Origin of the sequence: Micromonospora sp. DT48 (genome assembly GCF_049844495.1) — a bacterium.
Classification (GTDB): Bacteria; Actinomycetota; Actinomycetes; order Mycobacteriales; family Micromonosporaceae; genus Micromonospora.
In genome coordinates this window covers 303,607-360,543 of sequence record NZ_JBNCLE010000008.1, presented here as the reverse complement: position 1 = coordinate 360,543, position 56,937 = coordinate 303,607, and the positions used below count along the sequence as shown (strand labels likewise).

Sequence of the window (56,937 nt, the reverse complement as noted above, 5' to 3'; positions counted from 1 at the left end):
CGACGTCCTTGTTCCCGTCGGCGTCGACCACCAGGAAGCCGACGGTCTTCGCCCCGGGCTTGAGCTTCACCCAGGCGAACCGCCCGTACGCGTCGGTGCCCGCGAACGGTTGTCCCTGCGGCCACTCGGTGGCGTACGCCGGGTCGATGTCACCCCACGCGTACAGCCCCCAGTCGTCGTAGTCGCCGTCGGCACGCTGGTGGTGGACCACCAGCCAGTCCCGCGACGAGCCGGACAGTTCGGGGGTGCCCACGCTGGCGGTGGCGCGGGCGGACGCGGTGCGGCCCCGACCGTCCTGGACCACCGCCTTGTATTCGATCTTCGTGCCGGCGGCCAGGCCGGTCAGGTCGTGGTGCACCGTGTACGGCGCACGCTGGGCGGAGCCGAGCAGCGTCCACTTCCCACCGGAGACCCGGGCCGCCATCGTCACGCGGGCCAGCGGGTCGCCGGTGACCTGGGCGGTGACCGCCGCGCGGGTGGCCGGCACGCCGACCGGGGCGATGGTGACACCCGGTTTGGCGTCGGGCAGCGCGACCGTCCGGCCCGCCCGGTGCACCACCGCCGACAGTGGCGGCACGGTCAGGGTCAGCTTCCCGTCACCGGTGGCGACCGGTCGGGCGGTGCTGCCGTAGACGCCGGTGAAGGTGGCACCGGCCGTCCAGGTGTCCACGGTGACGGACTGCGCGGTCGTGGCGTTGTTGACCGCCACCAGGTACTCGGTGCGGTCGCCCGGATCGATCCGGGAGAAGGCGAAGACGCCGGGCCCGTCAGCCGCGTGCCGGGTGACCTGCACCCCGTCCCGCAGCGCCGGGTGGGCCTGACGCAACCGGCCCAGGTCGGCGATGGTGCGGTAGAGCGGGTGGGTGCGGTCGAACTGGTCGACCGCGTGGGTGCGGTCGGTGCCGAGCAGATCGTCGTCGAGGTAGTCGGCGGTACGCGAGGCGAACATCGGTTGTCGGGCGTCCTTGTCGCCGCCGGCACCGGTGAAGCCCTGCTCGTCGCCGGAGTAGATCACCGGCTGGCCCCGGGTGAGGAACATCAGCTCGTGGGCGAGCTGGTCCCGACGCAGGTGGGTGGCCGGGTCGGTGGGGCCGTTGGCGATGAACGAGCCGATCCGGCCCATGTCGTGGTTACCGAGGAAGGTGGTCAGCCGACCGGCGTGGGTGTCCCGGGCCGCGTAGAGGTCGTCCCGGGCGTACAGGTCGGCCAACGTCGCCGCTGACCCGCCGTTGGCGGTGTAGTCCCGCGCCGCCTCCTGGAAGCCGAAGTCGAGCGTGGCGGGCAGCCCGCCCTGCCGTACATAGCTCGACGCGATCTCCGGATCCGCGCTGTACACCTCACCGAACATGAAGAAGTCCTTCGTGCCGGCCCGGGCCGCCGCCTGCTGCACCCCCTGGCTGAACCTCGGCCAGAAGTCCATGTTGACGTGCTTGACCGTGTCCAGCCGGAAACCGTCGACCCCGGTGTCCCGTACCCAGTCGGCGTAGATCTTCGTCATCCCCCGGACCACCTCGGGCCGCTCGGTCCACAGGTCGTCGAGGCCGAAGAAGTCGCCGTACTCGCTGTTCTCCCCGACGAAGGTCGAGTCACCACGGTTGTGGTACATCGTGGGATCGTTCAGCCACGCCGGGACCTTGACCTTGGCGTCGGCCGGGGTCTTGAAGGTCGGGGTGTACGGGAAGGAGTCGGCGTTGACCGTCGGGAAGTCCCGACTGCCGTCGGCGTAGTTGCGGTCCTCGAACGCCCGGCCCCGCGCGTCGCGGTAGGGCGCGCTCGCCTTGTCGACGTAGCCGTACCTGTCCTCGGCGTAACTGATCACGTCGGCGGTGTGGTTGACGATGACGTCGAGGTAGACCTTGATGCCGCGCCGGTGGGCGAGCTGCACCAGCCGCTTCAGGTCGGCGGCGCTACCAAAGTGGGGGTCGACCTGGGTGAAGTCGGTGATCCAGTAACCGTGGTAGCCGGCCGACACGTCGTCGCCCTCGCCCTGCACCGGCCGGTTCTTGAAGACCGGGGCGAGCCAGATGGCGGTGGTGCCCAGCCCTTCGATGTAGTCGAGTCGCTCGATCAGTCCCTTGAGGTCGCCACCCTGGTAGAACCCCTTGTCCGTGGGGTCGTACCCGGTGCGCAGGCGGTCCCCGGTGAGGCCACCCCGGTCGTTACGGGGGTCCGCGTTGGCGAACCGGTCCGGCAGCACGAAGTAGAACTGCTCGGCCCCGCGCTGGCTGCGGCCGGCGTCGAGCAGGGCGGCGGCGGAGGGTTCGGCGTGCCAGGTGACGGCCCCGGTGGGGCTCGGTTCCCCGGTGGCGGCGGGTCGACCGGCCGCCCCGGCGGCAGTCACCGCGACCGGCGTGCCGACGAGGGTGACGGTGAGCAGGAAGACGAGGGCGAGCAGGGTCGTGCGCGATGTCGGCGGGGGTTTCATCGACGGCCTTCCTCTGGCAGCTGATTGGCCCGCACGCTAGCCCTTGCCGAAAGGTTCTGCAATACCTTGCAAACGTTCCCGTAACAAAGCAGACGTTTGCGCAAGTCGGTCCGTCCGCCAGCCGCGAACCGGGTACCCGAAAGTCACCGAGCGCACGCCGACGACCGCCGCCGGTCGGGCGGTCTTGGCACGCGTGCCCCTACACGCCCCGGCAGGCACGTCCGGAGACGTCGCACCGCGCCGGCCGGGAGCCGGCCGACTCGATATGGAACCGCAGGTGGACCGAGGATCCCCCGGCCAGTTCAGGACCGCTGCGATAGGTCAGCGTCCCACCGGCACCGCTGAACGTCCCCTGTGGCACACCTTCCAACCAGGCGGTCACCACCCGCCCGCCCGGATACTCCACGCGCGCCACCCAACCCAGGTCACCTCGGGAGGTGTTGTGGATCAGCACCTCGGCGATGAAGCCACCCTGGAAGACCTGCAAGACCTGGTAACGGGCGTCGAGCGGAGCGGGCGGCGGGGCGGGCGGCGGCGGCGGCGCTGTCGTACGCGACGGCTTGGCGGGCGGCGCGGCCTGCGACGGTGACGACGTGGTGGGCATCGCCTCGGCAGTGGCGCTCGGCGGGTCGGTCCGGCGCGGGGACAACCCCGGCACCACCGGCGGCGGTGACGCCGACGCGTGATACCCCGCCGACGAGGCGCGCTCGGGCATCGGCGCGGCGGCCACCGGCGGCTGCCCCGGCGGCACCGGTTGGAAGTCCGGCCCGGGGCCCCGGTACGCGCCGACCGCGATGACCAGCAGCACCACCATGATGACGACCCCGACCGACACCAGGATCCACGGTGAGGAAGCCACAGCGGTCGAGCCGGGCGGCGGGAACTGGCGGGGAGCGCGACGCATACCGGACATGTCTCTCCTCAGCGGGCAGCCCGGCAAGCGTAACGATCTTCAGCCACGGCGGAAAGTGCCCGACGAATGACCATCTGTCCGACCCGACCGGTCAGTCGATCCCACAGGGTGTTCCGTTGACCGTGCACTGTGCCGGGTACTCCCCTCCCCCGATACGCGTGAAGCGCAGGTAGACCGACTGCTGGGCCCCGGCGGCGAGCTGTCCGGTCCCGCTGAGCCGATACCACCCGACACCTCGGATGGTCACCGCCACGCCCGGACCACTGGAAGCACGGATACCGGTGACGCCGCTGGCGAAGCGCAACTCGACCTGCCAGTCCTCCGCCTGCCCGGTGCCGTTGTGGACCACCATCTCCGCCTCGAAGTGGCCCGCGCCGCTGCCCTGCACCTGGTAGCTGACCGTGAGCGCCCCGGCCACCTCGAACGCGGCCGTCGGCGCGGACGCGCTCGGGGACGCGCCGGCTCCGGTCGGTGCGGGCGTCCCGCTCGGCGAGGCACCGGTCGACGGCGTCGACGTCGCACCCGACGTGGGCGAGCCGGTCGACGCGCTCGGGGTGAGCGAGGTCTTCGGGGTCTGCGAGGTGGACGGGCCGGTCGAGGTGGTCGAACGAGCCGCCGACTCCCCGCCCTCCCCAGCCGGTGTCGGCAGGGCGATCGGCGGACCCGGCGACCAGGCCGTCGGCTGCTCGGGACCACGGAACGACAGGAGCGCGACCACCAACAACACCGCCAGGACCGCGACGCCCGCCAGCACCATCACCCAGGGCGCGGAAGCGACCATCCTGGACAGCGCGCGGCCGGACGTCGCCCGGTCACCGACGGCGTCACCGAGCCGGTCACCGGCGGCCTCGTCGTCATGGTCGCCGACGACGGCACGGTTGCCGTCGCCGTACTGGTCACCGGTGGCATCGTCGTTGGCATCACCGGACGGCCGCACTGACATTGATGTCCCCACTCGTCGTCGCCGACGGGCAGCCTAGTCACGCCGACCCGGGGTGCGAAACGGGCAGGTGTCGAAGCCGTCCGACCCGGCGGACGGACCGGACACCTCGCCGCCCACCGCTGACCGGTTGCCGTCGCGTCCTGACCGGCGGCTCATCCCGTACGCACGACAGTGCAGATCAACGGCCCGTCGTCGGTGCTGCGCAGCAGGTAGCGGTAGCGCTCGCCGGGCACCTGCCGACCCTGGTTGTCCAGGAACTCCCAACGCACCGCCACCTCCACGAGCAGCGCGGACACCTGCTGCACCTGCTCGATGTCCGCGTGCGCCGCGACGAGTTCACGCTCGGTGTAGTCCGGCGCGGCACCCACGAAGGACAGCGCCACGGCGGCGGTGGAATTGAACGAGAAGCTGTAGGTGTCGGCCACCACCAACCCGGGCAGGGCGTAGCAGCCGGCGATCGCCGGCAGGTCCCCGACGGTCAGCGCCACGCCGTACCGGTCGAAGAAGTCGGTCAACGTGTCGAGATCGGTGGAAGCAGTCACACCGCAAGCAATTGCCGGCGCGCGGTCCGGTGAAACCTCACCGGGATGGGATCCGCACCTCGATCTCGCTGCCCAGCCGGGCGTCCCCGTGCAGTCCCAGGTCGTCGCCGCTCCAGAACCGGCCCGGGTCGTACCAGTTCGGTCGCCGTCCCGTCGGCAGCAGCCCCATCGCCTCGTAGGTGACCGCGACGACCTCCGCGCAGTACGCGGTCTCCAGCGCAAGGTCCCGCGACGCGGGCTCGCGCCGCCGGGTCGTCGGCAACGGCAGTCGTGGCGAGGGCACCCGACCCCGCAACCACCGCCAGGCCAGCTGGGCGGTGGAGGGAAACGGTGTGCCGTCCAGGCGGGCGATGGTGCGCAGCACCGCCCGCTCCATCTCCTCGTCGGCCGGCGGCTCCAACTGGCGCAGCCAGCCACGCTGGCCGTACCGGTTGGCCCAGACGCAGACCGCGTCCCGCAGGTCGTGCAGCTGCACGCCACGCTGGTGGGTACCGGTCCACAGATCCGGCAGCGACCGGCCCAGCTCGGCGTGCCACAGCAACGGCGGCATGTCGTCCAGCACCACCGCCATGCCCACGTGGTTGACCGGGCTGTTGGTGGTCAACTGGATGGCTCGGTCGGGCACGCTGCGGCCCCGGAAGACCCACAGATCGCCGGTACGGGTCAGCTCCACCGCCTCGTCCAGGCTGATGCTCATGGAGGACTACCCTAAGCGGATGCGGCAAAGGGTGCGGTGGTGGAAGGTCCTCGGCTTGGCCGGTCTGGCCGGTGTCGCGGCCACGGGCGTGGTGGTCGCCCGGGCGGAGCGCCGACGGCGCGCGTACACCCCGGAGGAGATCCGGGCCCGGTTGCGTGACCGGCACGCGGAGGCCAGCTCGATCTCCCCGGCCGACGAGGTCGGTTAGTCGACCTCGGCGTGGTTGCGGTCCCAGCGACCACCGACGGGTCGGCTGTCCAGGCGCAGCGGCCCCTCGACGTTGCCGGCGAGGTCGTTGTCCTCGACCCGGCACGAGACGCAGGAGCCCCGATCGCTGACCCACAGGCCGTAGCTCTGCGTCGGTTCGTCGCGGTTGTCCCAGATCCGGTTGCCGCGCACCATCGCCGACTCGAAGCGGGAGTTCACCGCGATGCCCGCCCGGACCGGTGTCGCCGGTGGCAACTCGTAGCGTGCCCCGGGCGGCGGCACGTTCTCGTTCCAGGCGATCGACGCGTCCGGCCGCAGGTCGGCCAACTCCAGCTCCATCTCGCTGTTGCCGATCACCAGCGCCACCCGGGATCCCACCCGGAGCACCTTTCCCCGGTGCCCGTCGGGCTGCCAGGTCGCCGTCCGGTCCGACACGGCGCGCCGCGAGTAGCGCACCGACTCACCTGAGCCGGTGGCCGCCGGCGCGCACTGTCGTCCGTTGCTCCGGATCCGGTTGTTCGTCACCGTGGCGTCGATCATCGGCCGGTCGACCCGGATCCCGTCGAGTCCGTTGTCCCAGAAGTCGTTGCTGTCGATCACCACGTCCGACGTCGGGCCCTGATAGCCGTTGCCCAGGTCATGCTGGCGATATCCGTACCAACCGTTGCCGCTGATCCGGTTGCCCCGGATCGTGTACGGCCCGGGGGTGTTGCCGACGCTGATCCCGTCGCGGACGTTGCGGTCGATCACGCAGTCACTGACGATGCCACCTCGACCGGCGATGCCCGCCGTGCCCTTGGCGGAGACGTCGAAGCCGGCCTCCAGGTTTCCGGTGAGCGTGCAGGCGGAGACGATCAGACCGTCCGCGCCCCAGTCCGAGATGCCGAACCGGTTCGCCTGGCTGTGGCAGCCGATGATGCGGTACCCGCGCGGCGGCGTCCAGTACGGCTTCTGCAACTCAAGGAAGATCCCGTTGGTGCCGTTGCCGAGCGTGGTGCAGTTGCTGATGGTGCACCGCTCCACCTCCCCCCAGCCGCCGATGCCGATGCCGATGCCCGCGCCACCCATCTCCTCGCCGTTGTCCAGTCGGCCACAGCCGACGACCACCACGCCGTCGATCAGGCTGTCCTGGAGGAAGTCACAGCCGAGGCCGGTGGCACCGGTGTGGTGGATGTACAGATTGCGGAAGACGCCGCGCACGACGTACTGCAGGCCGAGCCCCTTGGCCAGATAGCTGTACGCCACCATCGCCACGCCGGAGCCGTCGATCTCGAAGTCGGCGAAGGTGCAGTCGGCGATGTGCCGATCCCGGTCGGCACCGTGCTGCACGGTGGTCCAGAAGGCCAGCGGTGTCGGATCTGCCCGGTTTCCCTCGTTGCTCAGCATGAAGCGGGTGGCTCCCGGCCCGGCACCGATCAGTGACACCCCGCTGCGCCACACCGTGCCGGCGTCCCGGATCGAGTAGATCCCGGGCGGACAGTAGATGACCCGTGCCCGACCGTCGGCGGCGTACCCCTCACCGAGTTGGTCGACCAGCGCGGCCAGTGCCGGTTGGTCGTTGGTCACCCCATCGCCCTGAAGTCCGAAATCCCGGGCGTCGCACCACAGCGGCGCCCCGGCGACCGGTGGTGACGGGCGTTCGCGGGTGGCGATGGATCGATCCTGCTGCCCCACGGACCTCTCCCCTCGGTCGTGACCTGCTGCCCGCCCGGCTTTCCCCGTCGCCACGGCCGGAAACGCCGGGCGGCGGCACTGGGACAGCCCCGGTGGAGATGCCCGTCCGGCATGGTTTGTCGGGTTATGTGCTGATATGCGGTGACCGGGGTCACCCCACGGGCGGAATCGGGGACCCGGCGCGGTCGTTGTACATGGGGTAACCGCGAGCGCCGCCGAGCGCGGCCCTCGACCCGGCGGGAATGACCCCCCACCGCCGGTCGTTACATCTCCCGTACGCCGGAGCCGCCCCCCTCACCACGAGGCCCCGGCCCCCGGGGAATGACACCGGCACGCCCGGCGTTGACCACCCCGGACGCCACGCAAGTCTTCTCCCTTTCACGCGAGGCCCACCCGCATCCCCCATCGCGGGCAGCGGCCGCGTACCCCCGACGAAAGGTGTAGATCATCATGGCTACCACCATCCTGCGTAAGACCGCTCTGACCATCGCCGCTGCCGCCGCCACCGCCGGTGGTATCGCCGGACCCGCGATCGCCGCCCAGGCCGCCCCCGCGACCAAGCCGGTCGTGCAGGTGCAGGCCGAGCGCAAGCCCGGCGGCGAGCGCCAGCTCGACGTGCGCTACCAGGCTCAGGACACCTTCTACTACTGCGGCCCCGCCGCCACCCGTAACGCCCTGTCCGTGCAGGGTAAGGACATCGACCAGCACGACATGGCCAAGCGGATGGGCACCACCGAGGCCGGCACCGACTCCATCAACGACATCACCCCGGTGCTGAACAAGGAGACCGGCAAGGACGTCTACAAGTCGGTCGAGATCCCCGGCGCCAAGGCCGACGCCAAGCAGATTGAGAAGCTGCGCGAGGACGTCGTGCGCACGGTGGACGCCGGTCGGGCGGTCGTCGCCAACATCGCCGGCACCGCCACGGACACCGACGGCGTCGTGCACAGCTTCGAGGGCGGCCACTACATCAGCGTCGTGGGCTACCGCGACAACGGCGACCTGGTGAAGATCGCCGACTCGGCCGACCCGAACCAGGCCTCCTACTGGATGACCACCAAGGACCTGGCCAACTGGATCGCCACCCGTGGCTACGCCACCTCCTGACCGACCGAACACCACGAAGGGCCGACCCCACCGGGGTCGGCCCTTCGTCGTCTGCACCGCCGGATGCGACAACATCACCGATGTTGCCGTGTCACGCCACGGGCGAGGCAGCAACATCACCGATGTTGCTGCCTGGCCGTGCCCCCGGCGTTCAGGTCGGGGTGAGGAACTCCAGGCGGTCGCCGGGGGCACCTCCCGTCCATACCGTGACACCGGGTTGCGTGGATAGCAAGACGGACGTACGGTTTTATTGACGGCGCGGAACGGCGGTAAGTGTGGCCTAACCACGGCGGCACTCCGCCCGGTGCGAAAGACTGCTCAGGACTACTCACGGTCGCTGGTGTGAAGGAGTACGACGTGGCGAGCCTCGACACCTTCGGTGCGAAGACCCAGCTACGCGTCGGAGACGCGAGCTACGAGATTTTCAAAATCAGCCAAGTGGAGGGGCACGAACGGCTCCCCTACAGCCTGAAGATCCTCCTGGAGAACCTGCTCCGGACCGAGGACGGCGCGAACATCACCGCCGACCACATCCGCCAGCTCGGCGCGTGGGACCCGAGCGCGGACCCGAACGTCGAGATCCAGTTCACCCCGGCTCGGGTGCTGATGCAGGACTTCACCGGCGTACCGTGCGTGGTCGACCTGGCCACCATGCGCGAGGCCGTCCGCGACCTCGGTGGCGACCCGACCAAGGTGAACCCCCTCGCCCCCGCCGAGCTGGTCATCGACCACTCCGTCATCGCCGACCTGTTCGGCCGCGAAGACGCCTTCGAGCGCAACGTCGAGCTGGAGTACGCGCGCAACAAGGAGCGCTACCAGTTCCTGCGGTGGGGCCAGAGCGCGTTCAACGAGTTCAAGGTGGTCCCGCCGGGCACCGGCATCGTGCACCAGGTCAACATCGAGTACCTGGCCCGCACCGTGATGGAGCGCAACGGCCAGGCGTACCCGGACACGGTCGTCGGCACCGACTCGCACACCACGATGGTCAACGGCCTGGGCGTGCTCGGCTGGGGCGTCGGCGGCATCGAGGCCGAGGCCGCCATGCTGGGTCAGCCGGTCAGCATGCTGATCCCCCGGGTCGTCGGCTTCAAGCTCTCCGGCGAGATGCCGGCCGGCACCACCGCCACCGACCTGGTCCTCACCATCACCGAGATGCTGCGCAAGCACGGTGTGGTCGGCAAGTTCGTCGAGTTCTACGGCCCCGGCGTCGGTTCCGTGCCGCTGGCCAACCGGGCCACCATCGGCAACATGTCCCCGGAGTACGGCTCCACCGTCGCGATCTTCCCGATCGACGCCGAGACCACCCGCTACCTGGAGCTGACCGGCCGCGACCCGCAGCAGGTCGCCCTGGTCGAGGCGTACGCCAAGGAGCAGGGTCTCTGGCACGACCCGAACGCCGAGCCGGTCTACTCCGAGCGGCTGGAGCTCGACCTGAGCACCATCGAGCCGTCCCTCGCCGGGCCGAAGCGCCCGCAGGACCGGGTGCCGCTGGGCAGCGCCAAGACGCTGTTCCGCGCGGCGCTGACCGACTACGTGACGGCCGACGAGACCGGTGGCGACCCGGGGCGCAAGCCCGGTGTGCCGCCGCAGGAGAAGCCGTTCGGCGCCGCCGGCCCGGCCGACGAGGCCAGCGCCGAGTCCTTCCCGGCCAGCGACTCGCCCGCCAACGGGGTCAACGACCCGGCCGACGCCCCGCGTGACCTGGTGACCGCCGCGGTCGGCTCGGGCGGCCGGGCCAGCAACCCGATCCGGGTCACCGGTGAGGACGGCAACAGCTACGAGCTGGACCACGGCGCGGTGGTGATCGCCGCCATCACCTCCTGCACCAACACCTCCAACCCGCAGGTGATGATCGGGGCGGCGCTGCTCGCCCGCAACGCCGTGGACAAGGGCCTGAACCGCAAGCCGTGGGTGAAGACCACCCTCGCGCCCGGCTCCAAGGTCGTCATGGACTACTACGAGCGGGCCGGTCTCACGCCGTACCTGGAGAAGCTCGGCTTCCACCTGGTCGGTTACGGCTGCACCACCTGCATCGGCAACTCCGGCCCGCTGCCGGAGGAGGTCTCCGCCGCGGTGAACGAGGCCGACCTGGCGGTCGTCTCGGTGCTCTCCGGCAACCGCAACTTCGAGGGCCGGATCAACCCGGACGTGAAGATGAACTACCTGGCGTCCCCGCCGCTGGTGGTGGCGTACGCGCTGGCCGGCACGATGGACATCGACCTGGCCAACGAGCCGCTCGGCGAGGACAGCGAGGGCAACCCGGTCTTCCTGCGTGACATCTGGCCGAGCACCGCCGAGATCCAGGACGTCATCGCCTCCGCGATCGGTGCGACCGGCTTCAGCTCCGCGTACGCCGACGTCTTCGCCGGTGACGAGCGGTGGCAGTCCCTGCCGACCCCGACCGGCGACACCTTCGCCTGGGACGGTGACTCCACCTACGTCCGCAAGCCCCCGTACTTCGAGGGCATGGCGCAGCAGCCGGCTCCGGTGACCGACATCGCCGGTGCCCGGGTGCTGGCCAAGCTCGGCGACTCGGTGACCACCGACCACATCTCGCCGGCCGGTTCCATCAAGGCCGACTCCCCCGCCGGGCAGTACCTCGCCGAGCACGGCGTGCCCCGCCACGAGTTCAACTCGTACGGCTCCCGCCGGGGCAACCACGAGGTGATGATCCGGGGCACCTTCGCCAACATCCGGCTGCGCAACCAGTTGGTCCCGGGCGTGGAGGGCGGCTTCACGGTCAACCACCTGACCGGCGAGCAGACCTCCATCTACGACGCCGCGATGGCCTACCAGGCGGCCGACGTGCCGCTGGTCATCCTGGCCGGCAAGGAGTACGGCTCCGGTTCCTCGCGGGACTGGGCGGCCAAGGGCACCATGCTGCTCGGGGTGAAGGCTGTCATCGCCGAGTCGTACGAGCGGATCCACCGCTCCAACCTGATCGGGATGGGCGTGCTGCCGTTGCAGTTCCCCGCCGGGGAGACCGCCGAGTCGCTGGGGCTGACCGGCACCGAGACGTTCACCATCACCGGGGTGACCGCCCTCAACGACGGCGCCGCTCCGCGCACGGTGAAGGTCAGCACCGACAGCGGTGTGGAGTTCGACGCGTTGGTGCGGATCGACACGCCGGGTGAGGCGGACTACTACCGGCACGGCGGCATCCTGCAGTTCGTGCTGCGTCGCATGATCGCCAGCTGACCGGAACGGCCTGAGGGCTCCCACCCCGCCCGGGGTGGGAGCCCTCGCTCGTGGCGGGCGGTGCCGGGTCAGTCGGCGCGTCGGGCGTACCGGACCTTCATGGCGTGCTCCACCAGCGTGATGAGCACCTCCTTGACCGACTCCCGCTGCCGAGCGTCGCAGAGCAGCACGGGCACCCCCGGGTCGAGGTTCAGCGCCGCCTGCACCTCGTCGAGCTGGTACCGCCGGGCCCCGTCGAAGCAGTTGACCGCGACGAGGAAGGGCGTCCCCCGGCCCTCGAAGTAGTCGATGGAGGGGAAACAGTCGGCCAGGCGGCGGGTGTCGGCGAGCACCACCGCGCCGATCGCGCCGAGGGCCAGTTCGTCCCAGACGAACCAGAACCGGTCCTGCCCCGGGGTGCCGAACAGGTACAGCACCAGGTCGTCGCTGATGGTGATCCGACCGAAGTCCATCGCGACGGTGGTGGTCTGCTTCGCCTCGACGCCGGCCAGGTCGTCGATCCCCACTCCCGATTCGGTGAGCACCTCCTCGGTCCGCAGCGGACGGGTCTCGCTCACCGCGCCGACCAGGGTGGTCTTACCCACCCCGAAGCTACCGGCGACCAGTATCTTGATCGCTGTGGGCAGGGCGGCCGTGCCCGCCGGCCGCTCAGAGTGCCCGTAGTCCATTGATAACCGCCTCGAAGATGCTGTGATCGGATAGGCCGACGGTGGTGTGCGGCTCGCGGATCTGGACCAGACCGCGCGCCATCAGATCGCCGAGCAGGACCCGCACGGTGCCCACCGGCAGGTCCAGGTGTGCCGCGATCTCGGCGACGGACCGCATCCGCTGGCACAGGCCGACGATCGCCAGGTGCTCCGGGCCCAGACCGACCTCCGGGGCGACCTCCGCGCGGGTGGCCGTCACCAGGGAGATCAGGTCGAACGTGCCGGTGACCGGGCGGGCCCGACCGCCGGTCACCGCGTACGGGCGAACCACCGGACCAGCGTGGTCATCCACCCACTGGTGCTCGGCGGCATCCAACTGCGCCGTCATCGGCCTCAGTTCCGCCCGTGGGTCTGCTCCGCTGACCGGGACGGCGAGGCGACGTGCTTGCCCACCCGGGTGACCAGCATGGCCATCTCGTACGCGATCAGACCGACGTCGGCGTCCTCACTGGCCAGCACCGCCAGACAGGCGTTGCGACCGGCGGCTGTGACGAACAGGAACGACGACTGCATCTCGATGATCGTCTGCTGCACCTGACCACCGCCGAACCGCTTGCCAGCGCCCCGGGCCAGGCTCTGGATGCCGGCCGCCATCGCCGCCAGGTGCTCACCGTCATCGCGGCTGAGCCCCTGTGACGAGGCCATCAGCAGACCGTCGGCGGACAGGGCGACCGCGTGCTCGGCCTGCTTGACCCGGCCAACCAGGTCATCCAGCAACCACGTCAGGTCGGCACTCGAAGCCGTCTTCTGCGCCACTTCGTCGTCCTCTTCTCCCCCGGCTCATCGCCGTGCTCACTTGGACCTGACCGTTCCCGCCCGGCTCACCGGGAGAGGACGATCAGGTCCCCTGTTGATCGGCGTCGTCGGGCCCTTCGTCGAGCCCGGGCCGACCGCCAGCACCGAGCAGCCGAGCGGCGTCGGAGCGTCCCCGCCGGGTGCCGGTCTGGTACGAACTCATCATGCGACGCACCCGTTCGGGCTCGCGGACCACGTCGTCGTCATCATCCACCGCCTCGGTCCCGGCCCGCAGCGCCGGGGCCAGGCTCGCCTGGCGTACCCGGACCGGCAGGCCGGACTCGGTGCGGCTCAGCTCGGTCTCGCCCACCGCACCGGCGCCCGGATCCACAGTGGAGTCGGCGCGGGAGGTCAGCGGAAGTCCGATCGGGACGGTCGGTCCGTCCAGGGCCGACGAGTACGCCGGACGGTGCCGCGACCTGGTCGGCAGCTCGGCCTCGTCGACGGGCGGAGCCTGCGGACCGGCCCGGTCGGCGTCTGCGGGGTACGCCCCGACGTCGGGCTCTGGCCCCTCGGTGGGCGTTGCCGGGTCAGCGAGGTCCACCGGTGCGGTGCTCGGTGCGGCAGTCGGTGCCGTCGGCTCCGCTGCGTCGGCCGGGGTTTCGGCCCGGGTGTCGCCGCCGCCATCCGGCTCGGTCCCGTCCGGCTCGGCGCCGTCGGCGACGAGCAGGTCGCTCGGGAGCAGCACCACGGCGGTCGTCCCGCCGTACGCGGACTCCTTGAGTCGGACCCGGATGTCGTGCCGGGCGGCCAGCCGGCTCACCACGTAGAGGCCGAGCCGGGACTCGCCGGGCAGACCCAGCTCGGCACGGTCCAGCAGACGGTGGTTGGCGGCGGCCCGCTCCGCCTCGGGGATGCCCAGTCCACGGTCCTCGATCTCGACGGCGAAGCCGTTGGCGACCACCTGTCCGCGTACCTCGACGCCGGTGTACGACGGGGAGAACGAGAGCCCGTTCTCGATCAACTCGGCGAGCAGGTGGATGACGTCACCGACAGCCCGTCCGGCGACCGCCACCGCGTCGACCGGGTGCACGGTGACCCGGCTGTAGTCCTCGACCTCGCCGACCGCGCCACGGATCACGTCCAGCATCGCGACGCCACGCCGCCAGGCCCGGCCGGGCGTGGCGCCGGAGAGCACGATCAGGTTCTCCGCGTGGCGGCGCATCCGGGTGGCCAGGTGGTCGACGCGGAACAGGTCCTCCAGTTTCTCGGCGTCCCGCTCGCGGCGTTCCATCGAGTCGAGCAGGGTGAGCTGGCGGTGCGCCAGGGTCTGGGTACGCCGGGCCAGGTTCAGCGACACCTCGCGTGTGGTGCGACGCAGCTCGACCTGTTCGGCCACGGTGCGGACCGCGGCCGTCCGTACCGCGTCGAAGGCCCGGCCCACCTCAGCGATCTCGCCGTCGCCGAGGCTCGGCGGCGGCTCCGGGACGGTGTCGACCTGCTCGCCGCGCCCGAGCCGGTCCGCCACGCTCGGCAGTCGTTCGTCGGCGAACCGGTACGCGGCGTCGCGCAGTCGGCGCGACTGCCGTCTCAGGTCCCGTGCCGTGGTGATCGAGACGAGCACCGAGGCGATGACCACGAGCAGACCGAGACCGGCGACGAGCACCAGTCGGACGATGACACCGATCGCGACCGGCGTGGCGTTGCTGACGATGTCGTCTCCGGCGGCCACCACCACGTCGCCGATCTCGACGAGCGCCGCCCCGGTGGCGTCGGACCACTCCGACGCGGTCAACGGCACCCGGGAGGTGCCGCTGCCGGTCATGACCCTGTTCTCCAGGTCGGCCAGCCGCCGGAAGGCCGACCCGGTGACCAGTTGCTCGTAGCGGCGCTGATCGGCCTCGGGTAACCGGACGATCGCCTGGTCGGCGACGAACTGACGCGCACCGACGACCCGGGTGAACTCGGCCCGCTCGACCGAGGTGATCCGGCCTGCGGCGAGCACCCCGGCCAGCAGGGCGTCCTCCTGGGACAGCAGCTCCCGGGCCCGGTTGAGCCGGTGCAGCTGGGCCGTGTCGTCGACGATCCGGTCGTCGTCGAGGTTGCCGAGTTCGTCGTACACCTGGTAGATCGAGTCGATGAGCGCGGTGAACACCGCGCCGGCCTCGCCACGGCCGATGTTGCGCTCGTCGATGGCGGTACGCGTCTCGGGCAGTTCGGAGAGGTGTCGCTTGAGCCGCGCGATGCGGTCGTGCAGCGCGTCGCCGCCGAACAGGCCGACCGGCCAGCTGTCGGCCGACTCGGCGAACTCGGCGGCCAGTCGGTCGGTACGCTCGCGCAGCTTCGCCAGCTCCTCCCGCTGCGTCGCACGCGGGCGTCCGAGGTAGACCAACGAGGTACGCCGTTCCAGCTGCAACTGGGCCAGCAACGGCTCGGTGGGTGCGAACACGCGGGTGTCGAGTTGCCGTACGCCGAGCAGGTTCAGAGCGTCGGGGACGGTGACCCAGGCGGCGAAGCCCCAGAGCGCCGCGAGCGAGGTCAGCAGGGCCACCACCTTGGTGCGCAGGCTGAAACTGCGGGAACCCATTACACCGTCCCTGGCCCTGAGCTAGTTGATCGGCCAGTCAGGAGTGCGTCACACGGCACACCGACCCCGGCGCAACCTAACAGCGTCTACCCATCAACTCAAGCGATCGTGATCATGCCCGCGCGAGTCGCTGACACCCACCGCGTACGCCGACGGCGCGACCACACCGAGCGCCAGGTGTCGGGCCGCCAGCACCGCCGCCCGCACGATGAGCAGCGGCGCGTACAGGTCCTTGTCATGCCACAGTGGGGGGTGATCGGTCGTCTCGACGGGCAGGTGGGCCAGCGCCCGACGCACCGAGGACGGCACCTCGGGCCGGTCCCGGTGGCCCGGGCCGAGCAGGATGTGCACCGCGTACGCCGTCTCCTCGGCCGTGCTCGACCAGCGCCCCCAGCCACCGTCGGCGCGCTGCGTGGCCAGCACCCAGTCCACGGCCCGGTCGAGGCATGCGGTGGCCGTCCCGGGCGGCGCGTACCGGGCCAGGGCCAGCACCACGCAACAGGTGGCGTAGTACGGCGAGGCGTGCCACCGGTCCGCCCAGTGCCCGTCGCGCTGCTGCCGCTCGCAGAGCCAGCCCGCGAGTGCCGCCACCCGGGGTGCGTACCGGGTCGCGCCGTCCCCGGTGTGCCGGGAGTGCCAGCCCAGCGCCTCCAGCACGTGCGCGTTGGTGGTGACCGAGTGCCCGTCCTCCCCCCGCCAGGTGCAGAAGTGGCTGCCGAGGTCGTAGTGGTCGAGGCTGACCGGGTCGACCGGACGCCCCAACCGGGCGAGCGCGTACAGCGTCGCCGAGGTGGTGTCCGCGTCGGCGGGCAGCCCGGGGCCGGTCGCCGCGCCGCGCGGCCCGAGCGCGGCCACCAGCTCGGCGATCAGCTCCGGCGACGGCCGCGCCGGCAAGCCGACCCGGCTCAGCGTGGCCAGGGTCCAGGACCGCTCGAAGACGGTGATCGGCGTGCAGCAGGGAACCGGACCGCCGTGGCGGGACACCACCTCGTCGAGGTACGCCCGAGCGGACCGATCCGCCGAGCGGCGGTGACCCAACCAGGCCGCCGTCGCCGCCGGTGAGGCACCCACGGCCCCGGCCACCGGACTCACCTCGGTACGGCCGGCGGCGGCCGGACCCAGCACCTCGTAGGCGTGCCAGAGCTTGTCGGGAACCGGGCGGTCGGTGTCGAGCAGCGCGTCGACCGTGTTCAGTCGTCGTCGGTCAACTGGGGGCAGCGCGCGGGGCATTTCGCTCGCCGACGCGTCGTCGCCGTGGTGCAGCCGGGTCAGGTGTGCGTCGATCCTGGCCGCCAGGGCCGGCACGATCAGGTCCGCCGCCGGGGTGTCCGGCATGGCTCCGCCCGCGGCGAGCCGCCCCGCCAGGGCGAGCAGTCCGCGCGTGCCGGCCCGGACCAGGTCCGCCCGGGTGGGTGCGCCGGGCCCGGCCGGGTCGGCGCGGACCAGTTCGGCCAGCAACGCCTCCACCGCGCTCGCCGTCGGCACCAGGGCGTACCCACCGGCCGCGCCCCAGGCTCCGTCGACACCCTGCTGCCCCAGCAGGTACGCCAGTCGCCGGCCGTGCCCGGTGAGCCACGGCGCGTCGGCGACGAGTCGGCCCGTCTCGTAGACCGAGGGGCTGACCTGCCCGGGTGGCTGCCGTTCGAGTTCGGCGACCAGGTCGCTCACGGCGTCGGCGACGGCGGAAACCGCCGGGGTCGAGGTGGTGGCGATCGGAGCCGTCACGGCGCCACACCCGACGCGGTTCGTAGGGGCACGGATCCCGCGTGTCCGCTCTGGACTGACATGAAGTGGTCGGCTCCTACGTGATGGCCCCAGGGGCGTGGGGCGCTACTCTTCGAACTGCCACGGTTGCAATGAGCATGACATCGTACGGGCATTCCTCACTAGTCGCGCAACGAGAAATCCTCTTTGTCGACATTCCCACTGTCTACTAGCGACTATCGGCGAGCTGTCCACCACGGACCGTACGCATCGCTGCGCCGACCGCGTCCCTGGCCCTGGATGCCGGGCAGGTCACCTCGCCGACGTCCGGCGGATGCCGGGCCCGCACGGACCACCCCACGCGGACCGGTCGGGACAGCCGCCCGCCTGGCACGCTCGCAGATCAGGCCCGCCGGGCGGAACCGGACCGGCACAGCCGGCACGCTGGCCGGTCAGGCACCGGCGGGACGGACGGGCGCACTGCGGTGGGATTCGCCGACGGGAATGCCCGGCGTGGTCGGGCTCGCTGTGCCAGGCTCAGGACATGGACGACAAGACCATCCTGAGCCGGATCTCGGATCTGGTCGACGAGGAGCACCGGCTGCGGGCACAGGCGCAAGCCCACGAGGCGGGCACCGACGACGAGGCCCGTACCCGCCTGCGTGAGCTGGAGGAGTCTCTCGACCAGTGCTGGGACCTGCTGCGCCGCCGCCGCGCCGCCCGACAGGCCCATGGCGACCCCGAGGCGCAGGGCGCCCGCCCGGTGTCCGAGGTCGAACGGTATCTCCAGTAGCTCCGGACGACGGGGGTCGGCGGTCACACCCAGGGCAGGAACCGCCGACGGGCTCCAGCTACCGTTGACCGGCAACCGGAGCCCGTCGGATCAGGCCAGACCCGCCTCGCGGCACAGCAGGTCGGTCAGCGCTGTCGGGTCGGCGCGGTCCGCCGACAGACCCCGGGCGACGAACCAGTGGGCGACGATCCGGACGTCGCGGGCCAGGAACTCCCGCCCCTGCGGGTTCACCACCACGTCGACCACCTGCGGCAGGTCGATCAACACCAGCCGCCCCTCGTGCACCAACAGGTTGTACGGCGACAGGTCGCCGTGCGCGTACCCGGCCCGAGCCAGCACGACCAGGGCGTCGATCAGCTGCTCCCACAGCCCGAGCAGCTCGGCCGACTCCGGGCGCAGCCCGGCCAGCCGGGGCGCGGCCCTGCCCTCGCCGGGGTCGCCGAGGAACTCCAGCATCAGCTCGGTGCCCCGCAGCTGCACAGGGTACGGCACGGTGATAGTGCCGTAGCGCTGACCGATCTCCCAGAGCCGGCTCAGCGCCGCGAACTCCGCCGCCGCCCACTGCCCGGCGATCATCTGCCGACCGAACGCGGTGCGGCCGGTCATCGCCCGCATCTCGCGGGAGCGGCGCACCCGGCGCCCTTCGAGGTACCCCGCGTCGCGGTGGAAGAGCCGGTGGCGGGGATCCCGGTAGCGTTTCGCCGCGAGCAGGCAGAACCGGTCGGTGTCCGGTACGCCCCGGCGCACCAGATGGACGTCGGCCTCCTTGCCGGTCTTGAGCACACCGAGTTCGACGTCCTTCGCGGCCAACTCGGTGACCAGCCACTCCGGGTGCGGCAATGGCCCGTGCACCGCCTCGTCCCAGGAGGACCAGCTCTCGTCGCTGCCCGGGTCAGGCTCGTCGGGTTCGGTGAAGGCGGCGGCCGGGCGGCCGCGCTTCAGGAAACGTGGTTCGTCGTCGTCGAAGCGGCGTCCGCCGCGAGTACGGCGCTCGGGCGCCGGAAAATCGTGGTCGCGCATGGCGCTGGTGATCCCTTGGTCGAGGTATGGGGAGACAGGACGTGACCTGCGAAGACGGCCATGACCGACCTCCTCTCTCGACCGGGCACCCGCCCGGGACGCACGATGCGCGGCCCATACTCGTCGGCGCCTTCGACCGGGTCAACCGAATTAGCGCCTAGGCACCCATGATCTCTGCGATGGCGGCGATCACCGTGTCCACGGTCGCCGTGGGCGCGAACCGGGCGTCGGTCCAGGGACGCCCCCGGTGCAACCAGATGCTGGGCAGGCCGACCGCCGTGGCCCCGCCGATGTCCGCCTCCGGGCCGTCCCCGACCACCCACGCACCACGCAACGGCATCCGGGCCCGCTGGGCGGCGAGGGCGAAGATGCGGGGGTTGGGCTTGCTGACCCCGGCCTCCTCGGAGATCACCCAGTCGGCGATGTAGCGATCGAGTCCGGTTCGGCGGATCTTGGCATCCTGCTGCCGGACCGCGCCGTTGCTCACCACCACCGGCATCCAGCCGGCGTCGTCGGCGATCCGCAGGGCGCACGCCACCAACGGGTCCAGCCGGGTGAACTCGACGACCCCGTCGTGCAACTCCTCCACGAGGTCGATGGAGGGGATCCGCAGCCGGTAGCGGTCGCGGATCGCGTCCGCCACGTCCCAGCGATCAGTCAATCCGTCAGCATCAATGGAGAGTAACCATTCGATGTCGCTCGGTGGCGCTCCGATGCCGTCGAGGAAGCGCTCTGCCCAGGTGCGGAACGGCCCGGCCCGATCGAGCAGGGTGTTGTCCAGATCCAGCAGGAGCAGCGGCACTCGGGCACCTTACGGGAATCGGGTACCTCGCCGACAGGGCGGAACGTTACGCGGTGATGTCGGACGGGAGGAGACGCCACACGGACGGGCGACCCGGCACCAAGCCGTACGTACGGTTTGCGTCAGCGGGCGGGACCTGACACGATCGACATGTGCCCAGAGTAAGCCCGGATCAGCTCGAGGCCCGCCGACAGGAGATTCTCGCCGCCGCGCGAGCCTGCTTCGCTCGGCACGGCTACGAGGGCGCGACCGTCCGTCGCCTGGAGGAGGCCACCGGGCTTTCCCGGGGAGCCATCTTCCACCACTTCCGGGACAAGGACTCCCTCTTCCTCGCCGTCGCCGAGGACGACGCGGCGACGATGGTGGAGACGGTCGCCCGCAACGGACTCGTCCAGGTGATGCGCGACCTGCTCGCCCGGGCGGTCTCGCCGGACACCACCGGGTGGCTGGGCAGCCAGTTGGAGGTGTCCCGGCGGCTGCGTACCGATCCGGCCTTCGCCGACCGCTGGGCGCAACGCTCGGCCGCCATCGCCGAGGCCACCCGGGACCGGCTGGCCCGGCAACGGGAGGCCGGCGTGCTCCGCGAGGACGTCCCCATCGACGTGCTGGCCCGATTCCTCGAACTCGCCTACGACGGGCTGGTCCTGCACCTGGCGATGGGCCGCCCGGCCGGCGACCTGGGCGCAGTGCTCGACCTGGTCGAGGAGGCGGTACGCCGACGCTGAGTCGGCAGGTAACGAGAAGGTAACTCAGCTACCCGGGCAGCCGGGTGCTGGCATCGCCGCTCCACAATGAGACCGCGTCCCCTCGCGTGACAGGAGCAGGCCATGATGGGTTTCGCGGTCGATTACGACACCTGGGGAATCCCCGGTCCCACCTTCATCAGGGCCTACCTGGTGGTCGTGGTGATCGCCGTCGCCATCGTGCTGGTCCGCCGCCGGTCGTTGTTGAGTGGCCGGGCCGCCCCGCCCGTCGACCAGTTGGGCCCGCAGCAGATCGCCTACCTCAACGGCGGTGACGACTTCGCCGTCTGGGCGTCGCTGGCCACCCTGCGCAGCCAGGGTGTGATCGGTGTCGACACGGAGCACCGGCTGAGCGCCGACGCACCGCTGCCGCTCGCGCCCACCCCACTCGACCGCGCCATCCACTACGCCGCGACGCAGCGCACCCGGGCCCGGGACGTGCGGCGCACCGAGTGGGTCCAACGTGCCCTCGTCGAGCTGCGCGACGGGCTCGACGAGCGCGGTCTCGCGGTCGGCCCGGACCGGCGCAGCGCCCTGCGTCAGGGTCCGCTGCTGCTGGTCGCCCTGCTGGCGGTCGGTGTCGCCCGGATCGTCGCCGGGCTCGCCAACGACCGCCCGGTCGGGTACCTGGTGCTCACCGTGCTGGCGCTCACCGTACTGACCATCGTGCTGCTGGTCCGGGCGCCCCGCCGTACCCGGGCAGCCGAAGCCGCGCTGCGCGCACTACGCCAACGCAACCGGCACCTCTCCCCCGCCGCGAACCCGTCGTACGCCACCTACGGAGCGGCGGGAGCGGCCATGGCCGTGGCCCTCTACGGCACCGCCTCGCTCTGGTCGCTCGACCCGGCCTTCGCCCAGCAGGCGGAGATCCAACGCCACATCGCGACCGGGGGCACCAGCTCCATCGCCTCGTGTGGCGGCGGCAGCACCGCGGGCTCCGGTGGCTCTGGTGACGGCGGGGGCTGCGGAGGCGGCGGCGGCTGCGGTGGCGGAGGCTGTGGCGGATGAACACCCCGCACGGTGTGGGCATCGGCTGGCGCCCGGAGATCTCCGGCTTCGTCGCCGAGCTACCCGGCCTGCGCTTCGTCGAGGTGATCGCCGAGTCGGTGCCGACCGCTGGTCCAGTGCCGGACGGCCTGGTCGAGCTACGCGACCGAGGTGTCACCGTGGTACCCCACGGCGTGCGGCTCTCCCTCGGCGGCGCGGAGCCGGTCGAGCCAGCCCGGGTCGCCCACCTGGCGGCGGTCGCGCAACTGCTGGCGGCACCCCTGGTCAGTGAACACATCGCCTTCGTCCGGGCGGGCGGCCTGGAAGCGGGTCACCTGCTGCCGCTGCCCCGCACCCACGAGGCCGTCGACGCGGTGTGCGCCAACATCGCCCGCGCCCAGGCGGGCCTGCCGGTGCCGATCGCGCTGGAACCGATCGCCGCCCTGTTCGACTGGCCGGACGACGAGCTCGACGAGGCGGCGTTTCTCAACGAGATCCTGGAACGCACCGGAGCGCTGCTGCTGCTCGACGTGGCCAACGTCTACGCCAACGCCCGCAACCGGGGCACCGACCCGGTCGCGCTGCTGGAGCGCCTGCCCCTGGAACGGGTGGCCTACCTACACGTCGCGGGTGGTGCCGAGCGCGGCGGTTTCTACCACGACACCCACACCGACCCGATCGGGCAGGAGGTGTTGGCGCTGCTCGCCGAGTTGTGCTCCCGGCACCGTCCACCGGCGGCGCTGTTGGAGCGTGACGGGCACTACCCGCCGGCGACCGAGCTACGTACCGAACTGGACGCCATCGCCACCGCCTGCGGTTTCCCGGTGGTGACGTGACCCCGGACGGACCGGCCGAGTCGACCGGATCGCTCGCGGCACGGCAGGCGGAACTGGTCGCGGCCCTGGTGGCCGGTGGTCCGCCGCCGCCCGGCTTCGCACCCGGCCCGCTGGCCGCCGCCCGCCTGGCGCTGCTACGCAAGCGCGCTGGCGAGGTGGCCCGGCACTGGCCGCTGCTCGCCGCCGGGCTCGGCCCCGCCTGGCCCACGGCGTTCACCGAGTGGGCGGCCGGACGACCCGGCGCTGGCGGGTTCCGGGACGGCTGGGACCTGGCCCGCGCGCTACACGCCCGCGCCGCCCTGCCGGCACTCGGCGCCGAGGAACTCGCCGTACGCGAAGCGGAGTTCCGCTACGACGGACACCGGGCCCCGCGCCGCCGCCGCTTCCCCGCCCTCGGACGGGCCGGCGGCGCGGTCGCCGTCCAGGTCGCCGGTCGGGTACGCCTGCTGCGCCCCGCCCGTCCCTGAACGGCGCGGTCCAGCGCACCGGGCTGTTTCCCGCCGGACGGGCTGGGGCAGGATCGTCGGCATGGATCTCGGACTGACCGATCGGGTCTACGTGCTCACCGGTGCCTCCCGTGGGCTTGGTTACGCCACCGCGCAGTGCCTGGTGGCCGATGGCGCCCGGGTGGTGCTGTCGGCCCGACACGCCGAGTCGGTGGAGTCCGCCGTGGCCGGCCTCGGCGGCCCCGACCGGGCCGTCGGCGTCACCGCCGACCTGGCCGACCCGGCGACACCCGACCAGCTGCTCGCCACCGCGCGGCGTCACTTCGGCCGCGTCGACGGGGCCCTGGTCTCCGTCGGTGGACCACCCGCCGGCAGCGCCGCGTCGGTCGACGACGAGCAGTGGCGGCGGTCCTTCGAAACCGTCTTCCTCGGCAGCGTCCGGATGGTACGTACCGTCGCCGCCGCGCTGCCCGACGGCGGTGCCATCGCGCTGGTGCTCTCCACCTCGGCGCGCGGGCCGGTGCCCGGACTGGGCATCTCCAACGGACTACGGCCAGGTCTGGCCGGCGTCGCCAAGGACGTCGCCGACGAGTACGGCCCGCGCGGTGTACGGGTGGTCGGGCTGCTGCCGGGACGGATCCTGACCGACCGCAACCGGGAACTCTTCGCCGCCACCGGTGACCCCGAGCGCGCCCGGGCCGAGGCGGAGGCGGGCGTCCCGCTGCGGCGCATCGGTGACCCCGCCGAGTTCGGTCGGGTCGCCGCCTTCGTGCTCTCCCCTGCGGCCAGCTACCTCACCGGCGTCACCATCCCGGTCGACGGTGGCGCGCTGCGCGGCCTGTGAGCAGCGCGAAGCCGCACCGGCCGAAGACTTTCCACGGCAGGTCGGGGCAGGCCACCCAGCCGGGCCATGTGTCGCCCCGACCGTACCCGCGCCCCAGCCGCGAGGATCTGGCCGCAGCGGCCGACAGGACCATCCCGGACGTCATCGCCACCGGGCTGGACGTCCTCTTCGTCGGCATCAACCCGGGACTCTGGTCGGCGGCGACCGGCTGGCACTTCGCCCGCCCCGGCAACCGGTTCTGGCCGGCGCTGCACCGAGGTGGGTTCACCCCACGCCTGCTGCACCCCAGCGAGCAGGACGAGCTACCCACGTTCGGGCTCGGCATCACCAACATGGTGGCCCGGGCCAGCGCCCGCGCCGACGAGTTGACCGCCGCCGAACTGGTCGACGGCGCGGGCCGGCTCACCGACAAGGTGGCCCGGTACCGGCCACGCTGGGTCGCGGTGGTCGGCGTCACCGCGTACCGGATCGGTTTCGCCCGGCCGAAGGCCCGGTTCGGGCCGCAGCCGGAGCGGCTGGCCGACGCCCGGCTGTGGGTGCTGCCGAACCCCAGCGGGCTGAACGCGCACTACACCCCGCAGACCCTCGGTGCCGCCTTCGCCGAACTCCGCGCGGCCGTCCCCGGGTGACCCCGCCGCTCAGACGTCCTCTCAGTTCGCGGCGGCGGGTGGCAGCGCCTCGTCGGCGATGTACTCCCGGGAGGGGATGACCACCGGCTCCGGGCCGGTGGCGTCGGCGTACGGAGTGGGCGAGTCGGCCACCGCGAACTGGGTGCGGTACAGCTCGGCGTAGAGACCGCCGACGGCGACCAGCTCGTCGTGTCGGCCCCGCTCCACGATCCGACCGTCGTCGAGGACCAGGATCTGGTCGGCGTCGCGGACGGTGGAGAGCCGGTGGGCGATCACCAGGGCGGTACGCCCGGTCAACGCCACCGCCAGTGCCCGTTGCACCGCCGCCTCGCTCTCCGAATCCAGGTGGGCGGTCGCCTCGTCGAGGATCACGATCGACGGCGCCTTGAGCAGCAGGCGGGCGATGGCGATGCGCTGCTTCTCGCCGCCGGAGAAGCGGTAGCCGCGCTCACCGACGGTGGTTTCGAGCCCGTCGGGCAGCGACCTGACCAGGTCGGCGACCTGCGCTCCGGCCAGGGCCGCCCACAGCTCGTCGTCGGTGGCGTCCGGCTTGGCGTACCGCAGGTTCTCCGCGATGGTCTCGTGGAACAGGTGCGAATCCTGGGTGACCACACCGATCTCGTCGCGCAGCGAGTCGAGCCGGGCGTCGCGGACGTCGACCCCACCGACCAGCACCTGCCCGTCGGTGACGTCGTAGATGCGGGAGATCAGCATGGACAGGGTGGACTTGCCGGCACCGGAGGGGCCGACCAACGCCACCATCTGCCCCGGCTCGACGTTGAACGAGACCCCCTTGAGCACCGGCTCGTTGACCGTACGATCCAGCGCGGCGACCTCCTCCAGCGACGCCAGCGAGATCTCCGCCGCGCTCGGGTAGCGGAACCGGACGTCGCGGAACTCGACGCTGCCCGCCCCCTCGGGGATCCGCACCGCGTCGGGCCGCTCCTTGATGCCCGGTTCCAGGTCGAGCACCTCGAAGACCCGGTCGAACGACACCAACGCGCTCATCACGTCCACCCGGACGTTGCTCAGCGCGGTCAGCGGGCCGTAGAGGCGGGTGAGCAGCAGCGCCAGGGTCACCACGGTGCCGGCGCTGACCTGGCCGCTGACCGCGAGCCAACCGCCGAGGCCGTAGGTGAGGGCCTGGGCCAGGGAGGCCACCAGCAGCATGGCCACGAAGAAGGTCCGCGAGTACATCGCGGAGGTGATGCCGATGTCGCGGACCCGTTCGGCCCGCGCGGCGAAGCGGGCCGCCTCGGCGTCGGGTCGGCCGAAGAGCTTCACCAGCAACGCGCCGGCGACCCCGAACCGCTCGGTCATCGTCGCGTTCATCTTGGCGTCGAGGTCGTACGACTCGCGGGTGATCTCGGCCAACCGCCGACCCACCCGGCGTGCCGGGATGATGAAGACCGGCAACAGCACCAGCGACAACGCCGTGATCTGCCAGGAGAGGGTGAGCATCACGGCGGCGGTGAGGACCAGTTGGATCACGTTGCTGACCACGCCGGACAACGTCGAGGTGAAGGCCCGCTGCGCGCCTATCACGTCGTTGTTGAGCCGACTGACCAGCGCACCCGTCTGGGTGCGGGTGAAGAACTGCAACGGCATCCGCTGCACGTGGTCGTAGACGCGGGTGCGCAGGTCGAGGATGATGCCTTCGCCGATGCGGGCCGAATACCACCGTTGGGCCAGCGACAGGAGGGCGTCGGCGACCGCGAGCGCGGCGATGAACAGGGCCAGCCGGACCACCGCCGCCCCGGCCTCGGGACCGCCCTGGGTGATCGTGTCGATCACGTCACCGGCCAGCAGCGGGGTGGCCACCCCGATCACCGCGGCGATGATCACGGTGAGCAGGAAGACCGCGATGTCGCGTCGGTAGGGGTGGGCGAAGGCCACGATCCGGCGGGCGACGCCGCGCTTGAGCCGGTGCGTGGCGATGTCGTCCTGACTACGCATCGACCGGAGCATGCTCCAACCGCCCACGCCGCCACCGGTCATCGGGTGGGACACGCTCACCTCCGAGTCAGGACGCCGTTCGCTGTCGGGTCAATTCTCCCGATGACTACGACAACCACGCGAGTAACCCGGATCTTCCCGAACGGTCCTTACTATTCTCCTCGACCGGCGAGATCCCGCAGCCGCCTGGTCTGTGCCTCCCGCTCGGCGCGCTGCTGCTCGGCGTGGGTACGACCGGCGGCTCCGGCGAGCAGTGCCTTGATCTCGACGACGGCGTCCCGGTGGTGGCCGAGCAGCCCGGCGGTCAGGTCACGCACCGCGCCGTCCAGCTCGGCGCGCGGCACCACCAGGGTGGCCAGGCCGATCCGGTCGGCCTCGGCCGCGCCCATCCGTCGCCCGGTGGCGCAGATCTCCAGGGCACGCGGGTAGCCGACCAGCTCGACCAGACGCTTGGTGCCGGCCAGGTCGGGGACCAGGCCCAGCGTCACCTCGGCCATGGAGAACGTCGCGTCCTCGGCCAACACCCGCAGGTCGCAGGCGAGCGCGAGTTGGAAGCCGGCACCGATGGCGTGCCCCTGGACAGCGGCGATCGAGATGACGTCCGGCCGGTGCAGCCAGGTGAACCCGCCCTGGTACTCGGCGATCCGGTCGGCGCACTCCTGCTCCGACAGGGTGGTCAGCTCGGCGAAAGAACCGGGGCCGGAGGCACCGGCCACCGACAGGTCGAGGCCGGCGGAGAAGGCTCGCCCCTCACCGCGCACCACGACCACGCGTACGTCGCCGGGCAGCTCCCGGGAGAAGTCGCTCATCGCGCGCCACATCGCCGGTGTCTGCGCGTTGAGCACGTCGGGCCGGCACAGGGTGACAGTGGCGACCGGCCCGTCGCATTCCAGCCGGACCCCGGTCGCCTCGGCGGTCACCGGGCGGCCCGGGTCACGGTGGTGGTGGCGGTGCTGATGGACGATGCTGACGGGCGGGTCACGCCTTCTTGCGACGCCGAGCGCCGCCGCGCTGCCGCAGCTGCACCCCGGACTCGGTGAGCACGCGGTGGATGAACCCGTACGATCGCCCGGTCGAGGCCGCGAGCGCCCGGATGCTCTCGCCCCCGGTGTACCGCTTGACGAGGTCCTTCGCGAGCGTCTGACGCTCGGCTCCGACGATCCGGCGACCCTTCTCAGTGCTGGTGGCTGTGCCAGTGGCTGCCATGCTGTGTCCTCACGTCCCAGACTGTGCGGTTCGGATACGGTCCCACCTATTAGACCGTCTCGAACGATCATGCGCCAGATATCAACTATTCGCCAACCGACACGCTATGCGATGTCAGCTTCCCGATAGGTGACGTGGCGCCGATCTCAGGCCAGCTCGACCAGTTCCAGCAGATCGTCGCTCCAGGCGTCCTCGTCGCCGTCCGGCAGCAGGATCGCCCGGTCCGGCTTGAGCGCCAGCACCGCACCCGGATCGTGCGTGACCAGCACGATCGCGCCCGGGTAGCGGGCGATGGCGTCGAGCACCTGCTCCCGGCTGACCGGGTCCAGGTTGTTGGTCGGCTCGTCCAGCAGCAGCACGTTGGCGCCGGAGCAGACCAGCGTGGCCAGGGCGAGCCGGGTCTTCTCCCCGCCGGAGAGGACACCGGCCGGTTTGTCGACGTCCTCGCCGGAGAAGAGGAAGGCGCCCAGGATCTTCCGCAGCTCGGTGTCGGTCTGCTCGATCGCGGCGGCCCGCATGTTCTCCAGCACGGTCCGCTCCACGTCCAGCGTCTCGTGCTCCTGAGCGTAGTAACCCAACCGCAGTCCGTGACCGGGGCGTACCTCGCCGGTGTCCGGCTCCAGCAGCCCGCCGAGCATCCGCAACAGGGTGGTCTTGCCGGCGCCGTTGAGCCCGAGGATGGCCACCCGGGAGCCCCGGTCCACCGCCACGTTCACGTCGGTGAAGATCTCCAACGAGCCGTACGACTTGGACAGGCCGGTCGCGGTCAGTGGGGTCTTGCCGCACGGCGCCGGAGCCGGGAACCGCACCTTGGCCACCTTGTCGGCGACCCGGACCTCATCCAGGCCGGACAGCAGCCGCTCGGCCCGGCGGGCCATGTTCTGCGCGGCGACCGTCTTGGTGGCCTTGGCCCGCATCTTGTCGGCCTGGGCCATCAGCGCGCCGGCCTTCTTCTCGGCGTTGGCCCGCTCCCGGCGGCGACGACGCTCGTCGGTCTCCCGCGCCGCCAGGTACGCCTTCCAGCCCAGGTTGTAGACGTCGACCACGCTGCGGGTGGCGTCCAGGAACCACACCTTGTTGACCACCGACTCCAGCAGGTCGCCGTCGTGGGAGATCACGATCAGCCCACCCTTGTGATTGGCGAGGAAGCCCCGCAACCAGGTGATCGAGTCGGCGTCGAGGTGGTTGGTGGGCTCGTCCAGCAGCAGGATCCCGCCGCCGTTCTCGCCCGCGTCGCGGAACAGGATCCGGGCCAGCTCGATACGGCGACGCTGACCGCCGGAGAGGGTGCCGATGGTCTGCGCCAGGGCCCGGTCGGGCAACCCCAGATTCGCGCAGATGCGGGCCGCCTCGGCCTCCGCCGCGTACCCGCCGAGCGCGGCGAACTGGTCCTCCAGCGCGCCGTACCGGCGCACCAGGCGCTCGTCGCCGCCCTCGGCCAGCTGGGCCTCCAGCTCTTTCATCCCGGCCATCAGCACGTCCAGGCCACGGGCGGAGAGCACCCGGTCCCGGCCGGTGACGTCCAGGTCGCCGGTACGCGGGTCCTGTGGCAGGTAGCCGACGGCGCTGCGCCGGTCGACCTGGCCGGCGTACGGCTGGCCCTCACCGGCGAGCACCTTCAACGTGGTGGTCTTGCCGGCACCGTTGCGCCCGACCAGGCCGATCCGGTCGCCGGGCTGGACCCGCAGCGTGGTGTCGGACAGCAGGATCCGGGATCCGGCACGCAGTTCCAGGCCGGTGGCAGTGATCATTTCGCGGTACTCGCTCTCGGGATCCGAAGGGCTGACTCAGGGCACACGAAAGCGCCGGCGAGTCGAGGTGACCCGTCGGCGCGGGGCGTTCAGCCTTCGCAGCGCAGCACGGCGTCGATTGTACCGGGCCCCGGCCGACACTCCACGCGGATTACCGACCAAGATCGTCGGGTACCGGATGGCGGACCGGACCCGGTTCCGGCCCATGAGCCACAGACTGATCGGGGTCACCATGGAGCTGAACGAGAACGCACGGATAGACACCAGCCAGGTGGAGGACCGGCGTGGTAGCGGCGGAGGCGGCGGGATGGGCATTCCCATCCCGATCGGCGGCGGGCGCGGCGGCATCGTCGGCATCGTCATCGCCGTGCTGGTGGCCCTCGTCGGTGGCGGTTTCGGCCTGAACGCCATGACCGGCGGCGAGGAGCAGGGCGACAACGCCGCGCTGGAGCAGCGCTGCTCCGCCGAGAACGCCCTAGAGCAGCTCGACTGCCGCAACACCCTCTACGTCAACTCGATCCAGGCGTACTGGCGCACCGCACTGCCGGAGTCCCTCGGCGAGCAGTACCGCCCGACCCGCACCGTCTTCTTCAGCCAGGCCGTCAACACCGCCTGCGGCCAGGCCGACTCCGGCGTCGGCCCGTTCTACTGCCCGGCCGACTCGCTGGTCTACATCGACCTCTCCTTCTACGAGGTGCTCGCCAGGCAGCTGGGCGCCGAGGGTGAGTTCGCCCAGCCGTACGTGCTGGCCCACGAGTACGGCCACCACGTGCAGAACCTGCTCGGCACCAACGAGCAGGTCCGCCGCCAGCAGCAGCGCGACCCGGGCAACGCCAACGAGCTGTCGGTACGGCTGGAGTTGCAGGCCGACTGCTACGCCGGAGCCTGGGCGAAGAACGCCACCGGCACGGCCGACGAGCGCGGGCAGAAGATCTTCACCAGCATCACCGAGCGGGACATCGCCGAGGCCATCGACACCGCCGAGGCCATCGGTGACGACGCCATCTCCAAGCGGGCCAACCGGCCGGTGAACCGGGACGAGTTCACCCACGGCTCGTCGGAGCAGCGTAAGCAGTGGTTCAACCGGGGATACGACAGCGGCGACCCGGCCTCCTGCGACACGTTCACCGGCGCGGTCTGAGGTGCAAGGAAGGGCCCCTTGTTAACGCCTGCGGTATAGAAGGGAACCCTTCTCACCGCTCGTGTTAAAAAGGGGCCCTTCCTACATCGGTCGGGGGCGTCGGTCAGGTGGGGTCGCGGACGAGGATGCGGACCGCGCGAGCGGCGGTGACCACGTCGAGCAGCACCGCGTACCGGGGCTCGGGAACGTCGAGCAGCCGCTCCGCGCGCAGCGCCGCCAGCGGGTCGAGTCGCCGGTCGGCGAGGATCGCGTCCACCGCCCGCCGGTCACCGCCGGCGACCACCGCGTCCAGGCGATCCGCCTCCGGCAGCAGCAGCCGCACCGCCAGCTCCGCCGCGTCGGCCAACGCCGCCTTGGCCTGGTTGTCCCGGCGGCGAGCAAACCGCTGCTGGGACCAACCACCCGCAGCGGTACGCCCCTGCACGTAACGGGTGTCGACCTTGTGCACCGGTAGCCGCTCCCCTTCGGCGATCCCCATCGCCACCGCCCCCTTGCGCGCCAGCAGCAGGCCGATCCGGCGCGGCGCGAGCGCAGCAGCAACGAAGGCATCGAGATCGGTGGTGGCCGGTGCACCCGGCGGGGTGTGCAGCCCGGCGCTGGCACGGTCCGGGGCGGTCAGCAGTAGACCGTACTCCTGGATGGTGATGGCGGGCGGGCCGTGCCGGTCGGTGAAGCCGGCGACCCAGCGGTTGGTCCGGGCCGGGTCGACGTCGACCCACCGGCCGCCCCCGGCCGCAGGTCGGCTACTCATCCCCTGACCGTACGGCATGCGAGATCGCCCCCGCCGAGCGCCGAGCGCCGAAACCGTCACCTCGGACCGGCGACGAGGCGGCGGGCCGGCCCTGGCTCCGGGTACGGATCATCCGTTGAGCAGCATGCTGATGGCGAGCACCGTGATGATCGCGCTCGACAGCAGGGCGGTGAGCAGGCGTCCGCGCTCACTGGTGAGCGCCCGACCGATCAGTGTGCCGCCCGCTGCCACCAGCAACTGCCAGCTGGCCGAGGCCACGAACACACCGATTGTGAAGAGCAGCGCGGCCGCGAGGGCGGACCCGGCCGGGTCACCACGGCCGAGCACCAGGGCGGTGAAGTAGACGATGGTGGCCGGGTTGAGCAGGGTCAGCGCGAGAATCCCGGCGAACGCCCGGGCCGGGGTGGCCATCCCGCCCCGCTCCGGCAGGCCAGGTCCCGGCGACGCGTCGTCCGCCGGTGGCTGGTCCACGCCGCCGGCCGACGAGACGGCCGGGACGATCACCGGCGAGCGGTTCGGGGACCGGCGTGGGCCACGCACCCGCAGGGCGCGCCACGCGCCGTGGGCGGCGAGGGCGAGCAGCACTGTCGCGCCGACCAGCCGCAGCGGCCCGGCCACCGGCGCGAGCCCACCGGCGACCGCCGCGCCACCGAACGCCGCGACACCGGCGTACAACCCGTCGGCGGTGGCCACCCCGAGCGCGGCGGCCGCGCCGACCCGGAACGAGGTCCGCGCGGCGAGCCCGAGGATCAGCACGGCGATCGCGCCGACCGGGACGGCCACGCCGTAGCCGGCGACCAGACCGGCGAGCAACGCGCCGGTCACGACGGACGCCGTGGTGAGATGCCGTCCGCCGCGGTCCGCTGCCGACGAGCGGTGGCGGCAACGACGCCAGGACACGAGTTCGTCGGGTACGCCTCACTCACTGGGTCATGCTGCGGCCGCCCGTCGCGGCGGCGCCACGGATTATCCGACCACGCCGCTGCGACCGTCGGAGTGACTCGATGCCGCGATGCGTCCGCGCTCCCAGCTCGACAGTGCGGGATCGCCCATTGACCGTGCCCGGCAGGCTCGCCGCCACGACGGGAAGGTGCCTCCATAACGGCCTCGGGCGCGGCACCCGGTGGATGCCGCGCCCGAGGATGCACTCCGGAGTCTGCCCGGAGGAGCTGTCAGACGTTGAAACCGAGGGAGCGGAGCTGGTCGCGCCCCTCGTCAGTGATCTTGTCCGGTCCCCACGGGGGAAGCCAGACCCAGTTGATCCGGATGTCGTTGACCAGGCCACCACCGGGGCCGGTGGTCAACGCCTGGCGGGCCTGGTCCTCGATCACGTCGGTCAGCGGGCAGGCCGCCGAGGTCAACGTCATGTCCAGGGTGGCGACGTTGTCGTCGTCGACGTGCACGCCGTACACCAGGCCGAGGTCGACCACGTTGATGCCCAGCTCCGGGTCGACGACGTCCTTCATCGCCTCCTCGACGTCGGCGACGGCGGCCTTACCGCCGGTCGCCGCGCCGCCGGTCGCCGGGGTCGCCGCGCCGTCGGTCGCCACCGCGCCCGACTCCGGCGTGCTGCTGGTCTCCTCGGTCATGCCTTCACCTCCGTCGGGCTCGCGCCCACACCGGCGCGTGCCGCGGCGTCCTTGAACGCCATCCACGGCAACAGCGCGCATTTGACCCGGGCGGGATAGCGGGCGACGCCCTCGAACGCCACCCCGTCGCCGAGTACGTCCTCGTCCGGCGTGACCTGACCACGACCGGACATCAGCGTCAGAAACGCCTCGTGCACCTCGAACGCCTCGCTCGCACCACGGCCGGTCAGCAGCTCGTGCAGCACGCTCGCGGACGCCTGGCTGATCGAACACCCCATGCCGTCGTACGACACGTCGTGCAGCGTCTCGCCGTCGGTGGCCACCCGGACGGTGATCTCGTCACCGCAGGTGGGGTTGACGTGGTGCGCCTCGCCGACCTGGTCGGCCGGGTCGGCGGCGTCACGCAGCCCGCGACCGTGCGGATGCTTGTAGTGGTCCAGGATGATCTCCTGGTAAAGAGACTCAAGCTGCATCAACCGAACACCTTCCGCGCCTGCTCCAGACCCGCCACCAGTGCGTCGATCTCCTCGGTGGTGGTGTAGAGGTAGAACGAGGCCCGCGTGGTGGCCGGCACCCCGAACCTGGTGCAGACCGGCCGGGCGCAGTGGTGACCCACCCGCACCTGTACCCCGAGGGAGTCGAGCACCTGCCCCACGTCGTGCGGGTGCACGTCGCCGAGCGCGAAGGAGATGGTGCCGCCCCGACCGACCGGCACCTCCGGGCCGAAGATCCGCAGACCGGGCACGGTGGCCAGGGCGTCCAGCGCGTACGCGGTCAGCTCCTTCTCGTGCCACTGGATCGCCCGCATGCCGACGCCGGTGAGGTAGTCCACGGCCGCCCCGAGGGCGACCGCCTCGGCGATCGGCGGGGTACCCGCCTCGAAGCGGGCCGGCGGCGGGGCGTACGTGGAGCCGCCCATCGCCACCGTCTCGATCATCGAGCCGCCGCCGAACACCGGCGGCATCGCCGCCAGCAGCTCGCCACGCCCCCACAGCACGCCGATGCCGGTCGGGCCGCACATCTTGTGCCCGGTGAAGACGATGAAGTCGGCGTCCAGGTCGACCACGTCGATCGGCATGTGCGGCACCGACTGCGAGCAGTCCAGCAGCAGCAGCGCACCCACCTCGCGGACCCGGGCCGTGATCCGCGAGGTGGCGTTGACGGTGCCGAGGATGTTGGACATGTGCACCAGCGAGACGATCTTCGTCCGCTCGTTGACCAGGTCGGTCAGGCCCGACTCGTCCAGCCGGCCCTGGTCGGTGACCGGGAACCAGCGCAGCGTCGCGCCGGTCCGCTCGGCCAACAGCTGCCACGGAACGATGTTCGAGTGGTGCTCCATCTCCGAGATGACGATCTCGTCACCCGGCCCCAACCGGAACCGGGGATCACCGTCGGGGCGCAGCGAGGCGTTGGAGAACGCGTACGCCACGACGTTGATCGCCTCGGTGGAGTTCTTCGTGAAGACCACCTCGTCGACGCTCGGCGCGTTGACGAACCGGGCGATCTTCGCCCGGGCCCCCTCGTACGCCTCGGTCGCCTCGGTGCCGAGCGTGTGCACCGAGCGGGACACGTTGGCGTTGTGGCGGGCGTAGTGCGCGGCCAGCACGTCGAGCACCTGGCGCGGCTTGTGCGAGGTGTTGGCGCTGTCCAGGTAGACCAACGGATGCCCGTTGATCTCCCGCCCGAGGATCGGGAAGTCGGCGCGTACCGCCGCCACGTCGTAGCGGGGCACGTCGTCGTACTGCGGCATCCCGGGCGGGATCGCGATGGTGGTCATCCTGGTGACCGACCCTTCCTTCGAGGTCAGGCCCGCGCCGAACCAGCCCCGGCGACGTACCGCTCGTAGCCCTCTTCCTCGAGCTTGTCGGCCAGTTCCGGGCCGCCCTGCTCGACGATTCGACCGGCGACGAAGACGTGCACGAAGTCGGGCTTGATGTAGCGCAGGATCCGGGTGTAGTGGGTGATCAGCAGCAGGCCGGTGTCGCCGGTGTCGCGCACCCGGTTCACGCCCTCGCTCACCACGCGCAGCGCGTCCACGTCGAGGCCGGAGTCGGTCTCGTCGAGAATGGCCACCTTCGGCTTGAGCAGCTCCAGCTGCACGATCTCGTGGCGCTTCTTCTCACCGCCGGAGAAGCCCTCGTTGACGTTGCGCTGGGCGAAGGCCGGGTCCATGTGCAGCCGCTCCATGGCACCGCGCAGCTCGCCGCCCCAGGTGCGCAGCTTCGGCGCCTCCCCGTCGATGGCGGTCTTGGCGGTACGCAGGAAGTTCGCCACCGAGACGCCGGGCACCTCGACCGGGTACTGCATGGCGAGGAAGAGACCGGCGCGGGCCCGCTCGTCGACGGACATCTCCAGGACGTCCTCGCCGTCCAGGGTCACCGAACCGCCGGTGATCTCGTACTTCGGGTGCCCGGCGACCGAGTACGCCAGGGTCGACTTGCCGGAGCCGTTCGGGCCCATGATCGCGTGGGTCTCCCCCGCCTTCACGGTCAGGTCGACACCGTGCAGGATCGGCTTGAGCTCACCCTCGGGCAGCTTCACCGACACCTGCAGGTCGCGGATCTCCAGGGTGCTCATTATCGGGTCACTCCATTGCTCGGCGTCAGACTGACGTAGATGTCACCGTCGCGGACTTCGACGGGATAGACGGGTACGGGTTCGATGGCCGGCGGCCCGGTGGGTTCGCCGGTACGCAGGTCGAAGCGGGAGCCGTGCAGCCAGCACTCCAGGGTGCAGCCTTCGACCTCTCCCTCGGAGAGCGCCACGGCCGCGTGCGAGCACTCGTCGAACACGGCGTAGAACTGGTCGTCCTCACCGTGCACGAGCGCGATCTGGGTGCCGTCGACGTCCGCGCTGATCACGGTGCCCTTCGGCACGTCCTCGACGGCGCAGATGCGGATCATCAGACGCCCGCCTTCGTGAGCCGAGCCTCGATCGCGTCCCCCAGGCGCTCACGCAGGGGCTCCACCGGGATCTTGTTCAGCAGCTCGGTGAAGAAGCCGCGCACCACCAGGCGGCGTGCCTCGGCCTCCGGGATGCCCCGGGCCATCAGGTAGAACAACTGCTCGTCGTCGAAGCGGCCGGTCGCGCTGGCGTGGCCGGCCCCGGCGATCTCGCCGGTCTCGATCTCCAGGTTCGGCACCGAGTCGGCCCGCGCGCCGTCGGTGAGCAGCAGGTTCCGGTTGATCTCGTACGTGTCGGTGCCGGTCGCCTCGGCCCGGATCAGCACGTCGCCGACCCAGACGGTACGGGCGCTCTCCCCCTGCAACGCGCCCCGGTAGCCGACGTAGCTGCGACAGTCCGGCACGGTGTGGTCGACCAGCTGGCGGTGCTCCTGGTGCTGGCCGGAGTCGGCGAAGTAGACGCCGTACAGCTCCGCCTCGCCGCCCCGATCGGTGTACTCGACGGTGGTGTACTGGCGGACCAGGTCGCCACCGAGGGTGACCTGGACGTGCAGCACCCGCGCGTCGCGTCCCAGCCGCACCTTCAGGTGCTGCGCCTGCACCGCGTCGTCGGCCCAGTCGGCGACGGTGACCAGGGTGAGCTTCGCCCCGGCACCCACCGTCACCTCGACGTTGTCCGCCAGGGTGGCCGACCCGACGTGCTCCAGCACCAGCACCGCCTCGGCGAACCGACCCACGTCGACGACCGTGTGTCCGAAGGCCAGACCCTCGGCACCGTCACCGACCACCCGGATGACGGTCGGGCCACTGATCACGGCGTCCTGCGCCACCCGCACCAGCAGTGCCTGCTCGGCACCGCCGTAGGCCAGCGCGCTGACCCGGTCGAACGGGGTGAGCACGGTGCCGACCCGCGGGTCGTCGCGGCCGATCCGCTCCACGGACACGCCCTCGGGCAGGTCGGCGTACTCGTGCCGAACCGTGCCGGTGGCGGTCTGGTCGTCACCGACCAGCCCACGCAGCCGCTTGAGCGGGGTGAAACGCCACTCCTCCTCCAGGCCGGTCAGGGCCGGGAAGTCGGCGACATCGTACGAACGCAGCGCCTGAGACTTGGTGCTCGGCGGCGCGGAAGCCTGGGTAGTCATCTCGTCCTTGGTCTGTTCTACGACGGCGGTCTGGTTAACCGGAGGGCGGGCCGGCCGGTGTTCCCGGCCCCTCGGGCCGAGCCTCGCCCGGCCCGACCGGTCGGGCTGCGGCGGCAGGTCAGCCGACCGCGCCCTCCATCTGCAGCTCGATCAGGCGGTTGAGCTCCAGGGCGTACTCCATGGGAAGTTCCTTGGCGATCGGCTCGATGAAGCCGCGCACGATCATCGCCATCGCCTCGTCCTCGCTCAGGCCCCGGCTCATCAGGTAGAAGAGCTGGTCCTCGCTGACCTTGGAGACGGTCGCCTCGTGCCCCATCGACACGTCGTCCTCACGAATGTCGACGTAGGGGTAGGTGTCGGAGCGGGAGATGGTGTCGACCAGCAGCGCGTCGCACTTGACCGTGCTGGCGCTGCTGTACGAGCCCTCCAACACCTGCACCAGGCCCCGGTACGAGGTCCGACCGCCGCCCCGGGCGATCGACTTCGACACGATGGTGCTGCTGGTGTGCGGCGCCGCGTGCACCATCTTGGCACCGGCGTCCTGGTGCTGCCCCTCACCGGCCATGGCGACCGAGAGCACCTCGCCCTTGGCGTGCTCGCCGGTCATGTAGACCGCCGGGTACTTCATGGTGACCTTGGAACCGATGTTGCCGTCGATCCACTCCATGGTGGCGCCCTCGTGGCACACGGCGCGCTTGGTGACCAGGTTGTAGACGTTGTTCGACCAGTTCTGGATGGTCGTGTAGCGGCACCGGGCGTTCTTCTTGACGATGATCTCCACCACGGCGCTGTGCAGCGAGTCCGAGGAGTAGATCGGCGCGGTGCAGCCCTCGACGTAGTGCACGTACGCACCCTCGTCGACGATGATCAGCGTCCGCTCGAACTGGCCCATGTTCTCGGTGTTGATCCGGAAGTACGCCTGCAGCGGGATCTCCACGTGCACGCCCTTCGGCACGTAGATGAACGAGCCGCCGGACCACACGGAGGTGTTCAGCGCGGCGAACTTGTTGTCGCCGACCGGGATCACCGTGCCGAAGTACTCCTTGAACAGGTCCTCGTGCTCCTTGAGGGCGGTGTCGGTGTCGAGGAAGACGACACCCTGCTCCTCCAGGTCCTCGCGGATCTTGTGGTAGACCACCTCGGACTCGTACTGGGCGGCGACACCGGCGACCAGGCGCTGCTTCTCCGCCTCCGGGATGCCCAGCTTGTCGTAGGTGTTCTTGATGTCCTCGGGCAGGTCCTCCCAGCTGGCGGCCTGCTTCTCGGTGGAGCGCACGAAGTACTTGATGTTGTCGAAGTCGATCCCCGTGAGGTCGGCGCCCCAGGCCGGCATCGGCTTGCGCTCGAACAGCCGCAGACCCTTCAGGCGCAGGTCGAGCATCCAGGCCGGTTCGTTCTTCTTGGCCGAGATGTCCCGCACCACCGCCTCGTTGAGGCCGCGCTGGGCCGAGGCCCCGGCGACGTCCGGGTCGGCCCAGCCGTACTCGTAGTTACCCAGGGCGGCGAGCTGCTCCTCCTGGGTCAGTGGCTGGACGATCTGCTCGGTCATCTATCTGTCCTCACAGTGGTGACGGTCTTACCGGACTGGGCGTACGGCGGCCCGGGAATGTGCGTGGTGCACACCCCGTCGCCGTGCGCGATGGTGGCCAGGCGTTGCACGTGGGTACCGACCAGGCGGGAGATCACCGTGGTCTCGGCCTCGCACAACTGGGGGAACTCGGCGGCCACGTGCGCCACCGGGCAGTGATGCTGGCAGAGCTGGCCGCCGGAGGCGATCGTGGAGGCACTGGCAGCGTATCCCTCCGCCGTCAGCGCCGCGGCGAGTGCCTCCGCACGGGCCATCGGATCGTCGCCGGCGTCGGCCAGGGCGGCGCGACAACGCGCCTCCAGGGCGGCCACCTGCTCGGCGGCGAACTTCTCCACCGCACGCGAGCCGCCGGTACGCGCGATCCAGCGCAGCGCGGCGGTGGCCATGTTGTCGTAGTGGTGGGTGCCACACCGGCTTCGGGCGGCGTCGGTGAGCAGGAACACCTTCGCCGGTCGGCCCCGCCCACGGTGACCGCGTACGGTCTGTTCGCGGGCCACCACATCACCGTCGGCGAGCATCGCGTCCAGGTGGCGGCGGATCGCCGCCGGGCTGAGCCCGAGCGCGTCGCCCAACTGGGCGGCGGTGGCGGCACGCCGCTCCAACAGCAGCAGGGTGACCCGATCACGGGTCGACGGCTCCCCGGCCGAGACCGGGATGCCGGCCTGGGCCTGCGGAGCAGGCGGAACGTCGGCGCGGGGCAGCGACCGGCCGGCGACCGGGTCGGCCGTCGGCTGGTGCCCGGAGAGCCCTGCCGCCTTTTTCACAACGCCCACGTTACGTAAATCAATCAGGGCCCGCAAACGTGACCCCGGTGATCCGAGCCACCACTCGGGCGGAGTCACCCGATCGGCGACAACTACGGTGCGTAGGATTCGCCACGTGAAGCGACCCGTCCGAGACCTGGTCTCCGCCACCCTGCTGCGTCGGCTGACGTTCGCCAACATCGTCGCGAACGTCGTCATCGTCGTCACCGGCGGGGCGGTGCGGCTGACCGCGTCCGGTCTGGGCTGCCCCACCTGGCCCCGGTGCACCGACGAGTCGTACACCACCACCGCCGAGATGGGCGTGCACGGGGTGATCGAGTTCGGCAACCGGCTGCTCACCTTCGTCCTGGTGCTGATCGCCGGCGCCACCCTGCTGGCCGCGCTCGCGCACCGGCCCCGTCGCCGTGGGGTGGTGCCGCTGGCCGTGGCCGTCGTCCTCGGCATCGTGGCGCAGGCGGTGATCGGCGGGATCACCGTCCGCACCCAGTTGCACCCCTCGATCGTGGGCATCCACTTCGTGGTGTCGATGCTGCTGCTGTTGGCCGCGTACGCCCTGTGGCGTCGGGTCGTCGAGCCGGACGGGCGCCTGGTCTCGGTGGTGCCGTCGGCGCTGCGGGCCCTCGTCTGGATCACCGTGGTGGTCAGCGCGGCGGTCGTCCTCGTCGGGGTGGCGGTGACCGGCAGCGGGCCGCACGCCGGTGACGCCGACGCCGTCCGCAACGGCCTGGACCCGCAGACGATCTCCCAGATCCACGCCGACCTGGTGTTCCTGCTCGTCGGGCTGACCGTGGGCCTGTGGCTGGCATTGCGCGCGGTGGGCGCACCGGCGCGGGCGGTGCGCGCCGCGCTGGTCCTGCTCCTGGTCGAGCTGGCTCAGGGAGTGATCGGCTTCGTGCAGTACTTCACGAATCTGCCGGTGCTGCTGGTCGGGCTGCACATGCTCGGTGCCTGCCTGGTCTGGCTGGCCACCCTGGCCGCCCTCTGGTCGACCCGCACCGCCGGACCCGCCCGCTCCGACGCCCCGCCCCCGCACCAACCGACCGACCACGAGGTGGTTGCCGCGGCCCACCCGGCCGGGTGACAGCCGCCTCCCGACCCGCCGGGTGACAGCCGCTCAGCGACCAGCTCGGGACAGGTGGACGCGGATGGCGTCGGCGAGCCGCTCGGCGGCACCGTCGGCATGGCCGAGGAACAGCGAGGGTTCGGTCAGCTCCAGCTCCACCAGCACCGGCGCGCCGTCGGGACCGGGAATCAGGTCGACCCGGGCGTAGAGCAGGCGGTCCGACCCGCCCGGCACCGCCGCGAGGGTCTGCGCCGCGACGGCGAGCTGCGCCGGTTGGGCCGTCCGTGGCGTGATCTCCTCGACCTTGTACAGCGCCTCGACGCCCTCGTCCGGCCCGGTCAGCATCGGGCCCTTGCGGATGGCGTGGCTGTAGGTCAGCCCGGCCGGACCGGCCAGGAAGAGCAGCGCGGTCTCACCGGCCGTGTCGACCTCGCGTAGGTACGGCTGGACCATGGCCACCCGGTCGGCCGCCCCGAGCCGGCGGACGTGCGCCACGGCGAGGTCCCGATGCTCCGGGTCGGCTAGGTCGTAGCGGCCGGTGTCCTGGCTACCGGCGCTCACCGCGGGCTTGATGACGTACTCACCGTGGTCGGCGGGAGGCTGCCACGGCTCGCCGGGCAGCACCCAACCGGTCGGGACGGTGGGCACACCGGCCGCCGCCAGTCGGTCGAGGTAGCGCTTGTCGGTGTTCCACCGCACCACGTCCGCCGGGTTGGCCAGTCGCGGCACCCGGGCGGCCCAGGCGACGAACTCGTCCCGCCGGGACGAGTAGTCCCAGGGCGAGCGGAGCACGGACAGGTCGTAGCGGGCCCAGTCGACGCTCGGGTCGTCCCAGACGACGGCGTCGACGGTGATCCCACGGGCGGCCAGGGGGGCGAGGACGAGACGGTCGTCGTCGTCGAGGTCGGCCAGCTCGGTACAGGTAATGAGAGCGACCCGGGGTCTCCCCCGGGTCGGCTGGTGGTGATCGGTCAATTTATCTCAACGGGCCATCGTACGTCGGGCCATCGAACGCCAGAGGTCGTTGCTCGGGCGCATCTGGTCCATCAGTTCCCGTTCCCAGGCGTTCTCCACGGCGACCCCGGCCTGCGCGCAGGCCGCACGGGCGGTCACGGTGTCCTCGGCGAACTGGTCGCCCCAGGCACCGTCGACCCCCACCAGGACGATGCGGGCACCGCGCTTGCCGACGTACTCGATGACCGCCTTCGCCCCGCCGTGCTCGGCGGCGAACGACTTGATGCCCGCGACCAGCCCGTTGGGGGCCTGCCCGGAGGCGGTCTGATCAGCCGTCAGCGTCGTATCGGAACCATCTGCCATAACGTGAAGCCTAAGCAGACATGCAATCGGACGGGCGAGAACAGGCAAGCTTTTGTGATACCGATTACCTGTAGGTTTAGCCGACAGCGGAACCGTTTCGCCCGTATTTATCAGCATCAAATCGGGTCAATCCGAGTAGCGGAATGCCGACAAACTGGGCGGATCCCGAAAATCCACCATCAGTGGCGTACTGTCGGTTTCCCGACGCGCGCCGTGACGACCGCCGCGCGGTCAGAGCAGAGCGTCCAGCGCCGCGGCGGCGAAGACGATGGTCAGGTAGGTCGTGGACCAGTGGAACAGCCGCATCGGCTTCACCGGCTCGCCCCGCCGCGCCCGACCGGCCAACCGATGTGCCTCGACCAGGAAGATCGCGCCCACCACCAGCGTCGGAACCCCGTAGATCGGGCTCAGCCCCAACGCCCACACGGCCAGCGAGGTCAGCACGGTCAGCCAGGCGAACCCCACGATCTCGGCGTTGACCCGCCGGACGGAGGCGACCACCGGAAGCATCGGAATGCCGGCGCGGGCGTAGTCGTCCTTGTACTTCATCGCCAGCGGGTAGAAGTGCGGCATCTGCCAGAAGAAGACCACCCCGAACAGCGCCCACGCCACCGGTGACAGCGAGCCGGTCACCGCCGCCCAGCCGATCAGCACCGGCGCGGCCCCACAGGCACCGCCCCAGAAGGTGTTCGCCGTCGTGGTGCGCTTGAGCCACAGCGTGTAGACGACGTCGTAGTAGACGATCGCGGCCAGGGTGAGCCCGGCGGCGAGCAGGTTGGTGAAGACCGCCATCAACGCGACCGAGAGCACCGCCAGCACCAGACCGAAGATCAGCGCGTTGCGGGGCGTCACGGTGTGCGCCGGCAGCGGCCGTCGCTTCGTGCGCCGCATCAACTGGTCGATGTCCCGGTCGATGTAGCAGTTCAGCACGCTGGCCGCGCCCGCCGCGAGCGAGCCGCCGACCAGCACCACCGCCACCAGCCACAGCGACGGCAACCCGCCGTGCGCGAGCATCATCGCCGGCACCGTCGTGACCAGCAGCAGCTCCACGATCCGCGGCTTGGTCAGCGTCACGTACGCCGCCACCACCGCCCGCAGGTCGCGGGGACGCACCGGCGTCTCCCCGGCCTCACGCACCGGCGTCTGCCCGGCAGGGGTACTGACGGGGCGCTCGGTGATCATGCTCACGGATTGCCACCTTCCGGCGTCGGGAGGGGAGGTCACGGCGGCCGGACCGACTCGGGTCCACACACCGACCCACACACTACGCGTTGTCGTTTTCGCTGCCCGGGCGACCCGGCAACGGTGCCAGTCGTCACACCGAAGGCTGGCTCCGGGCCGCTGCCAGGCTGAACCGCGCAGCGGCGCCAAAACGTACAGACCAGCATGCTGAGATCCTCGGGCGCATGTTTAGCCGCGCTCGATAGGGTCACCAGTGAGGGTTCCGCCCATCTCGCCGAGGAGCACAAACCATCGTGGCTGCCAACCGACCCGACCACCCCGCACTCGACTGGTCCGACCTCGACCGCCGTGCCGTGGACACCGTCCGCGTGCTGGCCATGGACGCCGTGGAGAAATCCGGCAATGGCCACCCGGGCACCGCGATGAGCCTCGCACCGGCGGCGTACCTGCTGTTCAACCGGGTGATGCGGCACAACCCGGCAGACCCGAACTGGCCCGGCCGGGACCGTTTCGTGCTCTCCGCAGGCCACTCCAGCCTGACGCTGTACATCCAGCTCTTCCTCGCCGGCTACCCGCTGAGCCTGGAGGACCTGAAGTCGCTGCGGCAGTGGGGGTCGCTCACCCCCGGTCACCCCGAGCACGGACACACCCCCGGCGTGGAGACCACCACCGGCCCGCTCGGGCAGGGTCTGGGCAACGCCGTCGGCATGGCCATGGCCGCCCGGCGCGAACGCGGCCTGTTCGACCCGGAGGCCGAGGCCGGCGAGTCCGTCTTCGACCACCACATCTGGTGCATCGCCTCCGACGGTGACATCGAGGAGGGCATCAGCCACGAGGCCAGCGCCCTGGCCGGGCACCAGCAGCTGGGCAACCTCTGCGTGATCTACGACGACAACGAGATCTCGATCGAGGACGACACCCGCATCGCGATGAGCGAGGACGTCGCGGCCCGCTACACCGCGTACGGCTGGCACGTGCAGACGGTCGACTGGCGGCGCGGCGACGCCGAGCAGGGTGACTACCACGAGAACGTCGAGGAGCTGTACCGGGCGCTGCTGGCCGCCAAGGCGGAGACGACCCGTCCGTCGTTCATCGCGCTGCGCACCATCATCGGCTGGCCCGCGCCGAACAAGCAGAACACCGGCAAGATCCACGGCTCGGCGCTCGGCGCCGACGAGGTGGCCGCCACCAAGGAGGTCCTCGGCTTCGACCCGGCCGGGTCGTTCGAGGTCAGCGAGGAGGTGCTCGGCCACACCCGGCTGGCGCTGCGTCGTGGCGAGGCCGCCCAGCAGGAGTGGACGGCCGCCTTCGACTCGTGGTCGGCGGAGAACCCGGAGCGTCGCGGTCTCTACGACCGGCTGGTCAACCGGACGCTGCCCGAGGGCTGGGCCGACGCCCTGCCGGAGTTCCCCGCCGACGCCAAGGGTGTCGCCACCCGGGCCGCCTCCGGCAAGGTGCTGGCCGCGCTGGCCCCGGTGCTGCCCGAACTGTGGGGCGGCTCCGCCGACCTGGCCGAGAGCAACAACACCACGATGAAGGGCGAGCCCTCCTTCGTCCCCAGCCAGTACGCCACCAAGGAGTTCCCGGGCCACGAGTACGGCCGGACCCTGCACTTCGGCATCCGCGAGCACGCCATGGGCGCGATCCTCAACGGCATCGCGCTGCACGGCGGCACCCGGCCCTACGGCGGCACCTTCCTGGTCTTCAGCGACTACATGCGGCCCTCTGTCCGGTTGGCCGCGTTGATGAAGCTGCCGGTGGTCTACGTCTGGACGCACGACTCCATCGGCCTCGGCGAGGACGGCCCGACCCACCAGCCGGTGGAGCACCTGACCGCGCTGCGGGCCATTCCCGGCCTGGACGTGGTCCGCCCGGCCGACGCCAACGAGACCGCCTGGGCCTGGCGGCAGGCCCTGGAGCACACCGACCGGCCGACCGCGTTGGCGTTGAGCCGGCAGGCGCTGCCGACGCTGGACCGCTCGCAGCTGGCCAGCGCGGAAGGGGTCGCCAAGGGTGGTTACGTGCTGGCCGAGGCGTCCAACGGCAAGCCCGAGGTGATCATCATCGGGACCGGCTCCGAGGTGCAGCTCTGCCTCACCGCCCGGGAGCGGCTGGAGGCCGAGGGTACCCCCACCCGGGTGGTGTCGATGCCCTGCCAGGAGTGGTTCTTCGAGCAGGACGAGGCGTACCGGGAGTCGGTGCTCCCGCGCGGGGTAAAGGCCCGGGTGAGCGTGGAGGCGGGCATCGCCATGTCCTGGCGCGGCATCGTCGGTGACTGCGGCGAGAGCGTCAGCCTGGAGCACTACGGCGCAAGCGCCCCGCACTCCGTGCTCTTCGAGCAGTTCGGCTTCACCCCGGACCGGATCGTCGCCGCCGCGCACGCGGCGCAGACCCGGGCCGGCGACATCACCGGTTTCACGACCGGCAACTAAGGAGGCGTTGGCGCACATGACGACCGACAGGCTGGGTGAGCTGACCGCCGCGGGAGTGGCGGTCTGGCTCGACGATCTTTCCCGGGTACGACTCAGCTCCGGCGGGCTGGACCAGCTGCGCCGGGAGAAGCACGTGGCCGGGGTGACCACCAACCCGACGATCTTCGCCAAGGCGTTGAGCGACGCCGACGAGTACGACTGGCAGCTGCGGGACCTGGCCGCCCGGGGCATCGACGTCGAAGAGGCCGTCCGCATGCTCACCACGTACGACGTGCGGTGGGCCTGCGACGTGATGCGCCCGTCGTACGACGCCAGCGCGGGTGTCGACGGCCGGGTCTCCATCGAGGTGGACCCGCGACTGGCCCACGACTCGCACCGCACCGTGGCCGAGGCCCGGGCGTTGTGGTGGCTGGTCGACCGGCCGAACCTGTTCATCAAGATCCCGGCGACCGAGGCCGGCCTGCCGGCGATCACCGCGGCACTGGCCGAAGGGATCAGCGTCAACGTCACGCTCATCTTCGGCCTGGACCGCTACTCCCAGGTGATGGAGGCGTTCCTGGCCGGCATGGAGCAGGCGAAGGCGAACGGCCACGACCTGAGCACGATCGGCTCGGTGGCCTCGTTCTTCGTCTCCCGGGTCGACACCGAGGTCGACGCCCGGCTGGAGAAGATCGGCTCCAGCGAGGCCAAGGCGCTGCGGGGCAAGGCCGCGGTGGCCAACGCCCGGTTGGCGTACGAGCGCTACAGCGAGGTCTTCTCCTCCGACCGGTGGCGGGCGCTGGCCGACGCCGGGGCGCACCCGCAGCGTCCCCTGTGGGCCTCCACCTCGACCAAGAATCCCGACTACCGGGACGTCATCTACGTCGAGGAGCTGATCGCGCCCGGCACGGTCAACACCATGCCGGAGTCGGTCGTGCACGCGTACGCCGACCACGGCGAGACCCACCCGGACACCGTCACCGGCGCGTACGACGACGCCCGTGCGGTGTTCGGCGCGCTGGAGTCGGTGGGCGTGGATCTGACCGACGTGATCGCCACGTTGGAACGCGAGGGTGTGGAGAAGTTCGAGGCCAGCTGGCAGGAGCTGCTCGACGGCGTCGGTAAGTCGCTGTCCGCCGCCGGCCAGGGCCGCAGCCACCCCACGGACGCCGCCCGGGACAACGCCGACGCCGCCGCGCGTGCCGGAGGCAATGCGTGACGGTGCCGTCCGGCAACACCCACGCCGCCACCTGCTTCGGGTGGCGGCGTGGGTCGGCGGTGGTACCGCGACGGTTCGACGGTGGGTAGCTTTCCCAGACAACCGGTACGGTCGACGTTGATCTACCGGTGCCCGGAAACCCGTACTCCTGGCTGAGGAGTCGCTGGCGGTGACCGGCGGCGTGGCCGGTCGAGCCGCCCGCTGCCGCACCGGCAGCCGGCCGAGCGGTCAGCGGACCCTGCACGGCCATCCGGCGCGATGGGTCGCCAGGGGTGTGACGATGGACGACGTGGACGAGCGGAGCGAGGAGGCAGCGTGAACCCGCTGCGCGACCCGCAGGACCGGCGACTGCCCCGGATCCCGGAGCCGTGCGCTCTGGTGATCTTCGGGGTGACCGGTGACCTGGCCCAGAAGAAACTGCTACCCGCGGTCTACGACCTGGCCAACCGGGGGCTGCTGCCGCCCGGCTTCGTGGTCGTCGGGTTCGCGCGGCGGGACTGGTGCGACGGCGACTTCGCCTCGCTGGCCCGGGATGCGGCCAAGAGCCACTCCCGGACACCGTGGCGGGAGGAGGTGTGGTCGCGTCTCGAACACAACATCAAGTTCGTCGGTGGGTCGTTCGACGACGACACCGCCTTCGACAACCTGGCGCGCTGCCTGGAGGGTCTGCGCGACAGCCACGGCATCCACGGCAACGCGGCCTTCTACTTCTCCATCCCACCGGCGGCGTTCCCGGTGGTGCTCAAGCAGCTGGCCCGCACCGGCATGGCCGACAACGAGAAGTGTGGCGGCTGGCGCCGGGTGGTGGTGGAGAAGCCGTTCGGCCACGACCTGCCCTCGGCCAAGGCACTCAACGACCTGGTCGACGACGTCTTCACCCGGCAGGACGTCTTCCGCATCGACCACTACCTGGGCAAGGAGACGGTCCAGAACATCCTCGCCCTGCGCTTCGCCAACAGCCTCTTCGAGCCACTGTGGAACTCGCAGTACGTCGACTCGGTGCAGATCACCATGGCCGAGGACGTCGGCATCGGCAGCCGCGCCGGCTTCTACGACTCGGTCGGCACCGCCCGCGACGTGTTGCAGAACCACCTGCTGCAACTGCTCGCCCTGGTGGCGATGGAGGAGCCGACCAGCTTCGACGCCGACGAGATCCGGGCCGAGAAGCTCAAGGTACTCAAGGCGATCACGCTGCCGAAGGACGTCAGCACCGGCACGGTACGCGGTCAGTACCTACCGGGCTGGGTCGGCGGGCAGCGGGCCCGGGGATATCTGGAGGAGGACGGCGTCCCGCCGACGTCGACCACCGAGACGTACGTGGCGGTGCGGCTCGGCATCCAGAACCGCCGGTGGGCGGAGGTGCCGTTCTACATCCGCGCCGGTAAGCGGCTGCCCCGCCGGGTCACCGAGGTCGCGGTGATGTTCAAGCAGGCGCCGCACCTGCCGTTCACCGCGGCCGACATGGAGATGCTCGGCAACAACCAGCTGGTGATCCGGGTCCAGCCGGACGAGGGCGTGGTGCTCAAGTTCGGTTCGAAGGTGCCCGGCACCACGATGGAGGTCCGCGACATCGCGATGGACTTCCAGTACGGCGAGGCGTTCACCGAGTCCAGCCCGGAGGCGTACGAGCGGTTGGTGCTGGACGTGCTGATCGGCGACCGGACGCTGTTCCCGGACGCCGCCGAGGTCGAGCAGAGCTGGGCCGTGGTGGACCCGCTGGAGCACGCCTGGGAGGGCACGAAGCCGGAACCCTACCGGTCCGGTGAGTGGGGCCCACGGGCCGCCGACGAGATGCTGGCCCGTGAGGGCCGGGCCTGGCGGCGGGCGTGAGCGAGCGGGGCGGGCGAACCATGGCGTTCGGTGACGCGGCGCGGGGTGCGCGCGGCGAGGCGGCGACGCACGGCGAGCGAAGCAGGAGGCTGCGGTGATCGGACTGTGGGACACCACCGGCAACGAGGTGGTCAAGGCGCTCGCCGCGGAACGGCGCAGCGCGGGCGGGGTGGCCAGCGGCATGGCGCTGACCCTGATCGTGGTGGTGGACGAGAAGCGGGTCCGCGACGCTGAGGCGGCGGCCACCATCGCCGCCGCCGCGCACCCGTGCCGGCTGTTGGTGGTGGTCCGCTCGGACGTGGACCGGGACCGCAACCGACTCGACGCCGAGATCGTGGTCGGCGGGCGCCTCGGACCCTGCGAGGCGGTGGTGATGCGGATGTACGGGCGGCTGGCCCTGCACGCCGAGTCCGTGGTGATGCCGCTGCTGGTGCCGGACGTGCCGGTGGTCACCTGGTGGCACGGTGAGCCGCCGGAGGAGATCGCCACCGACTACCTCGGTGTGGTCGCCGACCGGCGCATCACCGACTCGGCGCAGGCCGCCGACCCGATCGCGGCGCTGCGGCAGCGCGCCCGCGACTACTTCTCCGGCGACACCGACCTCGCGTGGACCAGGATCACGCCGTGGCGCACCCTGGTGGCCGGTGCCTTCGACACCACCGACGCGCAGCTGACCGAGGCGACGGTGGTCGCACCGCCGAGTGACCCGACCGCCGCGCTGATGCGGGGCTGGCTGCGCAGCCGGCTCGGCATCAAGCCACGCTGGGAGCGCACCCGTGACTTCCCCCGGATGCGGGAGGTCCAGCTGCGCTGCGCCAACGGTGACGAGTTGACGCTGACCCGTGAGGACAGCGTGGCCACGTTCCGGCGTACCGGCCAGGAGGACCGCATCCTGCCGCTGGTGCGTCGGCCGCTCGGCGACGAACTGGCCGAGGAGCTGCGCCGACTCGGTACCGACCAGGTGTACGCCGAGGCCCTGGGCGCCTTCGCCGGGTTGACCAACCTGGACCGGCGGCCCAGCCAGCGGGTGCACGTGTGGAAGGACCCGGCCACCGCCCAGCGCGCCGAGGCCGGCGTCACCGCACACTCCTCGACGAACAACGCCGGTTCCTGACCCCTCAGGTTGGCACGACACCGACCGCGACGCGGTCCCGGAAGGACACCATGAGTGAGGCGAGTGTCGCCGTCCACGCCGACGCCGACCTGCTGGCGCAGGCGGTCGCGGCCCGACTGGTGGTGCGGCTGCTCGACGCCCAGGCCGAACGCGGCCAGGCGTCGGTGGTACTCACCGGCGGTCGGATCGCCGCCGCGGTCTACCGTGCGGTGGGCGCGTTGCCCGCCCGGGACGCGGTCGACTGGTCCCGGGTCGACTTCTGGTGGGGCGACGAACGGTTCCTACCGGCTGGCGATCCGGAGCGCAACGAGACCCAGGCCCGCGCGGCGCTGCTCGACGCGCTGCCGGTGGACCCGGACCGGGTCCACGCCATGCCGGCCTCGGACGGCGGCGCCGACCCGGAGGAGGCCGCCGCCCGGTACGCGGCCGAACTCGCCCGTGCGGCCCGCCCCGGCACCGCTGTGCTGCCCCACTTCGACGTGCTGATGCTCGGCGTCGGCGAGGACGGGCACGTCGCCTCGGTCTTCCCCGAGCATCCGGTGCACTACGACAACCGACCGGTCAGCGCGGTGCGGGGCAGCCCGAAGCCACCGCCGGTACGCATCACGCTGACCCTCCCGGCGATCAACACCGCCGAGGAGGTGTGGCTGGTGGCCGGTGGCAGCGACAAGGCTCACGCGGTCGGCATGGCGCTGGCCGGCGCCGGGCCGGTGCAGGTGCCGGCGGCCGGTGTGCAGGGCACCGGGCGTACCCTCTGGCTGCTGGACCGTGCCGCGGCGGCCGACGTGCCGGCCCGTTTCCGCAGCCTGCGCTGAGCCGGGCGCGCCTGACGCGGGGGCGCGCCGGACGCCCGCCACCGCCGCACCACCGTGACCGACGCCCGGGTCCATCGCGGACCCGGGCGGTCCCGTGCCGCCGGTTGTGGCTGGTCGGCGCGGGTTCGCCGAACTGGTACCAGCGACTGTCGCCTAGCTGGTCTGGCTCTCACCAGTTCCGGGGCCGAAGACTGTGCTCACCGGCAGAAGGTGAGCCTCGCTCGTCCATGCTCGCCGGGACTTCTGGTTGCCACGCGGCGGTGCAGGTTCGGGAGGGGCCACGGTGAAGGAACTGTTGCTGATCGGTGCCGGCTACATGGGTACTCCCTACCTGACGGCCGCCCGACGCCTCGGGGTACGCGTCACCGTGGTCGAGTCGGCACTGCACCGCGACCGGCTCACTCCGCAGGCGGACCGCTTCATCCTCACCGAGGGCACCGCCGAGGAGGACTGGGCGGCAGCGGCCACCGCCGCCGCCTACTCGTGCGAACCGGACGGCGTGCTCGGCTTCGCCGAACCGCAGGTGATCGCCGCCGCCCTGGTCCAGGACGCGCTGGATGTACCCGGCCCGTCGTTGCACGCCGCCGTCATCTCGCGGAACAAGGCGCTGCAACGGGGCTGTTTCGCCACCGCTGGGCTGTGCCAACCGAAGTTCCTGATCGTCCCGGACGTGGAGTCGGGGGTCAGCTGGGCGCGGGGGCGTTACCCGGTGATCGTCAAGCCGCTGCACAGCAGTGGTAGCGCCGGTGTCGTCCAGGTGGTGGACGAGCCGACGCTCGTCGCCCTGCTCCAGTCCCGGTTGCCTCAGGAGAAGGTGCTGCTGGAGGAGTTCCTCGTCGGCGCGGAGTACAGCTGGGAGGCGCTGGTCCGCGGCGGCGAGGTGATCTTCGGCAACGTCACCGCGAAGGAGACGACCGGCCCGCCGGACTTCGTCGAGCTGGCGCACGTCGGTAGTCCCCGGATGTCCGGTGCGGACATGTTCACCATCGACAGCCTGGGCCGCGGTGTGGTGGCGGCGATGCGGATGCAGACCGGCATCGTGCACCTGGAGTTCCGGATGACCGCGGACGGCCCGGCGATCGTCGAGGTCGCGGTCCGTACGCCAGGCGACTACATCATGGACGTCCTCGCCCTCACCCACCGGTTCGACCCGTACGCCGCACTGATCGCCATGGCGCTGGACCTGCCGGTCACCCTGCCCGCGACGACGACCCCCGGCGCGCACGGTGCCAGTTGGTTCCCGCAGTTCCCCGCCGGTCGCGTGGCACGCGTCCACGGCCTGGACGCGCTGCGGGCCCAGCCGTGGGTGGCCGACGTCAAGCTCAAGGTGCAGGCCGGCGACACGATCGCGCCGTACTCCTCGTCGGCGCAGCGGGTGGGGCACGTCCTGTTCCAGGCTCCCGACCTCGACGAGTTGGCCGCCGCGATGGAGCTGGCCCGCAGCACGCTCACCGTGGAACTCGCCGACGAGCCGTCCGCCGCGACCAGCTCGTCGGCCTCCCTGTCCGCCAACTCCGGCTAGCGGAACGCGGTCGTCCCGGGGCTACGGCCCGTTCGATTCCGTTTCGTGCCGCCCGGGTGCGGCCAAGGGAGACAGAGACACCTCATGCAAGGCGACCTTCAACCGGTCATCGTCGGCTACGGACGAGCCGGCCGTGACCTGCACCATCGCGCGATCCGGCCGCTCCTCGACCCGGACGACACGGTGATCGTCGTGGACCCGCGCCCGGTGCCGAGCCAACCGGGGATCCGGTGGGTGGCGACGCTGGACGAGGCGGCGCAGACCCTGGACGCGATGTCCGTACCGCTGCGGCGGGCGGTCTTCCACCTGACCACTCCCCCTGCCGAGCACCTGGCCGGAGTGGAGCAACTGGTCGCGCTCGGCGCCCGGCAGGTGATCCTCGAGAAGCCGATCGCCAGCAGTGTGGCGCAGGCCCGCCGGATCGCCGAGCTGTCGACCGAGATCGTCATCATGCCGGTCAGTGTCTGGCTGGAGAGCGCCACCACCGTCGTGGTGGAGCGGGCGGTCGCCGCCGGTGAGGTCGGCCAGGTGACCACGCTGCACATGGAGCAGAGCAAGCCCCGGTTCCGGCGGAACCTGGCGGCGACCGACGCGCACACCACGCCCTTCGACGTCGAACTGCCGCATCAGCTGCTGCTCGCGCTGCACCTGGCCGGAACCGACGCCACCGTCGAGTCCGCCGTCCGGTGGCCGATGTCCTCCTGCGACCAGTACGGACACGTGATGGGTGGCGCGGCGGTCACGCTGACCCACGGCTCGGCGATCACCAGCACCCTGCTGTCCGATCTCACCGCACCGATCCGACGCCGTCGGCTGGTGGTGACCGGGACGCACGGCCAGATCGTGGCCGACTACCCACTCAGCTCCGACGACGACTACGGGCAGGTACGCATCCGTGGTCGCGGCGATCGTCAGATCATCCAGGACCTGCCGCTGTCCCAGTTCCTGAAGGCCGCGTACGACTCGCGGCGCGGTGCCGCCCCACCACCCCGGGGTGATCTCGACCTGCACGTACGCAGCATCGAGCTGTTGGACCTGGCCCGGCGTACCGCGGTGACCGTGCCGCCTCAGGTGACGCTTCCCCAGCTGACGGAGTTCGCATCATGGCAAGGTTGATCATCATCGAGCCGAGGTCGTCCGGCTGTCTGCTCATCGACCGGGCCCGGGAACTCGGCCACGACCCGGTGGTGCTGACCGCCGACCGGGACGAGCGGAGAGTCCCCCGCGAGCGGTTGGCCGCGGCGAGCGAGGTGCGGATCGTCGACACCAACGACGACGCGACCGTGCTCGACCTGCTCAAGACGTTGCACGAGGCCACGCCGCTGGGTGCCGTGCTGCCCGGCTTCGAGCACTACGTCCCCGTCGCCGCCCGGGCGGCGGCCGACCTGGGTCTGCCGGGGATCGACCCGGACGCGGCGATGCGGCTGCACTACAAGCACCTGATGCGCCAGGCGGTCACCGACGCGGCCGTGGACCAGCCCGCCGCCGTGCTGGTCACCGAACCGAACGAGGTCGAGGCCGCGGTCACGAAGGTCGGTCTGCCCTGCGTGGTGAAGCCGGTCAACCAGTCCGGCAGCATGTTGGTCCGCCGGGTCGACACGCTCGACGAGGCGGTCCTCGCCGTCGACCGCATCCGCGACCCGGCGGCCACCTACCTCGGCCGGCAGACGTTGCCCGTCGCCCTGGTCGAGGAGTACGTGCGGGGGCCCGAGTTCAGCGTCGAGGGTTACGTCCACGACGGCGAGGCGCACGTGCTGTGCATCACCGAGAAGATGCTCGGCCCGGAACCGGAGTTCGTGGAGGCGGGACACGTCCTGCCGGCCGACCTGCCGGCCGGGCTGGCCGCCGAGGTGACCTCCTACGTCCGGCGGGTGGTCGCCGCGCTCGGTCTCGGGCTGGGGCCGTTCCACGCCGAGGTACGGGTGGCCGACCGGGGGCCCCTGCTGATGGAACTCGGGGCGCGGCTGCCGGGCGACCACATCCCCACCCTGCTGTCGCTGGCGCAGGGCGTCGACATGCACGCGATCACCCTGCGGGCGTACCTGGGCGAGCCGGTCGGCGCTGCGACACCCGGCGTCCGCCGACAGACCGCCGGCATCCGCTACTTCCTGCGGCCGGAGATCCGCCGCTTCACGACGATGACCGTCGACCCCCGGCTGGCCGACGATCCTCGGATCACGGAGATCTCCCTGCTGCACTCTCCCGGCGCCGAGGTGCCGGACCCCGGTAGCTCGTCGGGCCGCCTCGGCTTCGTCGTGGCCACCGGCGCGACCTACCAGGAGACGACCGCCCTGCTCGACGCAGTGGACGCGGCGGTCGTCTTCTCATGACCTTCCCAGCCACCGCCCCGTTCAGGAGATGACCGTGTCCCGTCACATTCTCATCCTCAACCGATGGAGCAACGAGTTCGGCGAGTACCACCGCTACGTCGACCACCGGAGCAACCGGGTGGCGTACCTGACCACGCCGGCCGGTCGGGAGCCGCTGGACGAGCAGCTCGCCGAGGCGATCGTCACGCTGCCCGATCTCGGTGACACGGCCGCCGTCACCACCCACGCCAAGGAGTTGGCCACCCGGTACGGACCCTTCGACCACGTCATCGCGCTGTCCGAGTTCGACCTGGAGACGGCGGCGGAGCTGCGGGCCGTCCTCGACGTGCCCGGCAAGACCATGGCCGAGGTGCTCAAGGTCCGCGACAAGCTGGTCATGAAGCAGCACATCGAGCAGGCCGGGCTGCGGGTGCCGGCGTACGGTCCGGCGAACTCCGTCGAGCAGGTCCGGGACCTGGTCCGTCGGGTCGGTCTGCCGATCGTGCTCAAGCCCCGGGCGGGCGCGGACAGCCAGGGCGTCTTCGTCTGCCGTACCGAGGCCGAGTTGGACAGCCTGCTGGCCGACGAGTCGTTCACCGACTACGAGGGCGAACAGTTCGTCGAGGGCGGGCTGTACCAGGTGGACGGGGTGGTCCAGGGTGGCCGGCTGCTGATCGTCCGCAGCTGGCAGTGTCTGGCCGGATGCCTCGACTTCGCCCAGGGCACGCCCTTCGGCTCGGTCGCCAACGACGACGCCGAGTTCGAGCGGCGGGTGGTCTCCTACACCGAACGGGTGCTGGCCGCGTTGGGCATCACCGACGACGTGTTCCATCTGGAGTTCTTCCGCACCGACGCGCCGATCGACGACGACGAGCACGCCGACATGGTCTTCCTGGAGATCGGCGCTCGGGCCGGCGGGGGCCAGGTGCGGTTCGTCTGGCGCGACGTGTACGGCGTCGACCTGATCGACGCCTCGGTCAAGCTGCACATCGGGGCGGAGCTGAAGCTGCCGCAGATGGACCTCGGCACCGTGGCCGGCTACCTGATGATGCCGGAGCCGCCGGTGCGCCCGGCGGTCGTCCACTCGGTCGGCTCGCTGCTGGGTCGGGTGCCCGACCTGTTCGACGAGACGCTGCCGCCGCCCGGCGCGATCCTCAACGGCACCGGTGGGGCCCGCCACACGGCCGGCACGTTCCGGTTCCGGGCACCCACCGCCGACCGGGTCAAGCAGGCCATCTCCCAGGCCGCCGAGCTGTACGAGCTGTCCTGGTCACCGGCGCAGGCCGAGGACGACACCATCGGAACGCACGGGTGAGCCGGCACCGCGGAGCCGACTCGCTGCTGTCCGACTCCCCGTCGCCGGATCGGTCGCCGAAGGTGGCGGCATCGCTGTGGCGTCACCCCGACTTCCTCCGGCTCTGGGGCGCGCAGACCATCGCGATGCTCGGTTCCCGAGTAACCGAGTTGGCGCTGCCGCTGACCGCGATTCTGCTGCTGGACGCCGGACCGACCAGCCTGGGTCTGCTCAACGTCGCCGAGTACCTTCCCTTCACCCTGGTCACCTTGTTCGCCGGGGTGCTGGCCGACCGTTACCGACGGCGCGGCCTGCTCATCGGCGCCAACGTCGGGCGGGCGCTGATCCTGGCGGTGGTGCCGGTGCTCGCGCTGACCGACCAGCTGTCCATGACCGCCCTCTACGTGGTGGCCTTCCTGGTCGGTGTCCTGACCTCACAGTTCGACGTGGCCTACCAGGCGTACGTGCCAGTGTTGGTGTCACGGGCCCAGCTCGTGGAGGCCAACTCGAAGCTCCAGTCCACCCGCTCCATCGCCGAGACCGGCGGCAAGGGCTTCAGCGGTGTGCTGATCCAGGTGTTCACCGCTCCCGGCGCGATCATCGTCGACTGCCTGACGTATCTGATCTCGGCCGTGTCCCTGCTGTCGATCAAGACCCGGGAGCCGCGTCGCCCGGCCGCGGCCCGAGGCTTCAGCGGCGTGTGGAGCGAGATCGGCGAGGGGCTGCGGGCGACCCTCGGTCACCGCATCCTCCGCGCCGTCCTGCTCCAGGCCGCCTGGTTCAACCTGTTCCACGACGTCGTGCTCGTGCTGTTTCCGCTGTACGGCCTCAAGGACCTGGAGCTGACCCCGGCGCTGCTCGGGTTCATCATCGCCTCGGCCAGCGTCGGCGCCTTCGGCGGCTCGCTGATCGCCGGAGCGCTGGCGCGACGTCTCGGGATCGGCCCGGCGATGGTCGCGGGGGTGCTGACCTCGGCGCTGGGGCTCCTGGTGTTGCCGTTGGCCGCCGGTCCACCGGCGGTGCAGGCGTTGCTGCTCGGCGCGGGGTACGTGATCAGCGGGGTGGGCATCACCATCTTCAACATCCACTCGGTGGCGCTGCGGCAGGCGATCATCCCGAACCGGCTCCTCGGGCGGGTCAGCGGGACGTACCGCTTCGTCGCCTGGGCGGTCATCCCGCTGGGCGGCCTGCTCGCCGGGGCCCTGGCGAACGTCCTGAGCGCCCGAGGCGCCCTGCTCATCGCCGGCATCGGTCTGGTCATCGGGGCCATGGTGTTCGCGCTCACCCCGGCCGGACGGATCGCCGAGGCGCCCGAGGGGCCAGAAGACCTCGACGGCCCCGACGGCCCTGGTGGTCATGGTGGCCCTGGTGGTCATGGTGGCCCTGGTGGTCATGGTGGCCCTGGTGGTCATGGTGGCCCCGACAGCCGTGGCGGCCCGGGGAGCGCGCCGCTGGCCGGTCTCAAGCACTCGGACGAGCCGAGGTAGTCGACGGAGCCGTGGCCCGCCGGGCTGCCGGGCCGCCGGGCTGC

The 56,937-nt window shown here is 71.2% G+C and carries 52 protein-coding genes (1 of these 52 only partly in view); 22 read left to right on the top strand and 30 right to left on the bottom strand.

What is annotated here, in order from left to right; all coding sequences use genetic code 11:
- The 5 genes from pulA to ACLQ2S_RS11700 all read right to left on the bottom strand — a co-directional run.
- Window positions 1–2,425, bottom strand: the 5' portion of a protein-coding gene (pulA, locus tag ACLQ2S_RS11720; RefSeq protein ID WP_425701665.1) for a pullulanase-type alpha-1,6-glucosidase. It extends 3,065 nt beyond the left edge of the window; 2,425 of the gene's 5,490 nt are visible here — the first part of the coding sequence; its start codon is at window positions 2,423–2,425; the stop codon falls past the left edge of the window.
- Window positions 2,426–2,624: 199 nt separating this feature from the next.
- Window positions 2,625–3,338, bottom strand: coding sequence for a cellulose binding domain-containing protein (locus ACLQ2S_RS11715; protein WP_425701664.1), 714 nt, complete (start codon window positions 3,336–3,338; stop codon window positions 2,625–2,627).
- A gap of 91 nt (window positions 3,339–3,429) precedes the next feature.
- The gene (locus ACLQ2S_RS11710; RefSeq protein WP_155218390.1) at window positions 3,430–4,281 is read right to left on the bottom strand and encodes a cellulose binding domain-containing protein; all 852 of its coding nucleotides are present in this window, start codon (window positions 4,279–4,281) and stop codon (window positions 3,430–3,432) included.
- A 152-nt stretch (window positions 4,282–4,433) separates the two neighbouring features.
- Window positions 4,434–4,823 carry a hypothetical protein gene (locus ACLQ2S_RS11705; protein WP_425701663.1) on the bottom strand — a complete coding sequence of 130 codons (390 nt, stop codon included), beginning with the start codon at window positions 4,821–4,823 and terminating at the stop codon, window positions 4,434–4,436.
- Between the two features lie 37 nt (window positions 4,824–4,860).
- Window positions 4,861–5,520, bottom strand: coding sequence for a hypothetical protein (locus ACLQ2S_RS11700; RefSeq protein WP_155218393.1), 660 nt, complete (start codon window positions 5,518–5,520; stop codon window positions 4,861–4,863).
- A 19-nt stretch (window positions 5,521–5,539) separates the two neighbouring features.
- On the opposite strand from ACLQ2S_RS11700, the gene ACLQ2S_RS11695 reads away from it, so the two are divergent.
- Window positions 5,540–5,728, top strand: coding sequence for a hypothetical protein (locus tag ACLQ2S_RS11695; protein WP_196222528.1), 189 nt, complete (start codon window positions 5,540–5,542; stop codon window positions 5,726–5,728).
- Here the strand turns inward: ACLQ2S_RS11695 and ACLQ2S_RS11690 are convergent.
- On the bottom strand, window positions 5,725–7,401 hold the full coding sequence (locus tag ACLQ2S_RS11690; protein WP_309223321.1) for a right-handed parallel beta-helix repeat-containing protein: 1,677 nt from the start codon (window positions 7,399–7,401) through the stop codon (window positions 5,725–5,727). The two genes, ACLQ2S_RS11695 and ACLQ2S_RS11690, sit on opposite strands and share 4 nt — an antisense overlap.
- A 450-nt stretch (window positions 7,402–7,851) precedes the next feature.
- On the opposite strand from ACLQ2S_RS11690, the gene ACLQ2S_RS11685 reads away from it, so the two are divergent.
- A complete protein-coding gene (locus tag ACLQ2S_RS11685; RefSeq protein WP_155218399.1) occupies window positions 7,852–8,508 on the top strand; it encodes a C39 family peptidase in 657 nt (218 codons plus the stop codon).
- A 342-nt stretch (window positions 8,509–8,850) separates the two neighbouring features.
- Window positions 8,851–11,706 (top strand): aconitate hydratase, encoded by a 2,856-nt coding sequence (locus ACLQ2S_RS11680; protein ID WP_309223322.1) that lies wholly within the window; start codon window positions 8,851–8,853, stop codon window positions 11,704–11,706.
- Between the two features lie 68 nt (window positions 11,707–11,774).
- Here the strand turns inward: ACLQ2S_RS11680 and ACLQ2S_RS11675 are convergent, their stop codons facing one another.
- The 5 genes from ACLQ2S_RS11675 to ACLQ2S_RS11655 all read right to left on the bottom strand — a co-directional run bounded on the left by ACLQ2S_RS11675 (window position 11,775) and on the right by ACLQ2S_RS11655 (window position 17,460).
- Complete coding sequence (locus ACLQ2S_RS11675; protein WP_155218401.1) at window positions 11,775–12,374, bottom strand: GTP-binding protein; 600 nt, start codon at window positions 12,372–12,374, stop codon at window positions 11,775–11,777.
- Entirely contained in the window at window positions 12,355–12,741 is a 387-nt protein-coding gene (locus tag ACLQ2S_RS11670; RefSeq protein ID WP_155218403.1) for a DUF742 domain-containing protein, read from the bottom strand. The genes ACLQ2S_RS11675 and ACLQ2S_RS11670 overlap by 20 nt, the downstream gene beginning before the upstream one ends.
- Window positions 12,742–12,746: 5 nt before the next feature.
- Complete coding sequence (locus ACLQ2S_RS11665) at window positions 12,747–13,169, bottom strand: roadblock/LC7 domain-containing protein (protein ID WP_309223323.1); 423 nt, start codon at window positions 13,167–13,169, stop codon at window positions 12,747–12,749.
- 82 nt (window positions 13,170–13,251) lie between these two features.
- Window positions 13,252–15,735, bottom strand: coding sequence for a sensor histidine kinase (locus tag ACLQ2S_RS11660; RefSeq protein WP_425701662.1), 2,484 nt, complete (start codon window positions 15,733–15,735; stop codon window positions 13,252–13,254).
- Window positions 15,736–15,828: 93 nt separating this feature from the next.
- Complete coding sequence (locus tag ACLQ2S_RS11655; protein WP_425701661.1) at window positions 15,829–17,460, bottom strand: prenyltransferase; 1,632 nt, start codon at window positions 17,458–17,460, stop codon at window positions 15,829–15,831.
- Between the two features lie 523 nt (window positions 17,461–17,983).
- Here ACLQ2S_RS11655 and ACLQ2S_RS11650 point away from each other — a divergent pair.
- Window positions 17,984–18,232, top strand: a complete 249-nt coding sequence (locus ACLQ2S_RS11650) for a DUF2630 family protein (protein ID WP_155218407.1) — start codon at window positions 17,984–17,986, stop codon at window positions 18,230–18,232.
- A 90-nt stretch (window positions 18,233–18,322) separates the two neighbouring features.
- On the opposite strand, the gene ACLQ2S_RS11645 is transcribed toward ACLQ2S_RS11650, so the two are convergent.
- Together ACLQ2S_RS11645 and ACLQ2S_RS11640 are read right to left on the bottom strand one after the other, a co-directional pair.
- A complete protein-coding gene (locus ACLQ2S_RS11645; protein ID WP_155218409.1) occupies window positions 18,323–19,252 on the bottom strand; it encodes a serine protein kinase RIO in 930 nt (309 codons plus the stop codon).
- 157 nt (window positions 19,253–19,409) lie between these two features.
- A complete protein-coding gene (locus tag ACLQ2S_RS11640; protein WP_309223325.1) occupies window positions 19,410–20,054 on the bottom strand; it encodes an HAD family hydrolase in 645 nt (214 codons plus the stop codon).
- Between the two features lie 152 nt (window positions 20,055–20,206).
- On the opposite strand from ACLQ2S_RS11640, the gene ACLQ2S_RS11635 reads away from it, so the two are divergent.
- The 6 genes from ACLQ2S_RS11635 (at window position 20,207) to mug (ending at window position 24,539) form a co-directional block, all read left to right on the top strand.
- Window positions 20,207–20,779 (top strand): TetR/AcrR family transcriptional regulator, encoded by a 573-nt coding sequence (locus tag ACLQ2S_RS11635; RefSeq protein ID WP_309223326.1) that lies wholly within the window; start codon window positions 20,207–20,209, stop codon window positions 20,777–20,779.
- 102 nt (window positions 20,780–20,881) lie between these two features.
- The gene (locus ACLQ2S_RS11630) at window positions 20,882–21,805 is read left to right on the top strand and encodes a TIGR04222 domain-containing membrane protein (protein WP_155218411.1); all 924 of its coding nucleotides are present in this window, start codon (window positions 20,882–20,884) and stop codon (window positions 21,803–21,805) included.
- A complete protein-coding gene (locus tag ACLQ2S_RS11625; RefSeq protein WP_425701660.1) occupies window positions 21,802–22,620 on the top strand; it encodes a DUF692 domain-containing protein in 819 nt (272 codons plus the stop codon). The genes ACLQ2S_RS11630 and ACLQ2S_RS11625 overlap by 4 nt, the downstream gene beginning before the upstream one ends.
- Entirely contained in the window at window positions 22,617–23,087 is a 471-nt protein-coding gene (locus ACLQ2S_RS11620; RefSeq protein WP_309223327.1) for a hypothetical protein, read from the top strand. The genes ACLQ2S_RS11625 and ACLQ2S_RS11620 overlap by 4 nt, the downstream gene beginning before the upstream one ends.
- Window positions 23,088–23,148: 61 nt before the next feature.
- Window positions 23,149–23,910, top strand: a complete 762-nt coding sequence (locus ACLQ2S_RS11615; RefSeq protein WP_155218417.1) for an SDR family oxidoreductase — start codon at window positions 23,149–23,151, stop codon at window positions 23,908–23,910.
- 68 nt (window positions 23,911–23,978) lie between these two features.
- Window positions 23,979–24,539 (top strand): G/U mismatch-specific DNA glycosylase, encoded by a 561-nt coding sequence (gene mug, locus ACLQ2S_RS11610; protein WP_309223328.1) that lies wholly within the window; start codon window positions 23,979–23,981, stop codon window positions 24,537–24,539.
- Window positions 24,540–24,560: 21 nt separating this feature from the next.
- On the opposite strand, the gene ACLQ2S_RS11605 is transcribed toward mug, so the two are convergent.
- The 4 genes from ACLQ2S_RS11605 to ACLQ2S_RS11590 all read right to left on the bottom strand — a co-directional run bounded on the left by ACLQ2S_RS11605 (window position 24,561) and on the right by ACLQ2S_RS11590 (window position 29,452).
- On the bottom strand, window positions 24,561–26,537 hold the full coding sequence (locus tag ACLQ2S_RS11605; protein WP_155218638.1) for an ABC transporter ATP-binding protein: 1,977 nt from the start codon (window positions 26,535–26,537) through the stop codon (window positions 24,561–24,563).
- 110 nt (window positions 26,538–26,647) lie between these two features.
- Entirely contained in the window at window positions 26,648–27,415 is a 768-nt protein-coding gene (locus ACLQ2S_RS11600) for an enoyl-CoA hydratase/isomerase family protein (protein WP_309223329.1), read from the bottom strand.
- Between the two features lie 58 nt (window positions 27,416–27,473).
- Window positions 27,474–27,701, bottom strand: a complete 228-nt coding sequence (locus ACLQ2S_RS11595; protein ID WP_007072022.1) for a helix-turn-helix domain-containing protein — start codon at window positions 27,699–27,701, stop codon at window positions 27,474–27,476.
- Between the two features lie 146 nt (window positions 27,702–27,847).
- Window positions 27,848–29,452, bottom strand: a complete 1,605-nt coding sequence (locus ACLQ2S_RS11590) for an ABC-F family ATP-binding cassette domain-containing protein (protein WP_155218419.1) — start codon at window positions 29,450–29,452, stop codon at window positions 27,848–27,850.
- A gap of 232 nt (window positions 29,453–29,684) precedes the next feature.
- Here ACLQ2S_RS11590 and ypfJ point away from each other — a divergent pair, with 232 nt between their 5' ends.
- A complete protein-coding gene (gene ypfJ, locus ACLQ2S_RS11585) occupies window positions 29,685–30,593 on the top strand; it encodes a KPN_02809 family neutral zinc metallopeptidase (RefSeq protein ID WP_155218642.1) in 909 nt (302 codons plus the stop codon).
- 103 nt (window positions 30,594–30,696) lie between these two features.
- On the opposite strand, the gene ACLQ2S_RS11580 is transcribed toward ypfJ, so the two are convergent.
- The 10 genes from ACLQ2S_RS11580 to ACLQ2S_RS11535 all read right to left on the bottom strand — a co-directional run bounded on the left by ACLQ2S_RS11580 (window position 30,697) and on the right by ACLQ2S_RS11535 (window position 39,330).
- Window positions 30,697–31,344 (bottom strand): acVLRF1 family peptidyl-tRNA hydrolase, encoded by a 648-nt coding sequence (locus ACLQ2S_RS11580; protein WP_425701659.1) that lies wholly within the window; start codon window positions 31,342–31,344, stop codon window positions 30,697–30,699.
- 108 nt (window positions 31,345–31,452) lie between these two features.
- Window positions 31,453–32,169 (bottom strand): LysE family transporter, encoded by a 717-nt coding sequence (locus ACLQ2S_RS11575; protein WP_309223330.1) that lies wholly within the window; start codon window positions 32,167–32,169, stop codon window positions 31,453–31,455.
- Window positions 32,170–32,516: 347 nt separating this feature from the next.
- Entirely contained in the window at window positions 32,517–32,933 is a 417-nt protein-coding gene (locus ACLQ2S_RS11570) for a metal-sulfur cluster assembly factor (RefSeq protein ID WP_155218423.1), read from the bottom strand.
- The gene (gene sufU / locus ACLQ2S_RS11565) at window positions 32,930–33,406 is read right to left on the bottom strand and encodes a Fe-S cluster assembly sulfur transfer protein SufU (RefSeq protein WP_155218425.1); all 477 of its coding nucleotides are present in this window, start codon (window positions 33,404–33,406) and stop codon (window positions 32,930–32,932) included. Before sufU ends, ACLQ2S_RS11570 begins: the two co-directional genes overlap by 4 nt.
- Window positions 33,406–34,710, bottom strand: a complete 1,305-nt coding sequence (locus tag ACLQ2S_RS11560) for a cysteine desulfurase (RefSeq protein ID WP_155218427.1) — start codon at window positions 34,708–34,710, stop codon at window positions 33,406–33,408. The genes sufU and ACLQ2S_RS11560 overlap by 1 nt, the downstream gene beginning before the upstream one ends.
- Before the next feature lie 26 nt (window positions 34,711–34,736).
- Window positions 34,737–35,510, bottom strand: coding sequence for a Fe-S cluster assembly ATPase SufC (gene sufC, locus ACLQ2S_RS11555; RefSeq protein WP_155218429.1), 774 nt, complete (start codon window positions 35,508–35,510; stop codon window positions 34,737–34,739).
- A complete protein-coding gene (locus ACLQ2S_RS11550) occupies window positions 35,510–35,836 on the bottom strand; it encodes a non-heme iron oxygenase ferredoxin subunit (RefSeq protein WP_155218431.1) in 327 nt (108 codons plus the stop codon). The genes sufC and ACLQ2S_RS11550 overlap by 1 nt, the downstream gene beginning before the upstream one ends.
- Entirely contained in the window at window positions 35,836–36,978 is a 1,143-nt protein-coding gene (gene sufD, locus ACLQ2S_RS11545) for a Fe-S cluster assembly protein SufD (RefSeq protein ID WP_425701658.1), read from the bottom strand. The genes ACLQ2S_RS11550 and sufD overlap by 1 nt, the downstream gene beginning before the upstream one ends.
- A 118-nt stretch (window positions 36,979–37,096) precedes the next feature.
- On the bottom strand, window positions 37,097–38,527 hold the full coding sequence (gene sufB, locus ACLQ2S_RS11540) for a Fe-S cluster assembly protein SufB (protein WP_155218435.1): 1,431 nt from the start codon (window positions 38,525–38,527) through the stop codon (window positions 37,097–37,099).
- Window positions 38,524–39,330 carry a helix-turn-helix transcriptional regulator gene (locus ACLQ2S_RS11535; RefSeq protein ID WP_375335341.1) on the bottom strand — a complete coding sequence of 269 codons (807 nt, stop codon included), beginning with the start codon at window positions 39,328–39,330 and terminating at the stop codon, window positions 38,524–38,526. Before ACLQ2S_RS11535 ends, sufB begins: the two co-directional genes overlap by 4 nt.
- 97 nt (window positions 39,331–39,427) lie before the next feature.
- Here ACLQ2S_RS11535 and ACLQ2S_RS11530 point away from each other — a divergent pair, with 97 nt between their 5' ends.
- Entirely contained in the window at window positions 39,428–40,411 is a 984-nt protein-coding gene (locus ACLQ2S_RS11530) for a COX15/CtaA family protein (RefSeq protein WP_375335342.1), read from the top strand.
- A gap of 33 nt (window positions 40,412–40,444) precedes the next feature.
- Here the strand turns inward: ACLQ2S_RS11530 and ACLQ2S_RS11525 are convergent, their stop codons facing one another.
- The 3 genes from ACLQ2S_RS11525 to ACLQ2S_RS11515 form a co-directional block, all read right to left on the bottom strand.
- A complete protein-coding gene (locus ACLQ2S_RS11525) occupies window positions 40,445–41,368 on the bottom strand; it encodes an ATP-grasp domain-containing protein (RefSeq protein WP_155218437.1) in 924 nt (307 codons plus the stop codon).
- A 6-nt stretch (window positions 41,369–41,374) separates the two neighbouring features.
- Window positions 41,375–41,710, bottom strand: a complete 336-nt coding sequence (locus ACLQ2S_RS11520; RefSeq protein WP_155218438.1) for a hypothetical protein — start codon at window positions 41,708–41,710, stop codon at window positions 41,375–41,377.
- 231 nt (window positions 41,711–41,941) lie between these two features.
- Window positions 41,942–42,898 carry a heme o synthase gene (locus tag ACLQ2S_RS11515; RefSeq protein WP_309223332.1) on the bottom strand — a complete coding sequence of 319 codons (957 nt, stop codon included), beginning with the start codon at window positions 42,896–42,898 and terminating at the stop codon, window positions 41,942–41,944.
- 287 nt (window positions 42,899–43,185) lie between these two features.
- On the opposite strand from ACLQ2S_RS11515, the gene tkt reads away from it, so the two are divergent.
- The 10 genes from tkt (at window position 43,186) to ACLQ2S_RS11465 (ending at window position 56,893) form a co-directional block, all read left to right on the top strand.
- Window positions 43,186–45,324, top strand: coding sequence for a transketolase (gene tkt / locus ACLQ2S_RS11510; RefSeq protein WP_425701657.1), 2,139 nt, complete (start codon window positions 43,186–43,188; stop codon window positions 45,322–45,324).
- A gap of 16 nt (window positions 45,325–45,340) precedes the next feature.
- Entirely contained in the window at window positions 45,341–46,522 is a 1,182-nt protein-coding gene (gene tal, locus ACLQ2S_RS11505; protein ID WP_155218440.1) for a transaldolase, read from the top strand.
- 258 nt (window positions 46,523–46,780) lie between these two features.
- Entirely contained in the window at window positions 46,781–48,352 is a 1,572-nt protein-coding gene (zwf, locus tag ACLQ2S_RS11500) for a glucose-6-phosphate dehydrogenase (RefSeq protein WP_155218442.1), read from the top strand.
- Window positions 48,353–48,446: 94 nt separating this feature from the next.
- On the top strand, window positions 48,447–49,466 hold the full coding sequence (locus ACLQ2S_RS11495; protein WP_309223334.1) for a glucose-6-phosphate dehydrogenase assembly protein OpcA: 1,020 nt from the start codon (window positions 48,447–48,449) through the stop codon (window positions 49,464–49,466).
- 50 nt (window positions 49,467–49,516) lie between these two features.
- Window positions 49,517–50,281 (top strand): 6-phosphogluconolactonase, encoded by a 765-nt coding sequence (gene pgl / locus ACLQ2S_RS11490; RefSeq protein ID WP_155218444.1) that lies wholly within the window; start codon window positions 49,517–49,519, stop codon window positions 50,279–50,281.
- Window positions 50,282–50,564: 283 nt separating this feature from the next.
- Complete coding sequence (locus ACLQ2S_RS11485; RefSeq protein WP_155218446.1) at window positions 50,565–51,803, top strand: ATP-grasp domain-containing protein; 1,239 nt, start codon at window positions 50,565–50,567, stop codon at window positions 51,801–51,803.
- An 84-nt stretch (window positions 51,804–51,887) separates the two neighbouring features.
- Window positions 51,888–52,919 carry a Gfo/Idh/MocA family oxidoreductase gene (locus ACLQ2S_RS11480; protein WP_155218448.1) on the top strand — a complete coding sequence of 344 codons (1,032 nt, stop codon included), beginning with the start codon at window positions 51,888–51,890 and terminating at the stop codon, window positions 52,917–52,919.
- Window positions 52,907–54,133 carry an ATP-grasp domain-containing protein gene (locus ACLQ2S_RS11475; RefSeq protein WP_425701656.1) on the top strand — a complete coding sequence of 409 codons (1,227 nt, stop codon included), beginning with the start codon at window positions 52,907–52,909 and terminating at the stop codon, window positions 54,131–54,133. Before ACLQ2S_RS11480 ends, ACLQ2S_RS11475 begins: the two co-directional genes overlap by 13 nt.
- 34 nt (window positions 54,134–54,167) lie before the next feature.
- Window positions 54,168–55,427, top strand: a complete 1,260-nt coding sequence (locus ACLQ2S_RS11470) for an ATP-grasp domain-containing protein (protein WP_196222529.1) — start codon at window positions 54,168–54,170, stop codon at window positions 55,425–55,427.
- Window positions 55,424–56,893, top strand: a complete 1,470-nt coding sequence (locus ACLQ2S_RS11465; protein ID WP_425701655.1) for an MFS transporter — start codon at window positions 55,424–55,426, stop codon at window positions 56,891–56,893. The genes ACLQ2S_RS11470 and ACLQ2S_RS11465 overlap by 4 nt, the downstream gene beginning before the upstream one ends.
- Window positions 56,894–56,937 lie beyond the last annotated feature (44 nt).

What these genes read in the sequence shown, in the direction of transcription:
- ACLQ2S_RS11715 (WP_425701664.1), bottom strand. Translation starts at nt 3,338, where the DNA reads ATGTCCGGTATGCGTCGCGCTCCCCGCCAGTTCCCGCCGCCCGGCTCG.
- ACLQ2S_RS11710 (WP_155218390.1), bottom strand. Translation starts at nt 4,281, where the DNA reads ATGTCAGTGCGGCCGTCCGGTGATGCCAACGACGATGCCACCGGTGAC.
- ACLQ2S_RS11700 (WP_155218393.1), bottom strand. Translation starts at nt 5,520, where the DNA reads ATGAGCATCAGCCTGGACGAGGCGGTGGAGCTGACCCGTACCGGCGAT.
- ACLQ2S_RS11695 (WP_196222528.1), top strand. Translation starts at nt 5,540, where the DNA reads ATGCGGCAAAGGGTGCGGTGGTGGAAGGTCCTCGGCTTGGCCGGTCTG.
- ACLQ2S_RS11685 (WP_155218399.1), top strand. Translation starts at nt 7,852, where the DNA reads ATGGCTACCACCATCCTGCGTAAGACCGCTCTGACCATCGCCGCTGCC.
- ACLQ2S_RS11675 (WP_155218401.1), bottom strand. Translation starts at nt 12,374, where the DNA reads ATGGACTACGGGCACTCTGAGCGGCCGGCGGGCACGGCCGCCCTGCCC.
- ACLQ2S_RS11670 (WP_155218403.1), bottom strand. Translation starts at nt 12,741, where the DNA reads ATGACGGCGCAGTTGGATGCCGCCGAGCACCAGTGGGTGGATGACCAC.
- ACLQ2S_RS11660 (WP_425701662.1), bottom strand. Translation starts at nt 15,735, where the DNA reads ATGGGTTCCCGCAGTTTCAGCCTGCGCACCAAGGTGGTGGCCCTGCTG.
- ACLQ2S_RS11650 (WP_155218407.1), top strand. Translation starts at nt 17,984, where the DNA reads ATGGACGACAAGACCATCCTGAGCCGGATCTCGGATCTGGTCGACGAG.
- ACLQ2S_RS11645 (WP_155218409.1), bottom strand. Translation starts at nt 19,252, where the DNA reads ATGCGCGACCACGATTTTCCGGCGCCCGAGCGCCGTACTCGCGGCGGA.
- ACLQ2S_RS11630 (WP_155218411.1), top strand. Translation starts at nt 20,882, where the DNA reads ATGATGGGTTTCGCGGTCGATTACGACACCTGGGGAATCCCCGGTCCC.
- ACLQ2S_RS11625 (WP_425701660.1), top strand. Translation starts at nt 21,802, where the DNA reads ATGAACACCCCGCACGGTGTGGGCATCGGCTGGCGCCCGGAGATCTCC.
- ACLQ2S_RS11615 (WP_155218417.1), top strand. Translation starts at nt 23,149, where the DNA reads ATGGATCTCGGACTGACCGATCGGGTCTACGTGCTCACCGGTGCCTCC.
- ACLQ2S_RS11605 (WP_155218638.1), bottom strand. Translation starts at nt 26,537, where the DNA reads ATGACCGGTGGCGGCGTGGGCGGTTGGAGCATGCTCCGGTCGATGCGT.
- ACLQ2S_RS11595 (WP_007072022.1), bottom strand. Translation starts at nt 27,701, where the DNA reads ATGGCAGCCACTGGCACAGCCACCAGCACTGAGAAGGGTCGCCGGATC.
- ACLQ2S_RS11590 (WP_155218419.1), bottom strand. Translation starts at nt 29,452, where the DNA reads ATGATCACTGCCACCGGCCTGGAACTGCGTGCCGGATCCCGGATCCTG.
- ypfJ (WP_155218642.1), top strand. Translation starts at nt 29,685, where the DNA reads ATGGAGCTGAACGAGAACGCACGGATAGACACCAGCCAGGTGGAGGAC.
- ACLQ2S_RS11580 (WP_425701659.1), bottom strand. Translation starts at nt 31,344, where the DNA reads ATGAGTAGCCGACCTGCGGCCGGGGGCGGCCGGTGGGTCGACGTCGAC.
- ACLQ2S_RS11570 (WP_155218423.1), bottom strand. Translation starts at nt 32,933, where the DNA reads ATGACCGAGGAGACCAGCAGCACGCCGGAGTCGGGCGCGGTGGCGACC.
- sufU (WP_155218425.1), bottom strand. Translation starts at nt 33,406, where the DNA reads ATGCAGCTTGAGTCTCTTTACCAGGAGATCATCCTGGACCACTACAAG.
- ACLQ2S_RS11560 (WP_155218427.1), bottom strand. Translation starts at nt 34,710, where the DNA reads ATGACCACCATCGCGATCCCGCCCGGGATGCCGCAGTACGACGACGTG.
- sufC (WP_155218429.1), bottom strand. Translation starts at nt 35,510, where the DNA reads ATGAGCACCCTGGAGATCCGCGACCTGCAGGTGTCGGTGAAGCTGCCC.
- ACLQ2S_RS11550 (WP_155218431.1), bottom strand. Translation starts at nt 35,836, where the DNA reads ATGATCCGCATCTGCGCCGTCGAGGACGTGCCGAAGGGCACCGTGATC.
- sufD (WP_425701658.1), bottom strand. Translation starts at nt 36,978, where the DNA reads ATGACTACCCAGGCTTCCGCGCCGCCGAGCACCAAGTCTCAGGCGCTG.
- sufB (WP_155218435.1), bottom strand. Translation starts at nt 38,527, where the DNA reads ATGACCGAGCAGATCGTCCAGCCACTGACCCAGGAGGAGCAGCTCGCC.
- ACLQ2S_RS11520 (WP_155218438.1), bottom strand. Translation starts at nt 41,710, where the DNA reads ATGGCAGATGGTTCCGATACGACGCTGACGGCTGATCAGACCGCCTCC.
- tal (WP_155218440.1), top strand. Translation starts at nt 45,341, where the DNA reads ATGACGACCGACAGGCTGGGTGAGCTGACCGCCGCGGGAGTGGCGGTC.
- zwf (WP_155218442.1), top strand. Translation starts at nt 46,781, where the DNA reads ATGGGTCGCCAGGGGTGTGACGATGGACGACGTGGACGAGCGGAGCGA.
- pgl (WP_155218444.1), top strand. Translation starts at nt 49,517, where the DNA reads ATGAGTGAGGCGAGTGTCGCCGTCCACGCCGACGCCGACCTGCTGGCG.
- ACLQ2S_RS11480 (WP_155218448.1), top strand. Translation starts at nt 51,888, where the DNA reads ATGCAAGGCGACCTTCAACCGGTCATCGTCGGCTACGGACGAGCCGGC.
- ACLQ2S_RS11475 (WP_425701656.1), top strand. Translation starts at nt 52,907, where the DNA reads ATGGCAAGGTTGATCATCATCGAGCCGAGGTCGTCCGGCTGTCTGCTC.